Annotated in this window: 54 protein-coding genes and 1 tRNA gene (1 of these 55 only partly in view); 22 read left to right on the top strand and 33 right to left on the bottom strand. The window is 69.1% G+C overall.

Annotation, left to right across the window (positions count from 1 at the left end; genetic code table 11):
- A protein-coding gene (gene phaR / locus FHR20_RS09940; protein ID WP_167299507.1) for a polyhydroxyalkanoate synthesis repressor PhaR crosses the window boundary here: on the top strand, positions 1–132 show its end. 447 nt of this gene lie to the left of the window's left edge; only the last 132 of its 579 coding nucleotides appear in the window; its start codon lies beyond the left edge, outside the window; the stop codon is at positions 130–132.
- 36 nt (positions 133–168) lie between these two features.
- On the opposite strand, the gene FHR20_RS09935 is transcribed toward phaR, so the two are convergent.
- Positions 169–1,224, bottom strand: coding sequence for a methyl-accepting chemotaxis protein (locus FHR20_RS09935; RefSeq protein ID WP_167299506.1), 1,056 nt, complete (start codon positions 1,222–1,224; stop codon positions 169–171).
- Positions 1,225–1,273: 49 nt separating this feature from the next.
- Positions 1,274–2,095 carry a class I SAM-dependent methyltransferase gene (locus tag FHR20_RS09930; RefSeq protein ID WP_167299505.1) on the bottom strand — a complete coding sequence of 274 codons (822 nt, stop codon included), beginning with the start codon at positions 2,093–2,095 and terminating at the stop codon, positions 1,274–1,276.
- 30 nt (positions 2,096–2,125) lie between these two features.
- Here FHR20_RS09930 and FHR20_RS09925 point away from each other — a divergent pair, with 30 nt between their 5' ends.
- The gene (locus tag FHR20_RS09925) at positions 2,126–2,335 is read left to right on the top strand and encodes a hypothetical protein (protein WP_243857276.1); all 210 of its coding nucleotides are present in this window, start codon (positions 2,126–2,128) and stop codon (positions 2,333–2,335) included.
- 11 nt (positions 2,336–2,346) lie between these two features.
- Here FHR20_RS09925 and FHR20_RS09920 read toward each other — a convergent pair whose 3' ends face one another.
- The 5 genes from FHR20_RS09920 to FHR20_RS09900 form a co-directional block, all read right to left on the bottom strand.
- Positions 2,347–3,240, bottom strand: a complete 894-nt coding sequence (locus FHR20_RS09920) for a retropepsin-like aspartic protease (protein WP_167299504.1) — start codon at positions 3,238–3,240, stop codon at positions 2,347–2,349.
- 103 nt (positions 3,241–3,343) lie between these two features.
- Positions 3,344–4,498, bottom strand: coding sequence for an aspartyl protease family protein (locus FHR20_RS09915; RefSeq protein WP_208413553.1), 1,155 nt, complete (start codon positions 4,496–4,498; stop codon positions 3,344–3,346).
- Positions 4,499–4,523: 25 nt separating this feature from the next.
- Positions 4,524–6,083 carry a TadA family conjugal transfer-associated ATPase gene (locus tag FHR20_RS09910; protein ID WP_167299502.1) on the bottom strand — a complete coding sequence of 520 codons (1,560 nt, stop codon included), beginning with the start codon at positions 6,081–6,083 and terminating at the stop codon, positions 4,524–4,526.
- A gap of 56 nt (positions 6,084–6,139) precedes the next feature.
- On the bottom strand, positions 6,140–7,636 hold the full coding sequence (locus FHR20_RS09905; protein WP_167299501.1) for a hypothetical protein: 1,497 nt from the start codon (positions 7,634–7,636) through the stop codon (positions 6,140–6,142).
- A 69-nt stretch (positions 7,637–7,705) separates the two neighbouring features.
- Positions 7,706–8,413 (bottom strand): helix-turn-helix domain-containing protein, encoded by a 708-nt coding sequence (locus FHR20_RS09900; RefSeq protein ID WP_167299500.1) that lies wholly within the window; start codon positions 8,411–8,413, stop codon positions 7,706–7,708.
- A gap of 84 nt (positions 8,414–8,497) precedes the next feature.
- Between FHR20_RS09900 and FHR20_RS09895 the strand changes: the two genes are divergently transcribed.
- Entirely contained in the window at positions 8,498–8,941 is a 444-nt protein-coding gene (locus FHR20_RS09895; protein WP_167299499.1) for a DUF6265 family protein, read from the top strand.
- Positions 8,942–9,058: 117 nt separating this feature from the next.
- Here FHR20_RS09895 and FHR20_RS09890 read toward each other — a convergent pair whose 3' ends face one another.
- From FHR20_RS09890 to FHR20_RS09865, 6 genes are all read right to left on the bottom strand, one after another.
- Complete coding sequence (locus FHR20_RS09890; protein ID WP_167299498.1) at positions 9,059–9,316, bottom strand: ATP synthase F1 subunit epsilon; 258 nt, start codon at positions 9,314–9,316, stop codon at positions 9,059–9,061.
- Positions 9,317–9,442: 126 nt separating this feature from the next.
- Positions 9,443–10,969, bottom strand: a complete 1,527-nt coding sequence (atpD, locus tag FHR20_RS09885; RefSeq protein ID WP_243857275.1) for a F0F1 ATP synthase subunit beta — start codon at positions 10,967–10,969, stop codon at positions 9,443–9,445.
- A gap of 24 nt (positions 10,970–10,993) precedes the next feature.
- Positions 10,994–11,875, bottom strand: a complete 882-nt coding sequence (locus tag FHR20_RS09880; protein WP_167299497.1) for a F0F1 ATP synthase subunit gamma — start codon at positions 11,873–11,875, stop codon at positions 10,994–10,996.
- Positions 11,876–12,493: a LysE family translocator gene (locus FHR20_RS09875; RefSeq protein ID WP_341786432.1), complete on the bottom strand. Its 618-nt coding sequence runs from the start codon at positions 12,491–12,493 to the stop codon at positions 11,876–11,878.
- Positions 12,494–12,503: 10 nt separating this feature from the next.
- The gene (gene atpA / locus FHR20_RS09870) at positions 12,504–14,033 is read right to left on the bottom strand and encodes a F0F1 ATP synthase subunit alpha (protein ID WP_167299496.1); all 1,530 of its coding nucleotides are present in this window, start codon (positions 14,031–14,033) and stop codon (positions 12,504–12,506) included.
- Between the two features lie 10 nt (positions 14,034–14,043).
- Entirely contained in the window at positions 14,044–14,598 is a 555-nt protein-coding gene (locus FHR20_RS09865; protein WP_167299495.1) for a F0F1 ATP synthase subunit delta, read from the bottom strand.
- A gap of 266 nt (positions 14,599–14,864) precedes the next feature.
- Between FHR20_RS09865 and FHR20_RS09860 the strand changes: the two genes are divergently transcribed.
- The gene (locus tag FHR20_RS09860) at positions 14,865–15,779 is read left to right on the top strand and encodes a hypothetical protein (protein ID WP_167299494.1); all 915 of its coding nucleotides are present in this window, start codon (positions 14,865–14,867) and stop codon (positions 15,777–15,779) included.
- Positions 15,780–15,847: 68 nt separating this feature from the next.
- On the top strand, positions 15,848–16,792 hold the full coding sequence (locus FHR20_RS09855) for an alpha/beta hydrolase (protein WP_167299493.1): 945 nt from the start codon (positions 15,848–15,850) through the stop codon (positions 16,790–16,792).
- Here FHR20_RS09855 and FHR20_RS09850 read toward each other — a convergent pair.
- Together FHR20_RS09850 and FHR20_RS09845 are read right to left on the bottom strand one after the other, a co-directional pair.
- Positions 16,789–18,294 carry a DEAD/DEAH box helicase gene (locus FHR20_RS09850; protein WP_167299492.1) on the bottom strand — a complete coding sequence of 502 codons (1,506 nt, stop codon included), beginning with the start codon at positions 18,292–18,294 and terminating at the stop codon, positions 16,789–16,791. The genes FHR20_RS09855 and FHR20_RS09850 overlap by 4 nt on opposite strands.
- Before the next feature lie 256 nt (positions 18,295–18,550).
- On the bottom strand, positions 18,551–19,966 hold the full coding sequence (locus FHR20_RS09845) for a hypothetical protein (protein ID WP_167299459.1): 1,416 nt from the start codon (positions 19,964–19,966) through the stop codon (positions 18,551–18,553).
- 211 nt (positions 19,967–20,177) lie between these two features.
- Here FHR20_RS09845 and FHR20_RS09840 point away from each other — a divergent pair, with 211 nt between their 5' ends.
- The gene (locus tag FHR20_RS09840; RefSeq protein ID WP_167299491.1) at positions 20,178–20,612 is read left to right on the top strand and encodes a PilZ domain-containing protein; all 435 of its coding nucleotides are present in this window, start codon (positions 20,178–20,180) and stop codon (positions 20,610–20,612) included.
- Here FHR20_RS09840 and FHR20_RS09835 read toward each other — a convergent pair.
- Together FHR20_RS09835 and FHR20_RS09830 are read right to left on the bottom strand one after the other, a co-directional pair.
- Positions 20,587–22,206 carry a glycoside hydrolase family 43 protein gene (locus FHR20_RS09835; protein ID WP_167299490.1) on the bottom strand — a complete coding sequence of 540 codons (1,620 nt, stop codon included), beginning with the start codon at positions 22,204–22,206 and terminating at the stop codon, positions 20,587–20,589. The genes FHR20_RS09840 and FHR20_RS09835 overlap by 26 nt on opposite strands.
- Positions 22,203–23,453 carry an MFS transporter gene (locus FHR20_RS09830; RefSeq protein WP_167299489.1) on the bottom strand — a complete coding sequence of 417 codons (1,251 nt, stop codon included), beginning with the start codon at positions 23,451–23,453 and terminating at the stop codon, positions 22,203–22,205. The genes FHR20_RS09835 and FHR20_RS09830 overlap by 4 nt, the downstream gene beginning before the upstream one ends.
- Positions 23,454–23,628: 175 nt before the next feature.
- Between FHR20_RS09830 and ada the strand changes: the two genes are divergently transcribed.
- Together ada and FHR20_RS09820 are read left to right on the top strand one after the other, a co-directional pair.
- Complete coding sequence (gene ada / locus FHR20_RS09825; RefSeq protein WP_167299488.1) at positions 23,629–24,669, top strand: bifunctional DNA-binding transcriptional regulator/O6-methylguanine-DNA methyltransferase Ada; 1,041 nt, start codon at positions 23,629–23,631, stop codon at positions 24,667–24,669.
- Positions 24,666–25,133 carry a DUF1203 domain-containing protein gene (locus FHR20_RS09820; protein ID WP_167299487.1) on the top strand — a complete coding sequence of 156 codons (468 nt, stop codon included), beginning with the start codon at positions 24,666–24,668 and terminating at the stop codon, positions 25,131–25,133. Before ada ends, FHR20_RS09820 begins: the two co-directional genes overlap by 4 nt.
- Positions 25,134–25,499: 366 nt before the next feature.
- Here FHR20_RS09820 and FHR20_RS09815 read toward each other — a convergent pair whose 3' ends face one another.
- From FHR20_RS09815 to FHR20_RS09805, 3 genes are all read right to left on the bottom strand, one after another.
- Positions 25,500–27,038: a S1C family serine protease gene (locus FHR20_RS09815; protein WP_167299486.1), complete on the bottom strand. Its 1,539-nt coding sequence runs from the start codon at positions 27,036–27,038 to the stop codon at positions 25,500–25,502.
- A gap of 86 nt (positions 27,039–27,124) precedes the next feature.
- The gene (locus FHR20_RS09810; RefSeq protein ID WP_167299485.1) at positions 27,125–28,660 is read right to left on the bottom strand and encodes a hypothetical protein; all 1,536 of its coding nucleotides are present in this window, start codon (positions 28,658–28,660) and stop codon (positions 27,125–27,127) included.
- A 91-nt stretch (positions 28,661–28,751) separates the two neighbouring features.
- Complete coding sequence (locus FHR20_RS09805; RefSeq protein ID WP_167299484.1) at positions 28,752–30,920, bottom strand: primosomal protein N'; 2,169 nt, start codon at positions 30,918–30,920, stop codon at positions 28,752–28,754.
- A gap of 74 nt (positions 30,921–30,994) precedes the next feature.
- Between FHR20_RS09805 and FHR20_RS09800 the strand changes: the two genes are divergently transcribed.
- Together FHR20_RS09800 and FHR20_RS09795 are read left to right on the top strand one after the other, a co-directional pair.
- Positions 30,995–31,444, top strand: coding sequence for a hypothetical protein (locus tag FHR20_RS09800; RefSeq protein ID WP_167299483.1), 450 nt, complete (start codon positions 30,995–30,997; stop codon positions 31,442–31,444).
- A gap of 5 nt (positions 31,445–31,449) precedes the next feature.
- Positions 31,450–31,845: an ester cyclase gene (locus tag FHR20_RS09795; protein WP_208413552.1), complete on the top strand. Its 396-nt coding sequence runs from the start codon at positions 31,450–31,452 to the stop codon at positions 31,843–31,845.
- Here FHR20_RS09795 and FHR20_RS09790 read toward each other — a convergent pair.
- A complete protein-coding gene (locus FHR20_RS09790; RefSeq protein WP_167299481.1) occupies positions 31,842–32,510 on the bottom strand; it encodes a DUF2490 domain-containing protein in 669 nt (222 codons plus the stop codon). The two genes, FHR20_RS09795 and FHR20_RS09790, sit on opposite strands and share 4 nt — an antisense overlap.
- 84 nt (positions 32,511–32,594) lie before the next feature.
- Here FHR20_RS09790 and FHR20_RS09785 point away from each other — a divergent pair, with 84 nt between their 5' ends.
- The 4 genes from FHR20_RS09785 (at position 32,595) to FHR20_RS09770 (ending at position 35,238) form a co-directional block, all read left to right on the top strand.
- Positions 32,595–32,993, top strand: a complete 399-nt coding sequence (locus tag FHR20_RS09785) for a hypothetical protein (protein WP_243857274.1) — start codon at positions 32,595–32,597, stop codon at positions 32,991–32,993.
- A gap of 25 nt (positions 32,994–33,018) precedes the next feature.
- The gene (fsa, locus tag FHR20_RS09780) at positions 33,019–33,672 is read left to right on the top strand and encodes a fructose-6-phosphate aldolase (RefSeq protein WP_086130650.1); all 654 of its coding nucleotides are present in this window, start codon (positions 33,019–33,021) and stop codon (positions 33,670–33,672) included.
- A gap of 148 nt (positions 33,673–33,820) precedes the next feature.
- Positions 33,821–34,714: a tyrosine recombinase XerC gene (locus FHR20_RS09775; RefSeq protein WP_167299480.1), complete on the top strand. Its 894-nt coding sequence runs from the start codon at positions 33,821–33,823 to the stop codon at positions 34,712–34,714.
- Between the two features lie 44 nt (positions 34,715–34,758).
- Positions 34,759–35,238: a GAF domain-containing protein gene (locus FHR20_RS09770; RefSeq protein ID WP_167299479.1), complete on the top strand. Its 480-nt coding sequence runs from the start codon at positions 34,759–34,761 to the stop codon at positions 35,236–35,238.
- On the opposite strand, the gene FHR20_RS09765 is transcribed toward FHR20_RS09770, so the two are convergent.
- From FHR20_RS09765 to FHR20_RS09755, 3 genes are read right to left on the bottom strand one after another with little or no spacing between them, the layout of a single operon-like run.
- Positions 35,216–35,800 carry a DedA family protein gene (locus FHR20_RS09765; protein WP_167299478.1) on the bottom strand — a complete coding sequence of 195 codons (585 nt, stop codon included), beginning with the start codon at positions 35,798–35,800 and terminating at the stop codon, positions 35,216–35,218. The genes FHR20_RS09770 and FHR20_RS09765 overlap by 23 nt on opposite strands.
- Positions 35,801–35,810: 10 nt before the next feature.
- Positions 35,811–36,767, bottom strand: a complete 957-nt coding sequence (gshB, locus tag FHR20_RS09760; protein WP_167299477.1) for a glutathione synthase — start codon at positions 36,765–36,767, stop codon at positions 35,811–35,813.
- 43 nt (positions 36,768–36,810) lie between these two features.
- Positions 36,811–37,188, bottom strand: coding sequence for a YraN family protein (locus FHR20_RS09755; RefSeq protein WP_380925353.1), 378 nt, complete (start codon positions 37,186–37,188; stop codon positions 36,811–36,813).
- Positions 37,189–37,269: 81 nt separating this feature from the next.
- Between FHR20_RS09755 and FHR20_RS09750 the strand changes: the two genes are divergently transcribed.
- A complete protein-coding gene (locus FHR20_RS09750) occupies positions 37,270–37,449 on the top strand; it encodes a hypothetical protein (protein WP_086130656.1) in 180 nt (59 codons plus the stop codon).
- A gap of 209 nt (positions 37,450–37,658) precedes the next feature.
- Here FHR20_RS09750 and rsmI read toward each other — a convergent pair whose 3' ends face one another.
- Positions 37,659–38,492 (bottom strand): 16S rRNA (cytidine(1402)-2'-O)-methyltransferase, encoded by an 834-nt coding sequence (gene rsmI / locus FHR20_RS09745; protein ID WP_167299476.1) that lies wholly within the window; start codon positions 38,490–38,492, stop codon positions 37,659–37,661.
- A 12-nt stretch (positions 38,493–38,504) separates the two neighbouring features.
- On the opposite strand from rsmI, the gene FHR20_RS09740 reads away from it, so the two are divergent.
- The gene (locus FHR20_RS09740; protein WP_167299475.1) at positions 38,505–39,701 is read left to right on the top strand and encodes a penicillin-binding protein activator; all 1,197 of its coding nucleotides are present in this window, start codon (positions 38,505–38,507) and stop codon (positions 39,699–39,701) included.
- Positions 39,702–39,836: 135 nt separating this feature from the next.
- On the opposite strand, the gene hemW is transcribed toward FHR20_RS09740, so the two are convergent.
- The 6 genes from hemW to FHR20_RS09710 all read right to left on the bottom strand — a co-directional run bounded on the left by hemW (position 39,837) and on the right by FHR20_RS09710 (position 47,891).
- Positions 39,837–40,967 (bottom strand): radical SAM family heme chaperone HemW, encoded by a 1,131-nt coding sequence (hemW, locus tag FHR20_RS09735; RefSeq protein WP_167299474.1) that lies wholly within the window; start codon positions 40,965–40,967, stop codon positions 39,837–39,839.
- A 100-nt stretch (positions 40,968–41,067) separates the two neighbouring features.
- Positions 41,068–41,141: transfer RNA gene (locus tag FHR20_RS09730), tRNA-Gly, on the bottom strand.
- Positions 41,142–41,191: 50 nt separating this feature from the next.
- A complete protein-coding gene (locus FHR20_RS09725) occupies positions 41,192–41,974 on the bottom strand; it encodes an enoyl-CoA hydratase-related protein (RefSeq protein ID WP_167299473.1) in 783 nt (260 codons plus the stop codon).
- 71 nt (positions 41,975–42,045) lie between these two features.
- Positions 42,046–43,479, bottom strand: coding sequence for an efflux transporter outer membrane subunit (locus FHR20_RS09720; RefSeq protein ID WP_167299472.1), 1,434 nt, complete (start codon positions 43,477–43,479; stop codon positions 42,046–42,048).
- A complete protein-coding gene (locus FHR20_RS09715) occupies positions 43,476–46,673 on the bottom strand; it encodes an efflux RND transporter permease subunit (protein ID WP_167299471.1) in 3,198 nt (1,065 codons plus the stop codon). The genes FHR20_RS09720 and FHR20_RS09715 overlap by 4 nt, the downstream gene beginning before the upstream one ends.
- A gap of 6 nt (positions 46,674–46,679) precedes the next feature.
- Positions 46,680–47,891 (bottom strand): efflux RND transporter periplasmic adaptor subunit, encoded by a 1,212-nt coding sequence (locus FHR20_RS09710; RefSeq protein WP_425057379.1) that lies wholly within the window; start codon positions 47,889–47,891, stop codon positions 46,680–46,682.
- Positions 47,892–48,142: 251 nt separating this feature from the next.
- Here FHR20_RS09710 and hisS point away from each other — a divergent pair, with 251 nt between their 5' ends.
- The 5 genes from hisS (at position 48,143) to FHR20_RS09685 (ending at position 52,536) form a co-directional block, all read left to right on the top strand.
- Entirely contained in the window at positions 48,143–49,378 is a 1,236-nt protein-coding gene (hisS, locus tag FHR20_RS09705) for a histidine--tRNA ligase (RefSeq protein ID WP_167299470.1), read from the top strand.
- Positions 49,375–50,445: a peptide chain release factor 1 gene (gene prfA / locus FHR20_RS09700; protein WP_167299469.1), complete on the top strand. Its 1,071-nt coding sequence runs from the start codon at positions 49,375–49,377 to the stop codon at positions 50,443–50,445. Before hisS ends, prfA begins: the two co-directional genes overlap by 4 nt.
- A complete protein-coding gene (locus FHR20_RS09695; RefSeq protein ID WP_167299468.1) occupies positions 50,442–50,744 on the top strand; it encodes a hypothetical protein in 303 nt (100 codons plus the stop codon). The genes prfA and FHR20_RS09695 overlap by 4 nt, the downstream gene beginning before the upstream one ends.
- The gene (gene prmC, locus FHR20_RS09690; RefSeq protein ID WP_167299467.1) at positions 50,741–51,556 is read left to right on the top strand and encodes a peptide chain release factor N(5)-glutamine methyltransferase; all 816 of its coding nucleotides are present in this window, start codon (positions 50,741–50,743) and stop codon (positions 51,554–51,556) included. Before FHR20_RS09695 ends, prmC begins: the two co-directional genes overlap by 4 nt.
- A gap of 269 nt (positions 51,557–51,825) precedes the next feature.
- Complete coding sequence (locus FHR20_RS09685; RefSeq protein WP_208413551.1) at positions 51,826–52,536, top strand: DUF4167 domain-containing protein; 711 nt, start codon at positions 51,826–51,828, stop codon at positions 52,534–52,536.
- A 54-nt stretch (positions 52,537–52,590) separates the two neighbouring features.
- On the opposite strand, the gene FHR20_RS09680 is transcribed toward FHR20_RS09685, so the two are convergent.
- On the bottom strand, positions 52,591–52,890 hold the full coding sequence (locus FHR20_RS09680) for a hypothetical protein (RefSeq protein WP_167299465.1): 300 nt from the start codon (positions 52,888–52,890) through the stop codon (positions 52,591–52,593).
- A gap of 65 nt (positions 52,891–52,955) precedes the next feature.
- On the opposite strand from FHR20_RS09680, the gene FHR20_RS09675 reads away from it, so the two are divergent.
- On the top strand, positions 52,956–53,384 hold the full coding sequence (locus tag FHR20_RS09675; RefSeq protein WP_167299464.1) for a CBS domain-containing protein: 429 nt from the start codon (positions 52,956–52,958) through the stop codon (positions 53,382–53,384).
- 22 nt (positions 53,385–53,406) lie between these two features.
- Here FHR20_RS09675 and FHR20_RS09670 read toward each other — a convergent pair whose 3' ends face one another.
- Positions 53,407–54,885 (bottom strand): lipopolysaccharide biosynthesis protein, encoded by a 1,479-nt coding sequence (locus tag FHR20_RS09670; RefSeq protein WP_167299463.1) that lies wholly within the window; start codon positions 54,883–54,885, stop codon positions 53,407–53,409.
- Positions 54,886–55,371: the final 486 nt, after the last annotated feature.

Raw genomic sequence — 55,371 nt, 5'->3', positions numbered from 1 at the left:
GCACCGGGCGCGCCGGGGGCATCCGCGGCTACTCCGGCTCCTGCGCCCGCGCCGAGCGGCGAGGACGACGTCGCAGCGCTCAAGGCCGAACTCGCCCGGCTGCAGGACAAGATCGAGAAGCTGGCCAAATAGCTTCTTCCCCTCCCTTCCGGGGAGAGGAGGAGGATATCAGCTCCGCGCCCGCAGCACGCCCAGCGCCGCGCGGATCTCCTCCAGCGTGGGCATCTTCTGCTCGATCACGCAGCGCAGGCCCAGCCCGCCGAATCCGTGATAATCGGTGGCGCTGGCGAAGGCGATCGTGTTGTCGCCGCGCACTTCGGCGCCGCGCACCGCATTGGGCGGCAGCATGACGTGCTCGCCATGGCGCTTGCCCGCCGACGTGGCGACGATCCGATCCTGTTCGTCGACGATCGAAATGCTGGTCCGCCCCCAGTCGCGCTCGCTGAAGAGCGACAGGTCGGAGATGATCGCGGGGATGTGCCCCTCCCAGTCGAACTCGAGATAGAAGGCGCCGAGCGGCCGTCCGTCGCGGCCGCGCGGGCGCACGCCGGTGACGAAGACGAGCACCGCGCGATGGTCCGAATAGGGGTTGAGCCACACTTCGTCGGTGAACCATTCGTCGCGCCGGTGGCTGCGGATCGCGTTCAGATATTGCGGAGCGCTCGACAGGTCGACACCGCGCACGCGCGCATGCGGATCGGACGAGGCGATCACCTTGCCCGCGTCGTCGGCAAGGAAGGCGTTGACGTAATAGGGAGAAATCTCGGTGAGCAGCGCCAGCCTGGCGTCCGCCGCGGCGATCGTCTCGGGGCTTGGATCCTCGAGCGCCGCGATCACCTCGGCATCGGTCGCCATCACGCGCAGATCGATGCTGCGGCCATAAAGGTGGCGGGAGACGTTCTGGATCAGCGCCTGGGCGAGCTCGACAAGGCGGGTGCCTTCGATCTCGCTCACCATCTCGTCGGCGATGCCGGCGCCCATGGCGAGCCGCTCGCGCACTTCGGAGCGGAACTCGATCGAGGCGCCGCGCGCCTGTTGCGCCAGCGCCTTCACTTCCTGCGCCACCACCGAGAAGCCGCGCCCGGCCTCGCCCGAGCGCGCGGCTTCGATCGCCGCGTTCAGCGCAAGCAGGTTGGTACGCGCGGCGATTTCCTCGCTGGTCGCGGCATAGCTGTCTACTTCCTCGCGGAGGACCGACAGAAGGGTTCGAATTCGGCGTGGCACATGTCAGTGATAAGACGAGACGGTTAATGCCTCGTTTAGCACGAAAAAATCAGGGTTTCCTGAACTTTAGCGTCATCCGGTCGCTCTCGCCGATCGCGGCGTACTTCGCGCGGTCGACGTCCTTGAGCGTATAGGTGGGCGGCAGCGTCCATACGCCCTTGGGCCAGTCGGCGGTGTCGCGCGGATTGGCGTTGACCTCGGACGCGGCGACGAAGACGAAGCCGGCCTGCTCGGCCAGGCGGCGGACGGTGGAGACCTTCAGATAGCCGCTGGTCTTCTCGCGCGCGTCGCTCGCCGCTTCGGGCAGGCGATGATCCTCGATGCCGAGCGTGCCGCCCTTCTTGAGCATCGCGAACATCTGGCGGAACGCCTCGGGCGCATAGTCCTGGTCGCCGCGCTTGTAGCCCATCCGCCAGTTATGGACGTTGCGGAAGGTGAGGACGATGTCGGCGGTGCCGTCGGCCACCTTGGGCTGGCCGGCTTCGGCGGGGAAGGCGACGAGCTTGGCATGGCCGTAGAGCGCCGGGTCCTTGGCCTTCAGCGCCTCGACCGCCTTGCCGCCATTCGGGAAATCGGGGCCGACCGCGGCATAATATTGGCCCTTGGCGCGAGTGAGCGGCGCGAGGATCTCCGTATACCAGCCGCCGCCCGGCCAGATCTCGACCACGGTGTTGCCGGGCTTAACGCCGAAGAAGTTGAGCGTATCGACCGGATGGCGATAGGGATCGCGCGCGACATTGGCCGGCGAGCGGCTGGGCGAGGCGACCGCTTCGGCGATGGCCGAGCGCTGGGTGCGCGGGGCCCCGGTGGCGACGCTGGCCACGGCGACGGCAGTGGTGAGCACCGCAAGAACGGTCAGGGTCTGGCGCACGCGAATTCCCTCCCTAGATGTCGTCCGCGCATGTGGGGGTTCTTCGGTTCGATGCAACAACAATTATGGTTCGGTGCGGCAGGCGCGGCGGCGATTGCGGTGGTCAGTGCGCTGGGCGAGCATCGCCGCCGCCGGCGCACGCGGATCGACGATGTCGGCTATGTGCCCTGGCAGTTCCTCCAGGTGATGGCGATGCTGGGCGCGGTGATCCTGGCCAGCGTGGCGCTCAACCTGCGCTGAGCCCCGCCGGCCTAGGATGCCCCGGCCGGGCAAAGCGCGACGCTGGAGGAACGCTGATCGACGAGCAGGGCGAAATGCTGCAGGGCATGGGCGCCCACCAGAAGCTCGGGATATTTGTCCGAAACCCGCACCGTCATGTCGGAGAGAGTCGCGGATCCGATCCGGAACGGGCCGCGCAGCGTGGCGCTGCCGGTCTTCACGGCCGTATTGCTCAGCTTTCCGTCGCCCGCCGCCGCGACCGTGCCGCCGCCGACGCGATCGAAGAGCGGCTTGGGCAGGACGAAGCTTACATTGGCGCCGGTATCGAGATTGCCTTCGGTCGAAATCGCGCCGATCGTCACGGGCACGCGGAAGGCGCGCTCATATCCGAGCACGCCCGCCGCGCCGCGCGCCAGGCCCGGGCCCCTGGTAAAGGTGAGCCTTTGCTTCGGATAGTCGATCACCAGCAGCCCGTCGGCGAAGAAGGCACGCCCCAGTATCCCGGCGAACGCCGCCTCGGGCATCATCCTGCTGCTATAGTCGCGCGTCATCACTTCGATGTCGCGGCGAACCAGCCCGCCAAGCTCGACCGAAGCCAGGCGGACGGTATCGACTCGCGCGGAGGCAACGGCATCCGAGGTCTCGGCGGCTCCGGTGACCGGCAGCTTCAGCTTCGCGACCAGGCTGGCATCGGCGCGGCCCATGCCGCTCGCGCCCGTATCGACCGCGAAGCTGTAGGGCCCGCCGCCATTGACGCGCGCATCGACATAGATGCGCCCGTCGACGACGCGGAAGGGCACGCTCAGCAGGGCATCGGCGCCCGCCTTCTCCACCAGCGCGCAAACCGGCGGCCGCTCGGGGCCGGCAAGGGCCGCGCTCGATCCGATCCCCGCCACGGCGAGCGAAGCGGCAAGGTTTCGCGCCATTCTCCAGCCCATGATCGCACAGCCCCCCAAAGTGTGTTGCTGATATAATGCACCATATCGATTGCGGGTCAACGGTCCTGGGGGTGCCCGGCCCCTGCATGCCCTAGTAGAATTGTCGCAGCGTCAGCCTGCGCTCGCTGCCGTCGCACAGCGTGAGCGCCACGGTGCGGCCGGGCGCGCCTGCGCTCCATTCGATCGGCCGCCCGGCGACGGGCACGCCGTCGGCGGCGCAGATCGTCTCGCCTTCGTGCCAGCCCGATTCGGCGGCGGGCGAGCCGCGCATCACGTGCAGCACGCGCAGATGCGTGCCCTCGGCACCGAGCAGCAGCCCGCTGGTCGAGCGGAGCACCGGCGCGGCGGCCATGGCACCGGGCTGGAGCACCATCCGCCCGGCGCGCGGATCGAGCAGCACCCGGTAGCGCAGCAGCAGCCCGGTGCCGATCCGGCCGGCAACGCCCGCGGCGGCGGAATAGCCGCCCTCTCCCTCGATGCGCAGCTCGGTCTCGGGCAGGGCGGCGCCGCCGAGCGTGAAGCCGTTCACCACCGCGACTTCGCTGACCAGGGGGCCGCCGATTCCCCAGCCCAGGGTGGTGGAGATGGCGGCGCCGCGATAATCGGCACCGGCCCAGGCGGCGCGGCTCAGCGTCACCGAAGCGCCGTCGCCGGTATCGACGATCATCGGGCGCAGGCGCGTGCCGGCCAGGCGGATCTCGGTGACCGGTACGCCGGCGTCGCGCTGGAGCGCGAGCGGCGCGGTGGTGCCGGTGAAGGGCAGGCGGCCCGTCGGCAGGATGCGGAAACGGCGCACCGCATAGTCGATGTCGAGCGCGCAGCAACTCAGCACGTCGCTACCGATCAGCAGGTCCGCGCCGAACCGCTCCTGGCCGGGCGCGTCCGGGATGGCGATGCGCCCGCCGCGCCGGGTGAGCCCGCCGATGACGAGCGTGCCGCCGGGCGCCCAGGCGACTTCCACGCCGCCGCCGATCGCCAGGGCGGGCTGGCGGCGCCCGGCGGCGAGCCGCGCGCGGGTGGCGAAATCCTGGGTGGCGAGCGTGTTGGTGAGCCCGGTGTCGAGCACGGCGCGCACGGGCCGGCCGTTCAGCACTGCCTCGAAGCGGATCTGGTTGGAAGGCGTCAGGTCGAACGCGATCCAGCGCGCCTCGCTGTCGGACGCCAGGGTGATGCCGTCCTTCGCTTCCGCGCCGTTGGAAACGGGAGGAACCGAGGCGAGCGCGAGGGGCAGGAGGAAGCCGAGCACCGGCATGGTCTAGCCGGTCAGGCGATCAGAGGCACGCCTCGAGCAATGCCTGGTCGAAGCCATATTGCTTGGCCTTGTCGAGTGTATAGGGGCGCAGGCCCATCGAGCGATATTCGCCGATGATCTTGCCGTCGGCGCTCTCGTCCAGATATTCGAACTTGAACAGCTCCTGGGTGACGATCACCGGGCCTTCCATGCCGATCACCTCGGTGACGTTGGTCACGCGGCGGCTGCCGTCGCGCAGGCGCTTCACCTGGATGATGAGGTCGACCGAATCGGCGATCTGGCGGCTGATCGCTTCCTTGGGCACCTTGATGTCCGACATCATCACCATGTTCTCCATGCGGGCGAGCGCCTCGCGCGGGGAGTTGGAGTGGAGCGTGCACATCGAGCCGTCATGGCCGGTGTTCATCGCCGACAGCATGTCGAAGCATTCGGATCCGCGAATTTCGCCCAGGATGATCCGGTCCGGGCGCATGCGCAGCGCGTTCTTGACGAGATCGCGGATGGTGATCTCGCCCTGGCCTTCCAGGTTGGGCGGGCGGGTCTCCAGCGGCAGCCAGTGCGGCTGCTGCAGCCGGAGTTCGGCCGCGTCCTCGATCGTCAGCACCCGCTCGCCCGGGTCGATCATCTTCGACAGGGCGTTGAGCATCGTCGTCTTGCCCGAGCCGGTACCGCCCGAGATGACGATGTTGAAGCGGCTGGCGCCCGCGATCTTCAGCATCGTCGCCATCTTCTGCGACATCGATCCGCCCTGGGCCATCATGTCGAGCGTGATCGGCTTGGCCGAGAATTTACGGATCGAGATCGCGGTGCCGCGCAGGCTCAGCGGCGGCACGATCACGTTGACGCGGCTGCCGTCCTTCAGGCGGGCGTCGGCCAGCGGCGTGGTCTGGTCGACGCGGCGGCCGACCGAGTTGCAGATGCGCTGCGCGATCTGGAACAGATGCTCCTCGTCGCGGAACTGGATATTGGCCAGCTCGAGCTTGCCCTTGCGCTCGACAAAGGTCTGCTCGGGGCCGTTGACCATGATGTCCGAGATGGCCGTATCGGCGAGCAGCTCCTCGAGCGGCCCCAGGCCGAGCAGCTCGTCGACCAGCACCTTTTCGAGCGCGAACTGTTCGCGGCGGTTGAGCGTGAGCTTCAGTTCGGCGAGCACCTCGCCGATGATCGGGCGGAATTCCTCGGCCAGCTCATCCTTGCTGAGCGTCGCGGCCGCTTCGGGATCGACGCGCTCGAGCAGGCGCGGCAGCACCTGTTCCTTGATGCGGTGAATCGAGGCCTCGAATCCCTCGACGCGCGAATTGCCCTGCTCGCCGGCCGCGGCCTGGCGATCGGCGAGGCGCTGCATCGCCTCTGCGCTGGCGACGCTGGGGCCGCTCGGGTCACGTTGCTCGAACCCGTCGGCGCCGCCCTGGCCGGGCAGCGGCACCGAGTTGATCGGCGGGAATTGCTCGCCGCCGAGCGGCGCGGGGTCCACCGGGCGCGGCAGCGGCCCGCCGCCCTGCATCGGCCGTGCGACACCGAACGCCGGCCGGCCTGCCGGTCCACCACCCAATCCGCTGCGTCGTCCGAAAGCGCTCATCAGAATCCAATGTCCCCTCGTTCGGCGAGCGTTAACCGCGAAGGCTTGAGATTTGCCTAATCTTCCGCGGCCGGCGGCGATGTGGGCGCGGCGCGGGCGCAGCCGCTATGGACGGCCATGCGCTTCTCCCCCTCATGATCGTAGATCGTCATGCGCCGCACGGCTTCGCAGCGGCGGACATAGCGAATGACCTGGGCGACATTCGCTTCGTTCAGCGGCGCGGCTGGAAGCGGCTCCTGGACGACGACGGTCTCGGGCTCCGCGTGCAGCACGCGGCGCAGCTCGGCCACTTCGTCGATGCCGCTCGCGCCCGATTCCGCGCCTTCGTAGAAATGGGCGGGGAAGGCGAGGATAGTGGGCGGGGCGCTGCCGATCGCGGCATAGAGATAGCTCGGCATGCCGAACACCAGCAGCCTGCCATGCGGCGTTACCTGACGCACCTGCTCCACCAATGCGGCGGCGGCAGGCCGGGCGCGCGCGCGGACGGGCAGGTCGAACATGTCCGACGTTGCGAGATTCAGGACGAGCAGCGCGGCGAAGCCGAGCGCGCCGATTCCCGGCCGGGCGAAGAAGGGGGCGCCCAGTATCGCCAGCGGTGCCAGCAGGGGCAGGGCATAATGGAGATAGAGGCCGGGAAAGATCGCGACGGCCAGGGTTGCCGCAACTGCCCAGCAGGCGAGGAAGTCGAGCGGCGCGGGCCGGCTGGCGCGGCCGCGCAGATAGCCGAGGACCGCGAACAGGAGCGGAAGGCACAACAGCCCGGCCAGCGCCAGCGCGCGCGTCATCCGGCCGGCATCATAGGCGCGGGCGAAGTTCGACAGCACCAGCGCCTGCCACAGCTGCGGGAAATGCCCCATCCACCAATAGGCGAGGCCGATCGCGGCGAGGGGCAGTGCACCGAGCGCGGCCATCGCCGCGGCGCGAACCGCCAGCGCGCGCCAGTCCATGCCGCTGCGCGCCAGGATCGCGAGGGTGGCGATGCCGAAGAACAGGGCTTCGAACCCCGCCGATTGCTTGAAGCCGATCGCGAGGCCGGCGGTGAACATGCCGAGCAGCACCCGAGGCGGCAGTACGCCGCGCCGCAACTGCGCGATGCTGGCGGCGATCGACCAGGCGGTGGCGAGGATCAGCGGATTGTAGAACACCGCCGCCTCGCCATTCCCGCCGCCGAAGCGCGTGAGCAGCACGCAATAGGCGATGCCGGCCATCAGCGCCGCCGGGAGGGGCGCGATCAGCCGGGCGATTCGCGCGGTGCCATAGCCGCCGAGCGCGGCGAAGACCGTGGCGACGAGTTGATAGGCCAGCGCCGATGGCTGGATCCGGGCGATCGCGGCATAGGTCAGATAGAGGAGCGGCGGCTTGCGGTCCCAGATGTCGACATAGAGAAGGTCGCCGGCAAGGAGCCTGCGCCCGACCAGCGCGAAATACTGGTCGTCCACGGCATAGTTCCACTCGCCATAGGCGGGCCAGCGCACCGCCAGCGCGACGAGCAGGAACAGGGCGAACAGTGCCGGGCGCGCGCGTTCGAGGCCCTGCCAGCGCGCCATTGCCATCGTCTCGGGTCCCCCTTCTCGCTCGCCGGAAGATAGGAGCACGGAGTTAAGACCGGGTAGCGGCCGCGGCTAGAGGAAAGGTCCGCGTGCGCGGGCGCGGGCGTTGCTGGGCGGCATGCCGGCAAGGGCCCGGAAATCGCGGGCCATGTGCGCCTGATCGGCATAGCCGCGCGCGGCGGCGGTGCCGGCGAGCGTGTCCGCGCCCTGCTGGACGTCCTGCAGGGCCTCGCGGAAGCGCAGCAGTCGCAAATAGGTGCGCGGTGCCAGCCCCAGCTCGCGCGCGAAGATGCGTTGCAGGCGACGATGTGGCAGGCCGGTGCGCGCGGCAATCGTGGCGACGCTGTCCGACGTCAGGATCGCCCGGGCTAGCGGCGGCGGCACGGCGCTGGCCAAGGCGCCGGCAAGGTTGGCGACCGGATCGCCCTGCAGGAGCATCGCCAGCGCCGAATCGGGCGCGACTGCGATCCAGTCGTCGGCGAAGCCGGGGCATGGCGTGCCGCCCAGCGCGTGCCATGCCCAGGGCCAGAGCTTGATCGCAGTGAAGCGCGCGTCGCCGCTGAAGCCGAACCGGATCGGACGGTCCGAAAGGCCGGTGGCGAAATATTCCGGCTGGTCGCGCCGCCATTCGGAGCGGCCGGCATGGCGGCGGATCAGCTCGACACAGCCATCGGGCGTCGCTTCATGTTCCACCCATCCCGGCTGGCTGGCGGCGAGCGTCCACACCGCGGCGACGAGGCCGGCGAGCGCGGGCGGCAAGGGCAGCTCGGCATAGTCCATGGCGCCAGCCTCGCATGTCGCGTCGGTTCAAGCCAGTGCGGGCGGCGCAGCGTATCGCGCGACGCGGAACAGGGAGGAATCGAGATGATCGCCAACATCATTCTGCTCGCCGGACTGGGCCTGGCCGGTCCGCAGGAAATGCCGTTCGGCTGGCTGGTCGGCAAATGGTGCACCGAGCCGCGGGGCGGCCGCACGACCTGCGAGACCTGGGAGCCGATGGGATCGGATCAGGTGATGCGCGGCGTCACCGTCACGACGAGCGCGAAGGGTGAGCGGAGCGAGCCGATGCGGATCAGCGGCGATGCAGGCGGGTTCGTCTTCCATGCCGAGCCGGCCGGACAAGCCGCGACCGATTTCCGGGCGGCAGCGCGCGACGCGGCGGCGCAGGGCGTCACCTTCGTCAACGCGGAACACGATTACCCGCAGCGCATCCGCTATTGGCGCGAGGGCGAGGTGCTGATGGCGGAGATTTCGCTGGCCGATGGCGGCAAGCCGATGCGCTGGGCCTATCGGCGGGTCGCCAAGTAACGCGTCCTCCCGGCGAAAACCGGAATCCCGGGCCGTTCTAGGCGGGACGAGAGCCTCCCCGGGATCCCGGCTTTCACCGGGATGACGGAGCGGGCGGGCGCGTCCCGCAGGCTGGCCTCAGCCTTCGGCCTTCTCGGCGAGGACCGTCAGGCCCTTCTCGTTCACTTCCGCGAAACCGCCTTCGATGCGGATCGTCTCCGGCGTGGTGGCGCCGGCCTTGTAGATCTCGAGATTGCCGTCGCGGATGGTCGACATCAGCGGGGCATGGCCTTCGAGCACGCCGAAATCGCCCTCGGTGCCGGGGACGACGACCATGTGCACTTCCTCCGAGCGGAGGAGCTTTTCGGGGGTGACGAGTTCGAAGTGCAGGGTCATTTTCTTACCTTACTCCCTCTCCCCTTCAGGGGAGAGGGCTGGGGAGAGGGGGAGTATCGAGCGCCCGGCGTTCAGGCCCCTCTCCCCGGCCCTCTCCCCGCAAGCGGAGAGAGGGAGGTGTTCCTCTTACGCCTCTTCGGCCAGCTTCTTGCCCTTGGCGATGGCATCGTCGATGCCGCCGACCATGTAAAAGGCTGCTTCCGGCAGATGGTCATACTCGCCGTTCACGACTGCCTTGAACGAGCGGATCGTGTCCTCGATCTGCACGAACTTGCCGTCGATGCCGGTGAACACTTCGGCGACGTGGAAGGGCTGCGAAAGGAAGCGCTGGATCTTGCGGGCGCGCGAGACGGTCAGCTTGTCCTCTTCCGAGAGCTCGTCCATGCCGAGGATGGCGATGATGTCCTGCAGCGACTTGTACTTCTGCAGGATCGACTGGACCGCACGGGCCGTCTCGTAATGCTCCTGGCCGACGACGCGCGGCTCGAGCACGCGGCTGGTCGAGTCCAGCGGATCCACCGCCGGATAGATGCCGAGCTCCGAGATCGCGCGGTTGAGCACGGTCGTCGCGTCGAGGTGGGCGAACGACGTCGCCGGCGCCGGGTCGGTAAGGTCGTCCGCGGGGACGTACACGGCCTGCACCGAAGTGATCGAGCCCTTGTTGGTCGAGGTGATGCGCTCCTGCAGCGCGCCCATGTCGGTCGACAGGGTCGGCTGATAGCCCACGGCCGAAGGAATGCGGCCGAGCAGCGCCGACACTTCCGCGCCCGCCTGGGTGAAGCGGAAGATGTTGTCGACGAAGAACAGCACGTCCTGGCCTTCGACGTCGCGGAAATATTCGGCGATCGTCAGGCCCGACAGCGCGACGCGGGCACGGGCGCCCGGCGGCTCGTTCATCTGGCCATAGACCAGCGCCACCTTCGAACCTTCGCTGATCGCGTTGCCGTCGGCGTCCTTGGCGATGACGCCCGCGTCGAGGAACTCGTGATAGAGGTCGTTGCCCTCACGGGTCCGCTCGCCGACGCCGGCGAACACCGAGGTGCCGCCATGGCCCTTGGCGATGTTGTTGATCAGTTCCTGGATGAGCACGGTCTTGCCCACGCCGGCGCCGCCGAACAGGCCGATCTTGCCGCCCTTTGCGTACGGCGCGAGCAGGTCGATGACCTTGATGCCGGTGACGAGGATCGCGCTCTCGGTCGACTGGTCGACGAACAGCGGGGCCTCGGCATGGATCGGCGCGCGCAGGTCGGTGCCGACCGGGCCGCGCTCGTCGATCGGCTCGCCGACGACGTTGAGGATGCGGCCGAGCGTGGCGGGGCCGACCGGCACCCGGATCTGCGAGCCGGTGTCGGTCACGGTCTGGCCGCGGGTCAAGCCCTCGGTCGAGTCCATCGCGATCGTGCGGACGGTGTTCTCGCCCAGGTGCTGCGCGACCTCGAGGACGAGCGTGTTGCCGTTGTTGTCGGTCTCGAGCGCCGAGAGAATCGCCGGCAGCGCGCCTTCGAAGGCGACGTCGACGACGGCGCCGATCACCTGGCTGATGCGGCCGACATTGTTGGTCGTCGTCGGCAGAGTGCCGGCGGCATCCGCCTTCGGCTTGGTTGCGCGCGGCTTGCGGGCGGGCTTCTCTGCGGTCGGAGCTTCGGTTGCCATTGCTGTTTCCTCGTTCGAACGGTCTTAGAGCGCTTCGGCGCCCGAAATGATTTCCACCAGCTCGGTGGTGATCGCGGCCTGGCGCTGACGGTTGTACAGCGTGTTGAGGCGCTTGATCAGGTCGCCGGCGTTGCGCGTGGCATTGTCCATCGCGGTCATCTTGCTGCCCTGCTCCGACGCGGCGTTCTCACGCATCGCGCGGTAGAGCTGCACGGCGACGTTGCGCGGCAGCAGGTCGGCGAGGATCGATTCCTCGTCGGGCTCATAGGTGACGGCGGCGCCGCTGCCCGGCGTCTCCGCGGCCGCTGCCGGGACGGCGACCGGGATGATCTGCTGCGCGGTCGGCTCCTGGGCGAGGACCGACTTGAAGGTGGAGTAGAAGAGCGTCGCCACGTCGAACTCGCCCGCCTCGAAGCGCGCGATCAGGTCGTCGGCATAGCCGCGGGCATCGGCGAAGCCCAGCTTGCCCAGGTCGCCCGGCTCGATCGAATGGACGATGTCCTTCGGGAACTGGCGGTTGAGCACGGCGCGGCCCTTGCGGCCGATCGTGTAGATCTTCACCGTCTTGCCCTGCGCCACCAGCTCCTGCGCGTGGCGGCGGGCCAGGCGGGCGATGTTGGTGTTGAACGCGCCGGCCAGGCCCTTGTCGCTGGTGGCGACGACGAGCAGGTGCACCTGGTCCTTGCCGGTGCCGGCGAGCAGCTTGGGCGAGCTTTCGCTCACCGTCACCTTGCCGGCCAGGCTCGCGACGACGCCTTCGAGGCGCTGGGCATAGGGGCGCCCGGCCTCGGCCGCTTCCTGCGCGCGGCGCAGCTTGGCGGCGGCGACCATCTTCATCGCCTTGGTGATCTTCTGCGTCGACTTCACCGAGCCGATGCGGATCTTGAGGGCCTTCAAACTTGCCATTTACGAATTCCGAGCAAGGGCCAGACGGCCCGCGAGACCAACAAATGCGACGCCGAGAACGCCCTCGATCCAGCGCATCGCGCTGCTCTGCTTCGCGGCGCGGCCCGCACGGGCGGCCACGAAGCTGATGCCGGCGAGCCAGAAGCCGCCGAGCACATAGGGCACCGCGATCAGCAGCGCGCCCTTGAGCGGAGCGTCAGGGCCGGTGCCGACGAACTGCGGCAGGATGGCGAGGAAGAACAGCGCGACCTTGGGATTGAGCGCAGTGGTGAGCAGCCCCTGCCAGAAGGGCTTGCCCAGCGCGGGCGCCTCGGCGGCGGCCGCTGCCGGCCGAACCGCGCCGCGGACCAGCTTGAAGCCGAGCCAGGCCAGGTAGATCGCGCCGGCGGTCTTCACCACCGTGAACAGCGCCGGGAAGACCGACAGTACGGCGAGGAAGCCGAAGCCGCACAGCGCCATGTACCACAGCCCGCCGAGCACCACGCCCGAGACCGCCGCCAGGCCGGCCCGCACGCCTCCTCGCGCCGCGTGACCCGCGACGAGCATGGTGTCCGGCCCGGGCGTCAGCACGAGGCCGACGCTGAGCAGCGTCCATGCGAGGAGGGAGTGGTCGGCCACCGGCTGGCGATCAGGCGAAGGTCTTGGCGAACGCCTCGAGGGCGGCCTTGAGCTTTGCCTTCACCTCGTCCGACAGGTCCTTCGAGTCGCGGATCGCGCTCAGGATATCGGCGTGGTTCGCGCGCAGGTCGGCGAGCATCGCCGCTTCGTAGCGCACCACGTCCTGCACAGCGACGGTGTCCAGGAAGCCCTGGGTGCCGGCGAAGATCGACGCGGTCTGCTCCTCGAAGGGCAGCGGGTTGAACTGCGGCTGCTTGAGCAGCTCGGTCAGGCGCGCGCCGCGGTTCAGCAGGCGCTGGGTCGAGGCGTCGAGGTCCGAACCGAACTGCGCGAACGCCGCCATCTCGCGATACTGCGCGAGGTCGAGCTTGATCGAGCCCGAGACCTTCTTCATCGCCTTGGTCTGCGCCGAGGAGCCCACGCGCGACACCGAGAGGCCGACGTTGATCGCCGGGCGGATGCCGGCGTTGAACAGGTCGGTCTCGAGGAAGATCTGGCCGTCGGTGATCGAGATCACGTTGGTCGGGATATAGGCCGACACGTCGCCCGCCTGCGTCTCGATGATCGGCAGCGCGGTGAGCGAGCCGTTGCCATTGGCGTCGTTGAGCTTGGCGGCGCGCTCGAGCAGGCGGCTGTGGAGATAGAAGACGTCGCCCGGATAGGCTTCGCGGCCCGGCGGACGGCGGAGCAGCAGCGACATCTGGCGATAGGCGACGGCCTGCTTCGACAGATCGTCGAACACGATCAGCGCATGCATGCCGTTGTCGCGGAAATACTCGCCCATCGCGGTGCCGGTGTACGGCGCGAGGAACTGCAGCGGCGCGGGATCCGACGCGGTGGCGGCGACGACGATGGAATATTCCATCGCGCCATTCTCCTCGAGCGTGCGCACCAGCTGGGCGACGGTCGAGCGCTTCTGGCCGACGGCGACATAGACGCAATAGAGCTTCTTGCTCTCGTCATTGCCGGCGTTGACGGTCTTCTGGTTGATGAAGGTGTCGATCGCGACGGCCGACTTGCCGGTCTGGCGGTCGCCGATGATCAGCTCGCGCTGGCCGCGGCCGACGGGGACGAGCGCGTCGATCGCCTTGAGGCCGGTCTGCACCGGCTCGTGGACCGACTTGCGCGGGATGATGCCCGGCGCCTTCACTTCGACGCGGCTGCGCTTCTCGGCGACGATCGGGCCCTTGCCGTCGATCGGGTTGCCCAGGCCGTCCACGACGCGGCCGAGCAGGCCCTTGCCGACGGGCACGTCCACGATGGTGCCGGTGCGCTTGACGGTGTCGCCTTCGCGGATCTCGGCGTCCGAACCGAAGATCACGACGCCGACATTGTCGGCCTCGAGGTTGAGCGCCATGCCCTGCACGCCGTTCGCGAACTCGACCATCTCGCCCGCCTGGACGTTGTCGAGCCCGTGGATGCGCGCGATGCCGTCACCGACGCTGAGCACCTGGCCGGTCTCGGAGACCTGGGCCTCGGAGCCGAAATTGGCGATCTGGTCCTTGATGACCTTCGAGATTTCTGCGGCGCGGATATCCATGTCTTAGCCTTCAGCCTTTCATCGCGTGCGCGAGGGAATTGAGTCGGGTCTTGATCGAGCTGTCGATCATCTGGCTGCCGATCTTCACGACCAGCCCGCCAAGGAGCGAGGGGTCGACCGAGAGGTCGACGGCCACTTCCCGGCCGATGCGCGCGCGCAGCTGCTGCTTGAGCGCGTCGACCTGATCGGCGGAAAGCGGGTGGGCGGAGGTGACTTCGGCCGTGGTCTCGCCGCGATGGGCGGCGGCCAGCTGGCGGAAGGCGCGGATCACCGCGGGCAGCTGGTTCAGCCGGCGGTTCTGCGCCAGCACGCCCAGGAAGCTGGTGGTGGTGGCATCGAGCTTCAGGCTCGCGGCGACGGCGGCGACGGCCTTGGCGGCGTCGGCACGCGAAACCAGCGGGCTGGCGGTCAGCGCCTTGAAGTCGCTCGATTCGGCAAGCGCCCTGGCCACGGTGCCGAGGCTGGCCTCGACCTGGCCCAGCGCCTTCGAATCACGCGCGAGCTCGAACAGGGCGGTAGCGTAGCGTCCGCTTAGGCTTGCCTGGATACCGGCGGAATTCTCCACGCGATCGGGTTCCTCTCGGAGGTTCGGGTTTCAGCCCCATATGAATTGGGGGCCGATTTCCGGCTCCATCAAAGTATTACTCTGACGGCTGCCCCATACGGCCCCCTATGGGTCGCGGCGCGGTTAGCATCGGTGTCACGGGGATGCAACCCGAGTCCGATTCGCACACCACGAACGGCTCTCGAAACAAGGGGCGCCCCGGGCATGTACCGAATCGTTTCGTGTGGTAAACGGCGCCCGCGACGACCTTTTGGGGGAAGGGTGAAGTGAACAAGCGGATTCTTGGCGGCATCGCAGTCGCGGGCCTGATCGCCGGCATCGCCCATGCCGAAGTGCTGGAGATCCGCGGCGAGCTGGCCGCGCCGAACCGCGAGGCCAGCCTGTTGCGCTCGATCTCGATCGACCGGATCGAGGGGCAGGACGGCGAAGCGCTGGCGCGGGCAATCGAGCAGGGGCTGTCGGGCACGCATTTCAGCCTGATGGGCGGCCGCGCCGGGCGGAACAATGCCGAGGGCTCGCTCACCGGCGGCGTGACGACGGGCGTCGACGAATCGCCGTTCCGGCGGCGCGAGAAGCGCTGCGTCGAGAAGGACAGCGCCAATCAGAAGAAGTGCATCCGGGAGGAGGAAGTCGAGCTGCGCTGCCGCCGCCGGATCGTCAGCGTGAAGGCCGATCTGCGCCTGGTGCGCAATCGCGACGGGCGGATCGTCTATTCGACGACCAAGCCCTTCACGCAGGAGAGCAGCTGGTGCGAAGGGAACGAGGGGCGCCCGGCGCCGGTGGAGGAAGTGATCGCCGATGCGATCCGCAATCTCGGCCATTCGGTGCGCGGCGACATCGCGCCGACCGTCTCGACCTATACCATCCGCGTACGCGAGAGCGACAAGGGGATGGCCAGGGACCAGGCGAAGCGCTTCAAGGAACTGGTGAAGCTGACCAAGCGCGACGTGCGCGGCGCCTGCGCCGGCTGGGCGGCTCTCGCGGCGGAAGTGCCGGACCATCCCTCGATCAGCTTCGACCTGGGCCTCTGCGCCGAGCAGGCGGGCCAGTATGAGAAGGCGCTGGAGCTGTACCACGCGGCTGCGCGTGCCGGGGCGTCCGAGGGCAGGGAGGGCGCCGACCGCGCGATCCGGCTGATCGCCGGCCGGGAGGATGCGGCGATTCGCGCGCGGTGGCGGTGAAGCTTCGGTAGGGGCCGAAGCGTCGCTTCTCCGATCGGCCGCATCCGGCGGGCCGATTGGAGGAACCGATGCTCGAACCGATTCTCGCCACGCCCCACGGAACCGCGCCTGCCGGGGAGGGGATTCGCCTGGCCGGCGATGCGGCCATGCCGGCGTTGCGCATGCGGCGCATGGCCGGACCGGGGGCTCCGGTGCTCTATGTGCACGGCGCCACTTTTCCATCGGCGCTGTCGGTTGGATGGCGGATCGACGGGTGGTCGTGGATGGACGACCTGCGGGCGCGAGGCTTCGACGTCTGGGCGTTCGACTTCGCCGGCTATGGCGGGTCGGAGCGGCCGGCGGCGATGCAGGGGAATATGCCCTATGGCCGGGCGGGCGCCGCCGCGGAGCAGATCGCGCGTGTCGCGGCGCATATCCGGGCGCGGCGCGGCGGTGCGAAGCTCCTGGTGATCGCGCATAGCTGGGGGACGATCCCCGCCGGCATCTTTGCCGGGGCGTGGCCGGAAATGGTCGAGCGGCTGGTGCTCTTCGGCCCGCTCGCGCAGAGGGAGGCCGGTGGCGGCGCCATGCCGGCCAAGGGCGCGAATCTCGTCACGCGCGAGGACCAGTGGCGCAGCTTCCAGTCCGGCCTGCCCGAAGGCCGGGGTTCGCCGATCGCGCCCGAGCGTTTCGACGCCTGGGCGGGTGCCTATCTCGCCAGCGATCCGGGCAGCGCGGAGCGGGATCCGGCGGGCGTCGTGGTGCCGAGCGGGCCGGATGCCGATTTCGCCGATGCCTGGTCGGGGCGCTTTCCCTATGATCCCGGCGTGGTGCGCGCGCCGACCATGATCGTGCGCGGTGCCTGGGACCCGCTGGCGGGCGACGCGGACATGGCGTGGCTGGCGGGCCGGCTGAACGGCGTGCCAGGCGGTGCGCGCCGCGTCACGCTTGCCGGCGGCGCGCACCGGATGCACCTGGAGAATCGCCGACGGGCGCTCTTCGACGCCGTCGGCGATTATCTCCTTGGGCGTTAGCGCCCGCGATTGCCGCCCTGACGGCCACCGCCCTGTCCGCCCTGGCGCTGGCCGCCGCCCTGGGTCGGCCGCGGCTGCCACTTGCGCTTCGGGCGGGCATAGTTGCGGGGCTGCTCGCCCTGGGGGGCGTCGAAGCGGCGCGGCCGCGGCTCGCCGGCGGCCGCGCCGGCCGCCTCGGGACGCGGACCGCGCTCGTCATGGCGACGCGGCTGATCGCTCCGCGGACGATCGTCGCGCTGGCCGGGGCGGCCGCGCTGCGGCTGGCCCGGGCGGCGGCCGTCGCGCTGCATTTCGCGGCCACGGGCGCCGTTCTGCTGGTCGCGGCTCTGCGGTACGTTGACGCGGCTGGTCTTGATCCTCTCGGCAGCGGCAACGAAGCCCTCGGGCAGCGGCACGACGGCGAGCTTCTGGCGGATCAGCCGCTCGATGTCGCGCAGATACGGCCGCTCGTCATCGGCGCAGAAGCTGATCGCCACGCCGTCATTGCCCGCGCGCGCGGTGCGGCCGATGCGGTGGACATATTGGTCCGCCACGTTCGGCAGCTCGAAGTTGAAGACATGGCTGACGCCCGACACGTCGATGCCGCGCGCCGCGATGTCGGTCGCGACGAGGATCTTCACCTTGCCCGCGCGGAACTCGCCGAGCGCGCGCTCGCGCTGCGGCTGGCTCTTGTTGCCGTGGATCGCGTTGGCGGCGACGCCGTTGCCCGCGAGCAGGCGGACGACGCGGTCGGCGCCGTGCTTGGTGCGGGTGAACACCAGCGCGCGATCGATCTCGATCTCCTTGAGCATCATCGTCAGCAGCGCCTGCTTCTCGGCTTGCTGGACGAAAGTGACGCGCTGCTCGACGCGCTCGGCAGTGGTCGCCTCGGGGGTGACCTTCACTTCCACCGGCTCCTTGATGAACTGGCCGGCGAGCTCGCGGATCGTCTTGGGCATGGTCGCCGAGAAGAACAGCGACTGGCGCTTGGCCGGCAGCTCGCGGACGATGCGCTTGAGGGCGTGGATGAAGCCCAGGTCCATCATCTGGTCGGCCTCGTCGAGCACGAAGATCTCGAGGCCCATCAGGATCGCGTAGCACTGGTCCATCAGGTCGACGAGGCGGCCCGGCGTGGCGACGAGGATGTCGACGCCCTTGGCGAGATCGGTCTTGTTCTTGTGGATCGACGTGCCGCCGAAGATGGTGGCGACGGTGAGGCGGGTGCCCTTGGCATAGTGGCGCGCCTGGTCGGCGATCTGGCTGGCCAGTTCGCGCGTCGGGGCGAGCACCAGCATGCGGCAGCCGCGCGGCTGGGCGCGCTTGCCCGATGCGACCAGCCGGTCGATCGAGGGGAGCATGAAGGCGGCGGTCTTTCCGGTGCCGGTCTGGGCGATGCCGAGCAGGTCGCGTCCTTCGAGGAGCGACGGGATCGCCTTGGCCTGGATCGGCGTCGCCTCGCTATAGCCCTTGGCGGCAAGCGCGGCGAGAACGGTCTCCGAGAGACCGAGTTGATTGAACTGCATTATAAATCCTGTGCATACGGCCGGCGCACGCCGGACGGAGCCCAGGTGCGAAGGCGGGGTCAAAAATGACGACCCGCGTGACTAGGGAAGCCGTGGAAAACAATCGAGGCGGAGCCTGGGCCCTTGGGGTAAACCCGCATGCCCGATCACGCTGCATGACGCCTCGGATGGCGGCCATATGGCGATGAAAACGATTTTAGTCAAGGAAGCCGGCCGCCAGGGCCCCGGGCCGCGACGCCTGCGCGGCTGCACGCCCCTATGGCATCCCCGTATATTCGCGCGGTCGATGGCCGAGCCGCACCGCTTCGGTCTGGCCGTGGAGCATCGGGTCCTGGAAGGCGCAGCGATTGTCCCACTGGCCCGGGCAGAGCGCCGGCGTGGCGGCATCGAATATCGCGGCGATCAGCGCGTCGTCGAACGGCCGGTCCGGGAAGCGGGAGAAGCGCAGATGGACCATCCGCGCCAGCGCGAGCGGCGTGACCCAGGAGGTGTGGGCCGCGGTGACGGGCATGAGCGCCGCGGAGAAGTCGTCCGACTGGAGCAGCGGCGTCCGGTTGAACGGCCATGGCCGCGCGGGCAGGACGCCGGTGTTGACGAAGATGTCGGCTTCCGCCCTGGCCGGCCAGCCCTGCAGCGCGGCGATGTCGCCGCGGCCGGCATCGTCGAGCCCGGAGGTCAGGGCGGTGAAATAGCCCACGCGGACCCGATTGTAATGGGCGGCAATGCGCTGGTCGTAGGGCGCGTCGTGGAGCCCGTCATTCTCCGAGCCGGCCTGCACCGTCAGCACGCCCGGCGTGCCGAACAGCGCGGCATAGATCGGCGCATAGGCGGCGAGCTTGTCGCGCAGGACGCCCTCGGCGGGAAGCGGCTTCGCGCACGCCGCCTGCCAGCTGTCGCGGACCGTCTGGAAGGTGTGGCCGGCGCTGTAGTTGACGAACCGGACATTGTTCGCACGCATCAGCGCGACGATCGCGTCCGCCGCGCGCTGCGCCGCCTGCACCAGCTCGGCCTGCACTGCAGCCGTGCCGGACGCATCGCAGTAGCGCGTAGGCGCGATGTCCTCGAGGTCGATCGAATCGAGCAGCACCAACGGCTGTGCCGGGACGTTGTCGGCGAGCAGCGAGAAGACGGTGCTGCCATGCCCGACATTGTCGAAGGCGATGTCGGGATAGGCCTGTTTCGCCGCGTCGCCGATTGGCGCGAGCCGCTGGCTCGGCACATGGGTGGGGCCCGAGAAGCGGTCGAGCGCGCTCCACAGCGCCGTCGGGATGCGCCAGCCGGTCGTGGCGGCATTCGCGGCGCCGCCCTCGCCCAGGCGGAAATAGCCCTTGATGTGCTTGCGAAAGCGGATCGCACGGACAGGCAGGCGCGGCAGATTGTCGATGATCAGCACCGCTTCGCCATTGCCCGGCGCCATCTCGAATTCGACGGGGCTGTAGGCGCGATCGGTCCAGGCGCAATCGGGGCCGGCGGGCCGGCAAGTGTCGGCGAGGATGGCGGCCGCCGCGTCGTTGATCGCCTGGTCGAGCGGATCGCCGGTAGGGGACGGGCTGGGCGACGGGCTCGGGCTGGGCGTCGGCGTGGGGGCGGGCCCGGGCGGCGTGCCTCCACCCCCGCCGCCGCTGCAGGCGGCGAGCAGCAGGGGCAGGAGCAGCGATGTGCGTCGTGACATGTTCCATCCTCGTCCGGTGCGTGCGCAGGGAGGACGGAGCGCGGCGGCGGCGCCAATCGGGACTGCGACCGGGACGGAGTTTCATGCGACGAAATGGCGGGGCGCGGGCCTTGCCGTTGCGCAGGTGAAATTAACGCCGGTGAACGCTTCCGCAAAGCACTCGTTAACGCATCGCCCGCTAGGCTCGAGGCGCCAACCATGGAGCCCCAAATTGCTCGTCGCCAAGCTTGAGATCCTCGGAGACATCGACCGCCGCGGTGCGATCCGGTTCGACACGGATTCGCCCTCGACATTGCGCACGCCGGATGGCGGGCCGATCGACGTGCAGGTCGAGGATTTCTCGCGCACGGGCTTCCGCTTCACTTCGGAGCTCGATCTGCCGGAAGGCACGCTCGTCTCGCTCGGCCTTTCGGGTGCCGGATCGCGCGCCGCCAAGGTGGTGCGCCGCTCGGGCAACACTTATGGCTGCGCCTTCATGAAGGCGTTGACCGAGGAAGAGATCGCGCACGCCTTTCGCGGCCAGGAGCATGTGCTCGCCGATCTCTCGGCCGCGCTCGCCGCGCGGTTCGGCACGGGCAAGGCGCATGCGAAGCCGACGATCCCGCCGCTGCGCCGGCTGATCAGGCGGCCGACCCGCGAGGACTGAAGTCCCGCTCGCGATAGGCGAACCAGTCGAAATCGGCGGGGAGGCCCGCGCCGGACAGGTCCTGGCAGGCCATCCCCACGAAGGCGCCGGTGAAGTTGGGCAGGCCGGGCGCACTCGCTTCGTCGGACAGGATCGAGGCGTCGAACTGTTCGGCCAGCCATTGCCAGTCGCCGCTCGGCACGCGCCAGGCGAAGCGCAACCGCTCGTAATCGACTTCGGCCCGCAGCTCGACCGGGCCTTCGGGGATGGCGACCGGCGCGGTGAACGCATCGGCCTGGGGCGAATCGGGCAGCGCCGACATCACTCGGAGATGACGGCCGACCTCCTCGTCGTGCGAGACGTGGAGATAGTGGAACTTGGACGCATTGTAATAGGCGACCAGCCCGGCCGCCTGCTGGAAATGGCGCGGCGCGAACTCCAGCAGGCACGAAGCCGAATAGCAGAAGGCCTGTTGCCGCCGCGCGACCAGGGCCTGGGTGAACAGGCTGCCGATCGATTCCCGGCCATATAGCCGCAGATGGCCGGGGCGGGCGCCCAGGCTGAGGATCGCCTCCGGCTCGGGCGTGCGCAGCCATTGGAAGTCGATCGGCAGGGCCGGATCGTCGAAATCGGCGCGGGTATCGGCGGGCCTGCGGCCTTCGGGGCCGGGCACGTCCCGCATCGGCAGGCCGGGTTCGCCGAGGGTGTAGAGCCAGCCGTCCTCGCCCCAGCGCATCGGCTGGATCGCCGTCTCGCGGCCCAGCACGCACCGCCCGCGATTGGGGAGCGGCCGGCCGCAGAGATAGACCAGCCAGGGTTCGCCCGCCGGCGTCTCGACCAGATCGGCATGGCCGGCGCGCTGGAGCGGCGCGTCGGGCCGGGTGCGGCTGGAGAGGATGTGGATGTCGGGGTGGAGCTCATAGGGGCCGGTCAGGCTGCGCGAGCGCGCCATGGTCACCGCATGGTTCCAGCCGGTGCCGCCCTCGGCGGTGAGGAGATGATACCAGCCGTCGCGCCTGTAGAGATGCGGTGCCTCGGTGAGTCCCAGCGCGGTACCGGGGAAGATATTGAGTCGCTCGCCGATCAGGCGCCGCTCCGCCGGCGAATATTCCTGCAGCACGATCCCGGCGAAGCGGTTGCGGCCCGGCCGATGGTCCCAGAGCATGTTGAGCAGCCATTTCCGCCCATCCTCGTCATGGAAGAGCGAGGGATCGAAGCCGCTGCTGTTCAGGTGGATCGGATCGGACCATTCCCCCGCGATCGTCTCGCAGGTGACGAGATAATTGTGGAAGTCGCGCAGGCTGGCGCCCGAAGCGCCGCCCACCGTGGTGCGGCCATAGCGCTTCACATCGGTGTAGATCAGGTGGAAGCGCGCGCCGTCATGCGAAAGGCACGGCGCCCACACGCCGCATCCGTCCGGATCGCCGCGCATGTCGAGCTGGCGGGCGCGGACGAGCGGCCGGGCGACCAGCTCCCAGTTCGCCAGGTCGCGGCTGTGGTGGATCTGCACGCCGGGAAACCACTCGAAGGTGGATGTGGCGATGTAATAGTCGTCGCCCACCCGGACGATCGACGGGTCGGGATTGAAACCGGGCAGGATGGGATTGCGGGTCATGCGGGCTTGCGCACCAGGGTCCAGAGCACGGCCGCCGCGACGAGATCGAGCAGTCCGAGCGCGATGAAGAAGGGGGTATAGCCGATCGAGGCGACCAGGCTGCCCATCAGCAGCGAGAAGATCAGGATCGAGGCATTGGCGCAGGTGCCGCCCAGGCCGGCGACGGTGCCCAGCTCGTCGCGGCGGAACAGGTCGCTCGCCATGGTGATCACGGTGACCGAGAGCGTCTGATGCGCGAAGCCGCCGAGCGAAAGCAGCGCGACCGCCGCCCAGGCGCTCTCCACCGTGCCGACGAACAACATGCCCGTCATCAGCACTGCGCCCAGAGTGAAGGTCCAGCGGCGCGCATCGATCAGGTCGATGCCGCGGCGCTGGAGCCACAGCACCACCGCCGGCCCGAACAGGCAGCCCAGATCGGCGGCGACGAAGGGCAGGAAGGCGGAGACGGCGATCTCGGCCAGGTCGAAATGGCGGACCTTCACCAGATAGAGCGGCAGCCAGAAGGTGAGCGTGCCCCAGGTCGGATCGGCCAGGAAGCGCGGGATGGCGATGCCCCAGAAATTGCGCTGGCGCAGGATCGACAGGATCGAGGGCCGCGCCCCCGCCGCCTGGATGTGCTGCTCCTGCCCGGCCAGGATATGGGCGCGCTCCTCCTCGCCGATCTCGGGATGCTCGGCGGGCGGGCGATAGAAGCGCAGCCAGAGCAGCACCCAGAACAGGGCGAGCGCACCGGCGATCACGAAGGCCGCCCGCCAGTTCCACATCCAGATCGACCAGGCGACGAGCGGCGCCGCCAGCGCCGATCCGGCCGAGGCGCCGAGATTGTAGATGCCGCCCGCCAGGCCGCGCTCGCGCGCCGGAAACCATTCGGAGACGACCTTCAGCCCGCCGGTGTGCGAGGTGCCCTCGGCAAAGCCCAGCGCGCCGCGCAGGCCGAACAGCATCTGCCAGTTGAAGGCGAGGCCATGCGCCATGGTCAGCACGCCCCAGCAGCTGGCGAAGACGGCAAGGCCTGTGCGCAGGCCGATCGTATCGAGGATATAGCCCACCACCGGCTGCAGCATCACGCCGGCCTGGAAGGCGGCGGTGATCCACGAATATTGATGCTCGTCGATGCCGAGGTCGGGCATGAACACGGGCGCGGCGACCGCGAGGGTGGAGCGCGTGAGATAGTTCACGATCGTGCCCAGCATCACGATGCCGATGATCCACCAGCGCAGGGCGCGCGTGCGTCGCCAGAAGGACATGGCCTCTCCCGTGCGGACGTCGGAACACGCGCCCGTTAGCGCTAACGGTGGCGGGTTTGGCGGGGGAGGGCAAGAGATTTTGTCTGAGTAATCGTCACGGCCGGAGGGCTGGGGCGTCTGGTTTGATCGCAATTGCCGGGATGTGGCCCGTCCGCCCCGGGCCTATATCGCTTCCATGACCTACGCACTCTCCCTCTCCGAAGACGCGGCCTGGGCCGCCTTCGAAGCGCGCGATCGCGCCTTTGACGGGCGGTTGATCGTCGCGGTGACCACCACGCGCATCTATTGCAAGCCGACTTGCCCGGCACGCCGGCCGAAGCGCGAGCATGTCGAGTTCTTCGACGATGCCGATGCCGCCCGCGCCGCCGGCTATCGCGCCTGCCTGCGCTGCAAGCCCGACGAAGTCGGCCGCGACCGGATCGCAGTGGCGAAGGCAGTGGCGCTGATCGAGGCGGCGGAGGAGAATGTCTCGCTCGACGGGATCGCCGCCGCGGTCGGCTATGCGCCGCACCATTTCCACCGGCTGTTCAAGCGCGCCACCGGCGTGACGCCCGCTGCCTATGCCCGCGGGCTCAAGGCGAAGCGCGCCGCCGAGGCGCTGTCGGGCGAAGAGAGCGTGACCGGCGCGATCTACGAGGCGGGCTACTCCGCGCCGAGCCGCTTCTACGAGACCGCCAATGCTCGGCTCGGCATGAGCCCCAGCGTGTGGAAGCGCGGCGGCGCGGGGGTGACGATCCGCTGGACCGTCGCCGAGACCAGCCTGGGCCCGCTGCTGATCGCAGCGACCGACAAGGGCCTGTGCCGCGTCGCCTTCGAGGAGGATGCCTTCGACCTGACCCGGCGCTTCCCGGCGGCGGAGATCGTCCAGGGCGGCGCGGCGCTGGCGGCACTCGCCGCGCGCGTGGTCGCCGAAGTGGAAAGCCCGGGGCGCGACACCGATCTGCCGCTCGACGTGCGGGGCACCGCCTTTCAGGAAGCGGTGTGGCAGGCATTGCGCGCGATCCCGCCGGGCGAGACGCGCAGCTATGCCCAGCTCGCCGCCGCCGCCGGCAGCCCCGGCGCGGTGCGTGCCGCGGGCACGGCCTGCGGCACCAATCACGTACCGGTGATCATCCCCTGCCACCGCGCGCTGCGCTCGGACGGCAGCATGGGCGGCTATGCCTATGGCGTGGACCGCAAGAAGGCGCTGCTGAAGCGCGAGGGCGCCGGCCAGTGAACTATGTGATCCAGGGAATCGACCCCGCGCCGTTCCGCCATCTCTATGGCGCGCCGGATGCGGCGCTGGCGGCGCGGCATGCCGTCCGCATGACCGTGGCGAAGAAGCCCGGTGCGCCGTGCCGGGTGACGCTCGCCGATGCCGAGCCGGGCGAGACGGTGCTGCTGCTCAACCATGCGCATCTGCCCGTCGCCTCGCCCTATCGCAGCGCGCACGCCATCTTCGTGCGCGAGGGCGCCGAGGTGCCGGCGCGCTTCGAGAATGCCGTGCCGGAGCAATTGGCGATCCGCCTGCTCTCGGTCCGCGCCTTTGACGATGCCGGCATGATGACCGACGCCGATGTGGTGGAGGGCCGCGACCTCGAGCCGCTGATCGCGCGCTTCTTCGCGGATCCGGCGGTGGCGTATCTCCATGTCCACAATGCCAAGCCCGGCTGCTTCGCGGCGCGCGTGGATCGGGGCTAGGGCCGATCGACATTTACGGGACTGGCGGTCCCAGGCGGCTCCCCGGCGAAGGCCGGGCCCAGTATCGGGATGCTATCGAGATACGCGAACCCCTCGAACGATGTCGCAACTGGGCCCCGGCCTTCGCCGGGGAACAAGAAGGGCTGTCCGGCTCTCATTGCGCGCCCGAATGTCGATCCGTCCCGGGGTGAGACCTCGTTCAGCGAAGCCCGTCCTCCCGCGTTGGGCGGAGACGATGAAGGAAGCCGGGCTTGCAATGCAGGAATCGGCCTGCTTGGCTCGCGCGGTCGGGCCCTGGCCCGGCCGCTCCAAAAATAGGATCCGGCGCGCCATCGACTTGGGAAGCGCGGCCTGGCGCGAACGGGCCTATTTGGTCGCCGGCGTCGTCGCCGCCGTCCCGTCCGACGCCGAGCATCTGTACACCAGCTTCTCGTTGTACACCGGCGGCAGCGCGGTGCGGATCGATTGCTGCTGGGTTGCCAGCTCGGCGCGCTTGGCCTGGTCGGACGAGCATTCCTTGAGCGGCACGCCCTTCCGCAGCGCGCGCGCCTGCTTCATCTGCTCGGAGGAGAGCAGATAGCGCGTATTGGTGTAGGTAGCCGTCGCCGGGTCGAAATCGAGCACCGAGACATTGGCTTCCTGGTCCGGCACCAGGATGCGCTGCCAGTGCGTTCCCGACTCGGCATATTGGGTGCGGCCGTTGATGCAGCCGTCCTCACCGATGTCGAGGTCGACCTTGTCGGTCGGGGAGACGATCACCCGGCTGCGCTCGGGGACGAGCGTGCAGACCAGCTTGCCCTGCGCCGCCGTGCTCGTGGTGCCCGCCGCCACGGCCTTGGGCACCGGCACCACCGTGGCTTCGTCGAAGCCTGGGCGGCTGAGGAACAGGGCGGCCGCGCCCAGCATCAGCACGCCGCCGCCTGCGGCGACCCAGATCGCCTCGCGCTTGCGCTCGCGCGAGAGCAGCAGCCCGGCGCCGCCCACCGCCAGCGCGCCGAGCACGAGCAGCACCGCGGCCCCGGCCATATAGTTCTCGCGCGCGGTCTCGGCGCGATTGCGCGCCTGGGTTATCGCGTCGTCGCGCTCGGCCTCGGCCCTGGCGGCATTGGCGCGCGAGGCCTCGTCGGCGGCCAGACGCGCCTTCTCGTCGGCGCTGCGTTCCTGCGCCATCTGCTCCTCGACCGAGGTGCAGGGGATGTCGACCGTGGCGAAGGGCTGCTTCGCCTCGCCCAGAAAGGCGGCCAGCTCGCTGCCGGCAATGGCGAAGGCGAAGGTCGAATCGCCTTCGTCATTGTGCGTGATCGCCGAATTGACGCCCAGCACGCGGCCGCAGCGATCGAGCAGCGGGCCGCCCGAATTGCCGCGCGCGATGCTGGCGGTGTGGAGCAGCACGCTCACCCCGCTCAGCTGGCGCAGACCGGCGAACCCGCCCTGCGAGCGCACGGGGGACTGGGGCTTGATGAAATCCGCCGCCGAGCGCGCCGTGGCGATGTCGACATTGCCCGGATAGCCGAGCGCGACGAGCGAATCGCCATCGGAGATCCTGCCGCCGAACAGGGTGAGGGGCGGCAGGCGCACGCCGGTGAACTCGATCAGCGCCAGGTCGCGGGCCTGGTCGATCTTGATCACCTTGCCCTGATAGGATTTGTCGCCCTCCGAAGGGACGACGCCGATCACGACATTGTCGGGATAGCGCGAGGCGAGATCGACGACATGGGCATTGGTGACCACGCGGTTGGGCGCCACCGCGAAGCCGCTGCCATGGCCGAAGCCGACCACTTCGTCATCGACCACGGCGATGGTGACGATGCGCACCACGCCGCGCGCCGAGGCGGAGATGTCGTCGGCATGCGCCGGGGCGGCCCATGCGAAGAGCAGCGCCACCACGATAAGCAACCGACGCATCATCGAACCCGAACCTCCGTTTGGCCGGCAGCTTTCGGGCAAAAGCCCCGGCGGTTCAAGCCGGGGCCCGCGGAGATGGCGGGGTCTCAGCCCTTTTTCTTCTTCTCCGCGTCCTCGGCAGCCTTCTTCGCCTTGGCGTCGGCCTCGGCGAGCACGGCGAGCGCGCCTTCGGTTCCCTTTTCGTCGAGCGCGGCGAGGACCTTCAGCGCGACATTGTCGGCCGGCGCGTGCGGGCTATAGGCCACCGGCTCGAAGGCGACGCGCGCGGCCTTGGCATCGTTCATCTCGAGCAGCACCTTGCCCGCCGTGACGCGCAGGCCGGTATCGAACGGCGCCAGCACATAGGCGCCGAGCAATCCGTTCTTCGCATTGGGGGTCGGCGCCTGCTTGGCCGCGGCGAAGCTCTCGTAGAACAGCACCAGCGGCTGGGGATAATCGGTGTCGAGCTTGTTCGCCTTGAGGAAAAAGCCGCGGATCGCCTTCCAGCGCTCGGGATTGGTGTCGCCGGCGGCCTTGGCGGCCTCCATCTGCGCCATGCCCTTGTAGAGCAGGGCGTGGATCGACTTGGGATCGGCGGCCAGCGCGCGATCGGCGGCCGCTTCGGCGGCGGCATAGTTCTTGGCGTCGAACTCGGCTTCGGCCAGCTCGTTCTGCGCCGCGGCGTCGGTGGGATAGGGGGCGGCCAGCCGGCGCGCGAGCTCGGCGACTTCGGGCGCGGTCTCCGTGGTCACCCCGCTGCTCGAGCGCATCCGCGCCGGCAGGGTGGCGACCTCGCCGACGCCCAGCTTGCGCAGCGTGACCTTGCCGACGACGACCTGTTCCTTGGAAAGGCGCAGCAGCGGCAGCGTCTTGCCCGAGATGTAGCGGTTGAGCCTGTAGTCGAGGTCGCTCGGATTCCCGAAGGCCCGGCCCGCCTCGGCGGTCTTCCCCTCGTTGCTCAGCGTGATGTAGTCGGCCAGTTCCTTGCCGTGGCCGCCGAGCAGCGCATAATGCGTCAGCAGCCAGCCGCGGCCATAGAGGATGTGGGTCTGCAGGCCGTCGAGCTTGCCCGGGTTGAGCATCAGCATCTGGCTTGCCGGGATCTGGTTGGCCTGGTTGATGCCGTATTTGCGCGTCTCGGGCGGCGCGCCGAACGTCATGGTGCCGTCGTTCCGGTAATAGGCGGTGCCGACGAATTCGGCGAAGCCCTCCACGAACCATTTGGCGAACACCGCGCTCGGCCAGCTGGAGAACATGAAGCTGTGGCCATATTCATGCTGCAGGATCGAGCGCGCATCGAGCGTGCCGCTGGTCTTGCGCGGCGAGAACGCCATCGGGCCGGACGCGCGCGCCTGGTAATAGCCGGCGATGGAGTGGTTGCCCGAGAGCTTCTGGATCGCCGCGACGTCGTCGAGCAAGAACACGGTGACGCGCAGGTTCGGGCTGAGCGGTTTGTCCGGCGTGCCGGTGATCGTCCGCAGCGCCTGGTCGAAGCGCTCGAGCGACTCGGTCGCCGCCGTGACCTGCTCGGGCGAGCCTTCCGAATAGACGATGAAATGCTTGGAGCTGCCTTCGTACCAGTCGGCGGCGTGCGCGAAGGACGGCAGTAGCAGCGAAGTGGCGAGCAACAGATGACGACGCATGATTCTTCCCCCCGATCGGCCGAGTTTATGAACTGCGGCCGGCGCGTCAATCGGTGACGTTGCGGGACGGGGCGATCGGGTCCGCTTCGGATCAGACGAAGCTATAGGGATCGACGTCCACGGCCACGCGCACCCTGGGGCCCCAGGCCAGGCCGCCCAGCCAGTCGCGCAGCACCTGCTGCACGTCGAAGCTGCGCCGCGCATGGACGAGCAGCCGGTAGCGGTGGCGGCCGCGCAGCATCGCCAGCGGAGCGGGCGCGGGGCCGTAGACGTGCATGTCCTCGCCGATCTCGGGCGCGGTGCGGCCGATCATCCGCGCGGTTTCCTCGGCGGCGGCGCGGTCCTCGCTCGAGACGATGATCGCGGCATAGCGGCCATAGGGCGGCGCGTCGGCGTCGCGGCGCGCCTCGGCCTCGGCGGCATAGAAGCTCTCGGCATCGCCCGAGACGAGCGCGCGCATCACCGGCGCGTCGGGCGCATGCGTCTGGATATAGACGGTGCCGGGCTTCTCGCCGCGGCCGGCGCGCCCGGCCACCTGCATGATCTGCTGGAAGGTCCGCTCGCTGGCGCGCAGGTCGCCGCCGTCCAGCCCCAGATCGGCATCGACCACGCCGACCAGGGTCAGGTTGGGGAAGTGATAGCCCTTGGTCACCAGCTGCGTGCCCACCACGATGTCGATCGCGCCATGCTCCATCCGCGCGACGAACTCGGCCGCCTTGGCGGGCGACCAGAGCGTGTCCGAAGTGATGATGGCGGTGCGCGCCTCGGGCCACAGCGCCGCCACTTCGTCGGCGATGCGCTCGACGCCGGGGCCGCAGGCGACCAGCGTGTCCTCGCTCTTGCACTCGGGGCACAGGCTCGGCGCCGGAATGGTGTGGCCGCAATGGTGGCAGGAGAGGCGGCGGAGCAGCCGGTGCTCGACCATCCAGGCCGTGCAGTTCGGGCATTGGAAGCGGTGGCCGCAATGCCGGCACAGCGTCAGCGGGGCATAGCCGCGCCGGTTGAGGAACAGCAGCGACTGCTCGCCCCGGGCCAGCGTCTCGTCGATCGCCTTGACCAGCGGCGGCGCCAGCCAGCGGCCGCGCTCGGGCGGAGCCTGGATCAGGTCGATCGGAATGATCTCGGGCATTTCCGCCGCGCCGTAGCGGCCGGGGAGCTTGAGTTCCGCATAGCGGCCCAGCTCGACCTGGTGGCGCGTCTCGATCGCCGGCGTGGCGGAGGCGAGGATCACCGGGCATTCCTCGAACCGACCGCGCATCACCGCCACGTCGCGGGCATGATAGTGGACGCCGTCCTCCTGCTTGAAGCTGGTCTCGTGCGCCTCGTCGACCACGATCAGGCCGAGGTTCGGATAGGGGAGGAACAGCGCCGAGCGGGCGCCCACCGTCACCATCGCCTCGCCGCCGGCGATCGCGCGCCAGGCGCGGCGGCGCTGCGAAGTGCGCAGGCCCGAATGCCAGGCGACCGGGTCGCAGCCGAAGCGCTTCTCGAAACGCGTGAGGAACGGCTCGGTCAGCGCGATCTCGGGCAGCAGCACCAGCGTCTGGCGCCCCGCCGCCAGCGCCGCCGCGACCGCTTCGAAATAGACTTCGGTCTTGCCCGATCCCGTCACCCCGTCGAGCAGGAAGGGCTGGAACGTTCCCGCGGCCACTGCCCGGCGCAGGGTCGCGGCGGCATCGGCCTGTTCGGGATTGAGCCGGGGCGGGGCGAAATCGGGGTCGGGCAGCGGATAGGGCGTGTCGGTGTCGACCACCACCGCCTCGATCGCGCCGGTCTTGACCAGGCCCCGGATCACCGCGTCGGACACATCGGCGGCCAGGGCCAGCTCGCGCACCAGCCCCTGGCGCTCGCCGATCCGCTCCAGCGCCTGGGCGCGCTGCGGGGTGAGCCGGCCGGGCGCCTGGCCGGTGGCGCGATATTCGGTGATCGTCGGCGCGCTCTCGAACGCCGCGGAGGTGCGCAGCGCCATCGCCAGCACCGCCGAGGGCGGACTCAGATAATAGTCCGCCGTCCACTCGACCAGCCGGCGCACCGATGCGGGGATCGGCGGCGCGTCGGCCACGGCCATGATGTTGCGCAGCCGATTGTCGCCGATCTCCTCGGTCGGCAGCCGCTCGGCTTCCCAGACCACGCCGGCATATTGGCGCGGGCCGATCGGCACGACGACGATCGACCCCGGCGCGACCCGCATGCCGGCGGGCACGCGATAGTCGAGCGGGCCGAGCGCGGGATGGAGGACGAGGACGCGGGCGCGGGACATGGGACGCCCTCATATGGGCTTTTGCACCGGAAACGGAATCCCCGTATCCGGTTGGCGCTTCAAGGAGACCGAAGATGCTGCTCGCCGCCGTCCTGCTGCTCGCCCAGGCCGCACAGACCACCCAGTGCAAGGCGACCGACGCCAGCCTTCCCGTCTCGCTGCTCGGCTGGGTGAAGCCCGGCGACGAATTCGTGCCCGGCAAGGCAGTGGCACTCGACGCGATCGACGGCGCGGCGCTCAAGGGGCTGCCCGCCGGTAGCAAGCCCGGAAAGGCGGCGACGATCGGCTTCAAGATCGAAACCGCGGGGGTCTACGGCATCGCGCTCGATCAGGGCGGCTGGATCGACGTGCTTCCCGGGATCGAAGGCGGCGCGGCGCTCGCCTCGGTCAGGCACGGCCACGGCCCCGAATGCTCGACGATCCGCAAGATCGTCCGCTTCGAGCTCCGGCCCGGCATCTACCGGCTCTATGTCTCGGGGCTGTCGGCGTCGAAGGTGAAGACGATGCTGGTGGCCGGCGAATGAGCGCGGTGAACAAGGCGGCCGTCCGCGCCTATGTCGATGCGTTCAACGCGCACGATGTCGCCCGGCTGAACCGGCTCTTCGCGCCCGAGGCGAAGATCTGGGGTGTGCTGGGCGCCGGACCACTCGACATGGCGATGGGGATCTGGCGCGAACTGCACGAAGGGATGGAGATGCGGCTCGAGATCCTCGACCTGGTCGCCGAGGGGGATTCGGTGGCGGTGCGCCTGCGCGAGACCGGCCGTTTCGTCGGCCCCTTTCGCGGCATGGGCGGGATGGCACCGACCGGCCGGCCCTATGAGGTGGCCGCGATGGAATGGTTCCGGCTCGAGGACGGAAAGATCACCGAGCGCTGGGGCGCCCGCGATTCCGCCGCGATCCTCCGGCAGGTGAGCCAGGACTAGGGCCGCAGCGTCAGCCCGATCGTCATCGCATGGTCCATCTGGTCGCGCGCGCCGGCGCGGCCGAAGCGATACTGGTTGAGATAGCCGATCTCGACGCGCAGCCGGCGGCCCACCGGCGCCCCCAGGCCGACATTGGCCCGCACCCGCTCGATCCCGCCGCGCTGGCCCCAGCCGGTGGTGTTGAGATTGAGGAAGGTCTCGTGCGTGGCGAACAGGCCGAGCCCGGTCCGGCCCAGCGGCGCGTTGAAGCGAAGCTGGCCGCGCACGCGGTGGCCGATCGCGGGGCCCGAGCTGTTGAAGCGCTGCTCGAGCCGGATCCGCGTGGCGAAGCCGGCGCCCAGCGGCACGATCACGTGCTGGCGCAGCCGCTCCTCGTTCGGCAGCGTCCGGTCGCCGACGAAATCCTCGACGTGGCGATAGCCGATGGCGAGCTCGACCTTGCCCAGCTTCCAGGCGAACAGCCCGCCGATCTCGGTATGCGCCAGGCCGCGGGCGCGGTCGCCGAAACGGGCGATGCTTTCCACCGTCGCTTCCTCATGCTCGCCCACGCGGACGACGCCGCTCGCCTGCAGCCAGAGCTGGTCGTCGGTCCGCTGCGCGAGCGCGGGCGCGGCGGCGAGGAGCAGGGGCAGGGCGACGCACGAGCGCATCGCGTCTAAACGCATCGTCTTCATTCCGGTGCAAGCTCTTCTTGCCGGCTCCGGAACATTCGTGGAACATCGCTGCCATCCAAAGGGGGGAGAAGAGTGATGATTCTCATGACGGCGCTGGCTCTGGGCATGGCGGCGCAGGGGCGCTGCACGGCGCTCGACACGCGGCTTCCGCGTCCGCTCGCCGGCTGGAAGCGCGAGGGGCGCGGGCTCGATACCGGCCATGCGGTGACGCTGCCGATCCGCGGCGGCGGCATCGAGACCCGGATCGCCATCCGCAAGGCCGGCACGGTCGGCATCGCGATCGATCGCGCCGGGTGGATCGACGCCTTCGCGGCCGGGGACCGCCGCGCGCTGCGCATGGCGTCGGAGCGCCGGGGGCCGCGCTGCTCGACGATCCACAAGATCCTCTATTACCGGATGCGCCCGGGCACCTATCGCGTCACGGTGAATCGGCTTAAGGGCGACCGTGCAAAGCTGATGCTCACGCACGACTGACAGCAAATGTCATAAGGGATTCCCGATGAAGTTCTTCGCCGACACCGCCGATACCGCCGACATTCGCGACCTGGCCGCCACCGGCCTGCTCGACGGCGTCACCACCAACCCCTCGCTGATCCACAAGGCGGGCCGCGACTTCCTCGAAGTGGTCGCCGAGATCTGCGAGATCGTCGAGGGTCCGGTCTCGGCCGAGGTCGTGGCGCTCGATTTCGAGGGCATGATGCGCGAGGCGGAGATCGTCCGGAAGATCGCCGACAATGTCGCGGTCAAGGTGCCGCTGACGATCGACGGCCTGAAGGCGTGCAAGGCGCTCACCGACGACGGCACGATGGTCAATGTGACGCTGTGCTTCTCGGCCAACCAGGCGCTGCTCGCGGCCAAGGCCGGCGCGACCTTCATCTCGCCGTTCGTCGGCCGGCACGACGATATCGGCTATCCGGGCATGGACCTGATCGCCGACATCCGCACGATCTACGACAATTACGCCTTCGACACCGAGATCCTGGTCGCCAGCGTGCGCAACCCGATCCATGTGCTCGAAGCCGCCAAGATCGGCGCCGACGTGATGACCGCGCCGCCGAGCGTGATCCGCCAGCTGGTCAAGCACCCGCTGACCGACAACGGCATCGCCGCCTTCATGGCCGACTGGGCCAAGACCGGCCAGAAGATCGGGTGATTTCCCAATTCCTCCCCCGGCTTGCCGGGGGAGGGGGACCGCTGGCAGGGCGAGTGGTCGAGGGGCGGCCGCGGCCCCCCACCACCGACCTGCGGCCGGCGGCCCCCCGCCCCGAGACAAGCTCGGGGAGGAAATATACTATCCCCCCATGACCGAACCCGCCCTCCCGCTCCTCTATGCCCAGCACCTTGCGCGTGACCGGCGGCGCTCGGCGCACACGGTGCGGGCCTATGGCGCCACTGCCGAGCGGCTGGTCGCCTTTCTCCGGGAACATTGGGGCGGCCCGGTCACGCGCGACGCGCTCGGCCGGGCGAGCGCCGCGGACCTGCGCGCCTATCTCGCCCATCGCCGCGGCGAGGGCCTGTCCAACGCCTCCGCCGCGCGCGAGCTTTCGGCGGTGCGCGGCTTCCTGAAGTTCGCCGGCGGCGACGATGCGGCGCTTCCCCGCCTCAGGGGGCCGCGCGTCAAGAAGGGCGTGCCCCGTCCGATCGCCCCGCACGAGGCGGTCGCGCTGGCCGAGACGGTTTCCGAGGAAGCGCGCGAGCCCTGGATCGGGCTGCGCGACTGGGCGGTGCTGCTGCTGCTCTATGGCGCCGGGCTGCGCATCGGCGAGGCCGTGGGGCTCACCGGCGCCGTGCTCCCGCTGGGCCAGACGATGAGCGTCACCGGCAAGCGCGACAAGACGCGGATCGTTCCGCTGCTCCCCCAGGTGCGCGAGGCAATCGAGGCCTATGCCCGTGCCTGCCCCTATGGCGTCGCGCGCGATGCCCCGCTGTTCCGCGGCGCGAAGGGCGGCCCGATGCCGGCGGGGGGGATCCGCAAGTCGGTCCGCTCCGCCCGGGCCGCGCTCGGCCTGTCGGATCGCACCACGCCGCATGCGCTGCGCCACAGCTTCGCCACGCATCTGCTGGGCCGCGGGGCGGACCTGCGCGCGCTGCAGGAGCTGCTCGGCCATGCCAGCCTCAGCTCGACTCAGGTCTATACCGCCGTCGATGCCGCGCACTTGCTCGACGTCTATCGGAGCGCCCATCCCCGCGCCTGATTTCGATCAGTTACAGGGGGGCTCCGCTTCGCTACGGCGGGTGCATGGACCATCCCTATCTCGCTGACGTCACGGACATCCAGCGCATCCCCGAAGTCGAGACTATCCTCGCCGAATTGTGCGAGCGCACCGGCATGGGCTTCGCCGCGGTGGCGCGCGTCACCGCCGATCGCTGGGTGGCCTGCCAGGTGCTCGACAAGATCGAGTTCGGGCTGAACCCCGGCGAGGAGCTGGCGATCAAGACCACGATCTGCGACGAGATCCGCGCGAGCGGGCAGGGCATCTATATCGACGATGTCGATGCCGATCCCGAATGGCGCCGGCATCACACGCCCGCGCTCTACGGCTTCCGCAGCTATATCTCCTGGCCGATCCTGCGCGGCGACGGCAGCTTCTTCGGTACGCTGTGCGCCGTCGATCCGGCGTCGCGCCTTGGCCTCGCCGCGCTTGCCCCGCAGATGGAAGCCTATGCCCAGCGGATCGCGGCTGCGCTCGACCGTATCAGTCTCGCGGCTTCCAGGTGAGGATCCGCCAGACATAGAGCAGTGCGATCCCGGCGACGATGGCGATGATCGCAGGCCCCACCCAATGCTCGATATCCTCGATCGTGGCGCCGAGCGCATAGCCCACGCCCACCAGGATGATGTTCCAGATCGCGCTGCCCACGGCGGTGTAGCCGACGAAGCGCCAGAAGGGCATGTGCATCAGCCCGGCGGGGATCGAGATGATCGTGCGGCCCACCGGCATGAAGCGGAAGATCAGCACGGTCGGCCCGCCCCATTTGTCGAAATAGGTCTTGAGCTTCTCGATCTCGTGCCAGTCGAGCGTCAGCCAGCGGCCCCAGCGATCGATCAGCGGCCGCAGGCGCTTGTAGCCCAGCCGCCGGCCGATCTCCCACCAGAAGAGATTGCCCAGCACCGTGCCCGCGGTGCCGGCGAGCAGCACGAGCGCCAGGTTCATCTCGCCGCGCGCCACGGCGATGCCCGCGACGCTCATGATCGCTTCCGACGGCACCGGTGGAATGACGTTCTCGAGCACCATCAGCCAGAAGATGCCCCAATAGCCCCAGGAAGCCGCGTCCCACATAGCGCCTCGATCAGTTCCGTTCGGCGACGCGGCGCTCGATCGCCTGCCAGATCAGCGCGGCGGTGTCGGTGCCGTTGAACCGGTCGATCGCGACGATGCCGGTTGGGGAAGTGACGTTGATCTCGGTCAGCCACTCGCCGCCGATCACGTCGATGCCGACGAACAGCAGCCCGCGCTGCTTCAGCTCCGGGCCCAGCACCGCGCAGATCTCCTGTTCGCGCGCCGTCAGCTCGGTCTTGGCCGCGCTGCCGCCCACTGCCAGGTTCGAGCGGATCTCGCCTTCGCCCGGAATGCGGTTGATCGCGCCGGCCACTTCGCCGTCGACCAGCACGATGCGCTTGTCGCCCGCCGCCACCGAGGGGAGGAAGGCCTGCACCATGTGCGGCTCGCGCCAGGCGGTGTTGAACACTTCGATCAGCGAAGAGAGGTTGGCGCCGTCGCGGCCCACCTTGAAGATCGCCTTGCCGCCATTGCCGTGGAGCGGCTTGATGACGATCTCGCCATGCACGGCCAGAAAGGCGCGCGCCTCGTCCAGGCTGCGGGTGACCAGCGTCGGCGGCATGAACTGCGGATAGTCGAGGACGAACACCTTCTCCGGCGCGTTGCGCACGCTGGCGGGATCGTTGACCACCAGCGTCCGGTCGGCGATCCGCTCGAGCAGATGCGTCGCGGTGATATAGCCCAGGTCGAAGGGCGGATCCTGGCGCATGAGCACGACATCGGCGTCGGCGCCCAGGTCGAGCGACACCGGCGCCTCGAAGCGGAAATGATCGCCCGCCACGCGCTGCACGGTCACGGGATGCGCCCGGGTCCAGACGCGGCCGGCGGAATAGTTGAGGTCCTCGGCGCCGTAATGGAACAGCCGGTGGCCGCGCGCCTGGGCGGAGAGCATCAGCGCGAAGGTCGAATCCCCCGCGATGTTGATCGCGTCGAGCGGGTCCATCTGCACGGCGACATTGAGCGACATTCGGCCTCCTTCGGGAACGCCTTAGGTGACTTATTCGAATAAGTCACCCCATCCAGGCGTTCTCGATATGGCGAGGCGGCGTCCCCGGGGCAATGAGGATCACGTCGACCCGGATATCGTCGTTCGGGCCGGCATAGCGCGGCATCAGCACTTCGGCCGCGGCGGCGACGCGGGCAAGCCGGCGCTCGTCGATCGCGAAATCGAGATCGGCCGCGGTGGCGCGCGTCTTGACTTCGACAAAGGCGATCAGGCTGCCGCGGCGCACAACCAGATCGACTTCGCCGGCCGGGGTGCGGACCCGGCGATCGAGGATTTTCCAGCCTTTCAGCCATAGCCACCAGGCGGCGCGGCGCTCGCCTTCGCGGCCACGCGTTTCCGCAGCGCGGCGATCCGTTGGTCTTTTACCCTTCACGACTCGCACCTGTGGATAACTTTGGTTACCATCGCCAGACCGAGTCGCACCGAACCGGGTTTATCGGTGCTTTCGGGGGGTCGCATTCTGATGGAATCCAACGAACGCTATTATCGGCGTCGCGCCGCTCAGGAACTCGCTGCCGCGAAGCGGGCGATGACGGAGGCCGCCGCGCTGCGCCGCCGCCAGCTCGCGGAGACCTATCTCAAGCGCCTTGCCGAACTTACCGGCGCCGACGAGATGCGCGTGCTCGAGCAGGAATACGCCTGAGGGCTTTCGCGGCGACCTGCGTCAAGCATCCTCGGCGAGGGCCGGGGCCCAGCCGCAATGTCGTTCGAGAGGTTCGCCGGCCTCACCCGTCAGCCCGATACCGGGCCCCGGCCTTCGCCGGGGAGCAATGGATGTCCTTGGCTCGCAACGCGGGATTCGCGGGCGGGTGCCATGATCTTCCGCACCCGGCGCGGCCTCGCGGCATAGGGCTACTCCTTCATCTCCATTGCCCGCGCATAGAGCGCCTTGCGGTCGAGCCCGAGCTTCTTCGCCACTTCGCCCGCCGCCTTGCTGGCCGGCAGGCGAGTCAGCGCCTCGGCGAGCGCGGCATCGGCATCATCGGCGCTGGCGGGCGCGGGCGCGCCCGGCGGGGCGACCACCACCACGATCTCGCCCTTGGGCGGCGCCTCGGCATAGCGTGCGGCCAGCTGGGTGAGCGAGCCGGTCACGCATTCCTCGAACTTCTTGCTGATCTCGCGCGCCACCGCCGCCTCGCGATCGCCCAGGCCCTCGGCCAGCGCGGCGAGGCAGGCCGAGAGCCGCGGCCCCGATTCGTAGAGGACGAGCGTGGCGCGCACGCCGGCGATCTCGGCGATCGCTTCGGCCCGGGCCTGTTGCTTGGACGGCAGGAAGCCCAGGAACAGGAAGCGGTCGGTCGGCAGCCCCGCCAGCGTCAGCGCCGCGATCGCCGCGCAGGGGCCGGGAATCGTCGTCACCGGATGGCCGGCGGCGCGGGCGTCGCGCACCAGCTTGAAGCCGGGATCGGAGATCAGCGGCGTGCCCGCATCGGAGACCAGGGCGATGGCCTCGGTCGCCATGCGCGCGACCAGGCCGGGGCGGACGGCATCGGCATTATGGTCGTGATAGGGGATCATCTTCCCCTTCGCGCCCAGGTGCCGGAACAGGCCGGCTGTCACACGGCTGTCTTCTACGGCAACCAGATCGGCGCCCAGGAGTATTTCGGAGGCGCGCGGCGACAAGTCACCGAGATTGCCGATCGGGGTGGCGACGATATAGAGGCCGGGCGTGAGAACAGCGTGCATCGGGGAGAGTAAATGGCAGACGCGACCGTGAATCCGCAACGGGGCATCCTCCGCTGGGCCGCTTTGGGCCTCGCCGCCCTCCTCGCCGCCTGCGCCAGCGGGCCGCGGGTGATCCCCGAGACGCGCCCCGCGCCGACGGTGGAGGCACCGCGCGAGCGGCCCTCGACTCGGCCGATCTCGCCGGGCCTGCCCCAGGATGTGGAGCGCCACCGCGTCGCGCTGCTCGTGCCGATGACCGGGCCGAACGCCGGCGTCGGCAAGTCGCTCGCCAATGCCACGCAGCTGGCGATCCTCGACACCAAGTCGGACGTGCTGCGCATCACCACCTACGACACTGCCGGCGGGGCCGCCAACGCCGCGCGCCAGGCGATCGCCGACGGCAACAAGCTGATCCTCGGCCCGCTGCTCGCCGAGGAGGCGCGCGAAGTGGCGCCGATCGCCCGCGCCGCGCGCGTGCCGGTGCTCAGCTTCTCGAACGACACGGCGGTGGCCGGCAACGGCACCTATCTGCTCGGCTATTCGCCGGCCCAGTCGATCGAGCGCGTGGTCGATTATGCCCGGGCGCAGGGCGTCACCAATTTCGTCGGGCTGATGACCTCGGGCGTCTATGGCGAGCGTGCCTCGACCAGCTTCCTGCGCGCCGTGGAGGATCAGGGCGGCAAGGTGCTGGCGATGGAGACCTATGATGGCCGCCCCGGCTCGATGACGAGCGCGATCACCAAGCTTTCGCGGACTCCCTATCAGGCGATCCTGATCGCCGGCTCGGGCGCGAGCGGCGTGACGGCGGCGCCGATCATCCGCAAGTCGGCGGGGGGCAAGGCGTCGCGCATCCTCGGCACCGAGCTGTGGAACACCGATTCGGCGATTGGTTCGAACGCGGTGCTGAACGGCGCCTGGTTCGCCAGCGTGCCCGACAATTACTATCGGACCTATGCGACCAAGTATCGCACCCGCTTCGGCGCGGCGCCCTATCGCCTGTCGACGCTCGGTTATGACGCGGTCCTGCTCACCGTGCGCATCGCCCGCGAATGGCGGCCGGGCGACATCTTCCCCGAGCGCCGTCTGGTCGCGCCCGACGGGTTCGGCGGCCTGGACGGCGCCTTCCGCTTCGGCCGCGACGGCATCGCCGAGCGCGCGCTCGAAGTGCAGGAAGTGAAGGGGGGGACGACGGTGACGATCTCGCCCGCGCCGACGGGGTTCGGAGGCTAGGTCGAGGACTCAAACCAGTATCTGATTTTCCTTCGTCATCCCCGCCCGCACGGGGATGACGGAAATGGATATGAGTCCCTAACCCAGTCTAAACTCCCGAACTTCCGCGCGGTGGGCCAAGCCCGAATCATGCGTTCAGGCGATCACCAGCTCGCGCAGGATCGCCTCGAGCACCGGCATGCCGGCATCGGTGACGCGGAGGCGGCTGCCCTCGCGCCGCACCAGGCCCTGCGCCGCCATCCCCGCCAGCGCGCGGCCCTCGAGCGGCGCATCGGGAATGCGGGCGAGGTCGACGCCCTCGGCGAGGCGCAGGCCCATCAGCAGCGCCTCGACGCCGCGGTCGTGCGCTTCGAGCGGATCCTCGCGCTCGATGCCATGGCCGTTGCGTTCGATCGCCGCGAGCCAGTTCTCGGGTTTCTTGCGGCGAAGCGTGGCCACGCCGTTCCGCCGGCCATGCGCGCCCGGGCCGACCCCGGCATAGTCGCCATAGCGCCAATAGGTGAGGTTGTGCCGGCTCTCCGCGCCCGGCCGGGCATGGTTGGAGACTTCATAGGCCGGCAGCCCGGCCGCCGCCGCGATCGCCCGCGTCGCTTCGAACAGGTCGGCGGCTTCGTCCGGGTCGAAGGCCTTGAGCTCGCCTTTCTCGAACAGCGTGGCGAAGCGCGTACCGGGTTCGATGGTGAGCTGATAGAGCGAGAGATGCTCGGTGCCGAAGGACAGGGCGCGGCGCAGCTCGGCTTCCCATCCGGCCAGCGTCTGGCCGGGCCGGGCATAGATCAGGTCGAAGCTGACCCGGCCGAAGGCGCGTTGGGCAGTCGCCAATGCCGCCAGGCCTTCGTCGACGCCGTGTGCCCGGCCGAGGAAGCGCAGATCGGTATCGTCGAGCGCCTGCAACCCGAGCGAGACGCGGTTCACGCCGGCGGCAGCGATGTCGGCGAAGCGCGCGGCCTCCACGGAGGAGGGATTGGCCTCCAGCGTGATCTCGATGCCGGGTTCGAAACCCCAATGCGCCTCGGCCGCCGCGATCACTGCGGCCACCGTCTCGGGCGGCATCAGCGAGGGCGTGCCGCCGCCGAAGAAGATCGAGCCGAGCCGGCGCCCGGGCAGCGCTTCCGCCTCATGCGCCAGATCCGCGAGCATGGCCGCGCGCCAGGCGGCCTGGTCGACGCTCTCGCGGACATGGCTGTTGAAGTCGCAATAGGGGCATTTCGACACGCAGAACGGCCAGTGCACATAGAGTGCGAGAGGGGCGGTGGTGTCGGTCATCGCTTGAAAGGCTTGGAGCGGGTAACGGGAATCGAACCCCCGGCATAGCCCGGCAGGGCGGAGCGTCACAGGGGACACGGGTTCGCCGGACGGTGGAAGTTGGAGCGGGTAACGGGAATCGAACCCGTGTATTCAGCTTGGAAGGCTGCTGCACTACCATTGTGCTATACCCGCTAGCCGGGGGCCGAGTGCCACAGCCGCCCCCGGCCGGTCAACCTCGCACGCTATTTCCCGGTGAAGTTCGGCTTGCGCTTCTGGAGGAAGGCCAGGCCACCCTCCATGGAATCGGCAGTGCCGCGCGCGCTGCGCTGGTGGTTCGCTTCCATTGCCAGCGTTTCCTCCAGCGTCGATTCGAGCGCCTGGGCGATGCCCCGGCGGATCATGCCGAGCGCCACGGTGGGGCCGGCGGCGAGGCGGGCGGCGAGCGCCAGTGCCTCATGCTCGAGCTGCTCGTCCGAGACGACGCTGTGCACCAGCCCCCAGTCGCGCGCCTTCGTCGCGGGCAGCTTCTCGCCCAGCAGCATCATCTCCGCCGCGCGCGAGCGCCCGACCAGGCGCGGCAGCAGCCAGGTGGCCCCGCCATCCGGCACCAGCCCGATATTGACGAAGGCCTGGAGGAAATAGCCCGTGTCGCTCGCCACGCAGAAATCGGCGGCCAGCGCCAGGCTGCAGCCGATGCCGGCGGCAGGGCCGCGCACCGCGCTCACCACCGGCACGCCCAGGCGCGTGACGGCGAGGATCGTGGGGTTGTAGTGATCGGTCAGCGCGGCATGCGTCGCCACGCCGGGATCGGCCGAGGCGAGCGCGCCGCTCGCCACATCGGCGCCCGAGCAGAAGGCGCGGCCGGCGCCCTGGAGCAGCACCGCGCGGGCGCCGTCCAGCTTTGCCAGCGCGTCGCGGATCTCGTCGAACATCGCGGGCGGGGCGGCGTTGAGCCGATCGGGCCGGTTGAGCGTGACCACAAGCACGTCGCCGGTGCGCTCGGTCAGGATCGTCTCGTAGGCCATCTTCCACTCCCGTTTCGCTTCGCAACCGATAGCGGCGAAGCGGAGCCGGCGGAAGGGTGGGCTGAATGACGCTAGGGCGCGGCCGGCTGCGGGCCCGAGGGCGTGACGGTGAGCAGCGAATCACCCCCCAGCGTGCGGTAGAGCGTCACCAGATTGGTCGCCTCGACCAGCCGGGTGTTCACCAGTCCGCGCTGGGCGGTGTAATAGGAGCGCTGCGCGACCAGGTTCGCCAGGAAATTGTCGATCCCGCCGCGATAGCGCGCCTCGGCGAGGCGATAGCTGTCCTGCGCCGCGGCCAGGTTGTTCCTATTGGCTTTCAGCTGGTCGGCGATGGTGCCGCGCCGGGCGAGCGCGTCGGCGACTTCGCGGAAAGCGGTCTGGATCGATTTCTCATAGGTGGCGAGCGCCGCGTCGCGCTGGGCCTCGCTCAGCTGCACGCCCGCCCGCCCGGCGCCGGCGTTGAAGATCGGATAGCTGGCGCTGGCGCCGCCCGACCAGTTGAAGCCGTTGCCCGAGAAGAGCCCGGTCAGCGCGTTGCTGGCGAAGCCGAGCAGCCCGGTGAGCGAGATGCGCGGAAACAGCGCGGCGCGGGCGGCGCCGATCTGGGCATTGGCGGCGCGCAGCGTATATTCCGCCTGCACCACGTCCGGCCGGCGGAGCAGCACGCCCGAATCGACGCCGGCGGGCAGCTCGGCGACGGTGGGAGCGGCTTCCTCGATCGCGGCGGAGAGCTGCGCGGCATCGATGTCGGCGCCGACGAGCAGCCGGAGCGCGTTGACGTCCTGCGCCAGCGCAGTCTTCTGCGTCGCCACGTCGGACTGGGCGGTGGCGAGAATCTGCTGTGCCTGGGCCAGGTCGGTGCGTGGCGCGATACCGCCCTTCAGGCGCCGATCGGTGAGCGCCACCGCGCGCTCGGCATTGGCGGCGGTGTCTTCAGCGATCTTGAGCAGGCTCGCGTCCGCCGCATGGTTGAGCCAGGCGGCGGCGATGTCGCCGATCAGCGTCAGGCGCGTGGCGCGTGCCGCCGCCTCGGTCGCGAACCAGCGGTCCTGCTGGGCATGGGTGAGCGAGGCGACGCGGCCGAACAGGTCGAGCTCGAAGGCGGGGATGCTGACATTGCCCGAGAAGTTGGTGCGCGTGCCGCCGGTGGTGACGGCGCCGGTGCTGCTGCCATGCGCCACGGTCGCGCCCGCGCCGGCATCGAGTTCGGGAATGCGGTCGGCGCGCTGGATGCGATATTGCGCGCGCGCCGCGGCGATGTTGGCCGCGGCGACGCGCAGGTCGCGATTGCTGGCCAGCGCCTGCTCGATCAGCTTCCGGAGCCGCGGGTCCTTGAAGATGTCCTGCCAGGTGACGCTGGGCAGCGCTGCTTCGTCGGCCTTGAGATAGGCATCGCCCGCCGGCCAGCCCGGCGGCACCGGCGCTTCGGGCCGGGCATATTTCGGCTCCATCGAGCAGCCGGCGAGCGCCGTGCCGAGGAGCAGGGTCAGAACCGCGCGCTTCATGCCTGCGCCTCCCGCTTGCGGGCCCGTCGTTCGCGCAGCGCCTTCAGCGCGTCGCGCACGCCGCGGCGGACGAGCACGAAGAACAGGGGGATGTAGAAGATGGCGAGGATCAGTGCGGTCAGCATGCCGCCGATCACCGCGGTGCCGATCGCGATGCGGCTGTTCGCGCCGGCACCGGTGGAGATCGCCAGCGGCAGCACGCCGAAGATAAAGGCCAGGCTGGTCATCACGATCGGGCGGAAGCGGATGCGGGCGGCTTCGATCGCGGCCTCGATCACGCGCTTGCCTTCCTTCTCGGCGCGCTCGGCGAACTCGATCATCAGGATGGCGTTCTTAACCGCCAGGCCCATGGTCGTGAGCAGGCCGATCTGCAGATAGACGTCGTTCTGCAGGCCGCGCAGCGTCACGGCGAACACCGCGCCGATCAGGCCGAGCGGCACCACCAGCATCGCGGCGACCGGGATCGACCAGCTCTCGTACAGCGCCGCCAGGCACAGGAACACGATGAGCAGCGAGACGCCGTACAGCAACGGCGCCTGCCCGCCGGCCAGCCGCTCCTGATAGGAGAGGCCGGCCCAGGCGATGCTGGTGCCGGGGATCTGCGCGGCGAGCTCCTCCATGCGCTTCATCGCGTCGCCCGAGCTCTTGCCCGGGGCCGGCTGGCCCTGGAACTCGAAGGACGAGATGCCCTGGAAGCGCGACACGGTGGTCGGCGCGGTCGCCCAGCTGATCGTCGCGAAGGAGGAGAAGGGCGTCATCGTGCCGTTGCTGCCGCGCACGAACCATTCGCCGAGATTCTGGGGCTCGGCGCGATAGGGCGCGTCGCCCTGGACATAGACGCGCTTCACGCGGCCGCGATCGATGAAGTCGTTGACGTAGCGGCCGCCCCAGGCAGTCGACAGCGTGTTGTTGACGTCCGCCTGGGTGAGGCCGAGCGCGGCGAGCTTCTCCTGGTCGATCTGGATGTTGAGCGTCGAGACGTCGGGCAGGTCGGACAGGCGGACGGCCTGGAGGTCGGGATCGGCATTGGCCGCGGCGAGCAGCCTGTCGCGGGCGGCCACGAAGTCGGTGCGCGACATGCCGCTGGTGTTCTGCAGCTCGAGCGTGAAGCCGTTCGACTGGCCGAGGCCGCGGATCGCCGGCGGCACCAGCGCGAAGACCTGGGCGTCGCGGAAGTTGCGGAAGGCGCCGGCCGCGCGCTGGACGATCGCGTCGGCGCCGTTCTCCTTGCCCGGGCGATCGTCCCAGGAGACGAAGTTGACGAAGCCCTGGCCGGTATTCTGGCCGCTGGCGCCGCCACCCCCGCCGCCGCCGGTGACGGTGAAGATGGTGCGGACGTTCCTGCCCTCCTGCTCGCGCAGATATTTCTCGACCGCGAGCTGCACTTCCTGGGTGCGGGCCTGAGTCGCGCCGGCGGGCAGGCGGAACTGGACGCTGGCGGCGCCCTGGTCCTCGGTCGGCAGGAAGCCGGTGGGCAGGCGGTAGAACATCAGCACCAGCACTGCGCAGACCAGCAGGTAGATCAGCAGGAAGATCCACTTGCGATCGACGACATAGGAGATGGTGCGGGTATAGTGCTCGATCGTCCATTCGAAGCCGCGGTTGAACTTCTGCGAACCGATGCGGCCCCAGCGGCCGACAAAAGGCACGCGGCGCGAGAACCAGCCGGAGCCGGGCTCGGCCATGTCTTTCTTGCGCTTGAGCACCGTGGCGGTGAGCGCCGGGCTGAGGATCAGGGCGACGAGCACCGACAGGACCATCGCCGAGACGATGGTGACCGAGAATTGGCGGTAGATCACGCCGGTCGAGCCGCCGAAGAACGCCATCGGCAGGAACACCGCCGACAGCACCAGCGCGATCGCGACCAGCGCGACCTGGATCTGGTCCATCGACTTGATCGTCGCCTCGCGCGGGGTGAGCTCGGGGTCCTCCTCCATCAGGCGCTCGACATTCTCGACCACGACGATCGCGTCGTCGACGAGCAGGCCGATCACCAGCACCAGGCCGAACAGGGTGAGCGTGTTGATCGAATAGCCGAGCGCATAGAACACCGCGAAGGTGCCGAGCAGCACCACCGGCACCGCGATCATCGGCACCAGCGTCGCGCGCCAGCTCTGCAGGAACACGAACATGACGATGACGACGAGCGCGATCGCCTCGCCCAGCGTCTTCACCACTTCGTCGATCGAGAGCTTGATGAACTCGGTGGTGTCGTTGGCATAGGCGTAGTTGAAGCCCTGGGGGAACTCCTTGGCCGCTTCCGCCACCGTCGCCTTGATCAGCTCGGCGGTCTTCAGCGCGTCGGCGCCCGGCGCGGTGCTGATCGCGATGCCCGAGCCGGGATGGCCGTTGACGCGGCTGACCGCATTGTAGTTCTCGGCGCCCAGCTCGATCCGGGCGACGTCCTTCAACAGCACGTGCGCGCCGTTGGTCTGGGTCTTGAGGATGATCTTGGCGAATTGCTCGGGCGTCTGCAGCCGCGACTGGGCGGTCACCGTCGCATTGAGCATCTGGGTGGCCGGCATCGGCTGGCCGCCGATCTCGCCGGCGGCGATCTCGGTGTTCTGGCTGGTGATCGCGTTCACCACGTCGCTCGGCATCAGGCCGTAGCTGGCGAGCGCCGAGGGGTTGAGCCAGATGCGCATGGCATAGGGCGAGCCGAACACGTTGACGTCGCCCACGCCTGGCAGGCGCGACAGCGTGTCCTGGAGGTTGGACGAGAGCCAGTCGGACACGTCGCGATTGGTGCGCTTGTCGGTCTCGTCATAGACGCCGACGAGCAGCAGCGTGTCGGGGTTGGACTTGGTGACGCGCACGCCCTGCTGCTGCACCTGGTTGGGTAGGCGGGAGAGCGCGGCCTGCACCTGGTTCTGCACCTGCACCTGGGCGATGTCGGGATCGGTGCCCTTGTCGAAGGTGGCGCTGATCGTCACCTGGCCGCGCGAGGTGGACGAGGAGCTGAAATAGAGCAGCCCGTCGATGCCGGTCAGGTTCTGCTCGATGATCTGCGTCACCGAGTTCTGCACCGTCTCCGCCGACGCGCCGGGATAGGTGGCGCGGATGTTGACCTGGGGCGGCGCGATGTCGGGATATTGCGCGATGGGCAGCGAGAAGACCGCGCCCAGGCCCATCAGCATGGTGATGATCGCGATCACCCAGGCGAAGATGGGGCGATCGATGAAGATGCGCGACATGGGTGCTCAGCCGCCCTTCGACTTGGATGCGCCGGTGTCCTGGCCCTTGCGGGGCTGCTCGATCTTCTGCGGCGTGTCGGCCGGGACCGGGCGGATATCGGCATTGGGCTTCAGGTTGGCGATGCCCTGGGTGATCACCTTGTCGCCGGGATTGAGCCCCTTGGTGATGACCCAATAGGCGCCCTGGGTGCGCTCGGCGGTCACGTCGCGGCGCACCGCCTTGTTGTCCGGGCCGACCACCCAGAGCTGGGCGGCGCCCCTGGCGTCGCGCGACACGGCCTGTTGCGGCACCAGGAAGGCGCGGGTGTCGATCGCCTGGGTGAAGACCGCGCGGACGAACATGCCCGGCAGCAGCATCCCCTCGGGATTGGCGAAGCGCGCGCGCAGCGTGACGGTGCCGGTGTTCTGGTCGACCATCACTTCGGAGAATTCGACCGTGCCGGTCGTGCCATATTCGCTGCCGTCCTCGAGCTTCAGGCGCACGTCGGCGCTGCCCGGCGTCACGCCCTGCTGCGCCAGCGCGCGGCGCAGCGCGAGCAGCTCGGTGCTCGACTGCTGGATGTCGACGAAGATCGGGTCGAGCCGCTGGATCACCGCCAGCGGATCGGCCTGGTTGGTCGTCACCAGCGCGCCTTCGGTTACGAGCGAGCGGCCGATGCGGCCGGTGATCGGCGCGGGGACGCGCGTGAAGTGCAGGTTGATCCGCGCGGTCTGCAGCTGCGCGCCCGTCTGGGCGACCTGCGCGCGGGCCTGGCGGGCGGCCGCCGCGGCATCGGTATAGTCCTGCTTCGACACCGCCTCGGCCTCGGCGAGCGGCTTGTAGCGATCGGCCCTGATCCGGGTCGCCTCGGCATTGGCCTGGGCGTTCTGCAGATTGGCCGCCGCCTCGGCGACGCTGGCGGAATAGAGGCTGGGATCGATCTGGTAGAGCGTCTGCCCCTGGCGGACGATCGTGCCCTCGGTGAAGAGGCGCTTGCGCACGATCCCGGCCACCTGCGGCCGGATCTCGGAGACCTGATAGGGATTCACCCGCCCGGTCAGCTCCGCGACCACCGGCACCTGCCCCGGCTGGACCACCACGAAGCCCACCTGGGGCGGTCCGCCCGCGCCCTTTTTCTGCGCAGTCTGGCCGCCGCTGCCGCAGGATGCGAGGAGCAGCGTGGTCGAGAGCAGGGCAAAGGCAGGTCGGCGCGAGCCGGCAGGGATGATTCGGTGCAATTCTTCAACCCGGATCAGGCGCCGACTCCGGCGCGGTGCTTGATGACGATGTTCCTTGTGCAGCCCACTGTGCAGTGCAACACAAGAAATATGCCGGAAACGCGATAGGCGGGCCCGGCAGACCGCACGTTTCCACGATTGGTTACCTGGCGCAACAATTGCCAGCTTGTTGCGGGGTTCCCTGCGGTTATGGGGGCGATCAATCTCCGCGTTGCGGCGGGCGCGGAACCGGCCTATTGGCGCCCGCCAATATGGCACGCATCGAAACGCCCAACCGCATCCGGGGCACCCAGGACATTTTCGGCGAGGATCAGCGCAGGTTCGCCCGCGTCCTCGAAACCTTCGACCATGTCCGCAAGCTCTATTGCTTCCAGCGCGTCGACATCCCGGTGTTCGAGGCGACGGGCGTGTTCGCCCGCTCGATGGGCGAGACCAGCGACGTCGTCTCGAAGGAGATGTACACGTTCGAGGACAAGGGCGGCGACCTGATCACGCTGCGCCCGGAGTTCACCGCCGGCATCTGCCGCGCCTATATCACCGAGGGCTGGCAGCAATATGCGCCGCTCAAGCTGGTCACCAGCGGCCCGGTGTTCCGCTACGAACGCCCGCAAAAGGGCCGCTTCCGCCAGTTCCACCAGCTCGACGCCGAGATCCTCGGCGCCGCCGAGCCGGCGGCGGATGTCGAGCTGCTCGTCCTTGCCGATCAGCTGCTGCGCGAACTCGGCATCGAGGGCGTGACGCTCCAGCTCAACACGCTGGGCGACGCGGAGACGCGCGAGGCCTGGCGCGCCGCGCTGGTCGCGCATTTCGAGGCGCACCGGGACCAGCTGAGCGAGGACAGCCTGGTCCGGCTCGAGAAGAACCCGATGCGCATCCTCGATTCGAAGGACCCGCAGGACCGCCCGATCGCCGACAGCGCGCCGGACATCGATGCCTATCTGACCGAGGAGGCGGCGAGCTTCTTCAAGGCCGTCACCGACGGGCTCGACGCGGCCGGCGTGCAATGGACGCGCAACAGCCGCCTGGTCCGCGGGCTCGATTATTATCGCCACACCGCCTTCGAGTTCGTCACCGACCGGCTGGGCGCGCAGGGCACCGTGCTGGCGGGCGGGCGCTATGACGGGCTGGTCGGCAATCTCGGCGGCCCCGAGACGCCCGGCGTGGGCTGGGCGGCGGGCGTCGAGCGGCTGGGGATGCTGATCGACGAGCCGGCGGCGGAGCGGATGCAGGTCGCCGTGGTGGTCGAGGCCGCGGGCGCGGAGGGCGCGGCGATCGGCTTGCTCGCCGCGCTGCGCAATGCGGGTTTCAGCGCCGAGCTCTTCGCGACCGGCAGCGCCAAAAAACGCTATGACCGCGCGCTCAAGGCGGAGCCTGCGATGACGCTTTCGTTCCAGGCGCGCGACGGCGCTCTCTCGATCGGCCAGCGCGTGATCCGCGCCGACGCGGTCGATGCGGATGCCGTGGCTGCATTGGTCGCCGCGCGATGAAGATTCCCGCCGACCGCATCGCCGCGATCGAGGCGCGGCGCGACGAGTTGCAGGCGCAGATGGCGACCGGCGACCTGTCGGGCGACAGGTTCGTCGCCGTCTCCAAGGAATATGCCGAGATCGAGCCGGTGGCGCTCGCCGCGGGCGAAGTCCGCCGGCTGCGTGCCGAAGCCGAATCGCTCGCGCTGATGGCGCAGGAGCCCGATGAGGAAATGCGCGCGCTGGCGGCGGAGGAGCTCCGCGCCAACGAGACGGCGCTGGCCGATGCCGAGCGCGGCCTTGCGCTTTCGCTGCTGCCCAAGGATGCGGCCGATGCGCGCCCCGCCATGCTCGAGATCCGCGCCGGCGTGGGCGGCGACGAGGCCGCGCTGTTCGCCGGCGACCTGCTGCGCATGTACCAGCGCTATGCCGACCGGATGGGCTGGAAGATCGAGCTGATCTCCTCGTCCGAATCGGAGTTCGGCGGCTTCAAGGAAGTGGTGCTCAGCGTCACCGGCACCGGCGTGTTCGCCAAATTGAAGTTCGAGAGCGGCGTGCACCGGGTGCAGCGCGTGCCGGCCACCGAGGCGGGCGGGCGCATCCACACTTCGGCGGCGACGGTGGCGGTGCTTCCGGAAGCCGAAGAGGCCGATATCCGGATCGACGACAAGGACCTGCGCATCGACATCTACCGGGCGTCGGGCCCGGGCGGGCAGGGCGTGAACACCACCGATTCGGCGGTGCGCATCACCCATTTGCCCACCGGCACGATCGTGATCCAGCAGGACGAGCGCTCGCAGATCAAGAACAAGGCCAAGGCGATGAAGGTGCTGCGCACCCGCCTGTACGAAGCCGAGCGCGACCGGCTCGCCTCGGCGCGGGCGGGCGCGCGGCAGTCGATGGTCGGCTCGGGGGATCGCTCGGAGCGCATCCGCACCTATAATTTCCCCCAGGGCCGCGTGACCGATCACCGCATCAACCTGACGCTCCACCGCCTGCCCGAAGTGATGGAAGGCGAGCTGGACGAGCTTATCGGCGCGCTCGTCGCCCAGGACGAAGCGGACCGGTTGGCACAGCTCGATTCGTGAGCGAAGCGGCCGACATCAACACGGCCATTCCCGCCTATCTGGGTTATCAGCGCGCGAGCCATCCGCAGACGGATTGGCCCGCAGTCGTCGGGGCACTGGGTATCGCGCGGGCGCAGGCCGTGGAAATCCCCATGCTTCGCATCCTCGGCGCGCTTGGCGATATGCAGCCCGACTGGCGCCCGCTCGGGCTTTGGAAGGGCAGCGAATGGGCGGTGCGGGCGTTGCGGAAGGCGCATCCGGGGATCGATGATCGCGCGGCCAAGGCGCTGGTCTGGGCCTTTTCGTGCAACAACCGATGAGTGTTCGTGTCGCCCTCAACCAGGCTGCCCGTGCGCTCGAAGCCGTTTCCGATTCGCCCCGGCTCGACGCGGAGCTCCTTGCCGCCCATGCCCTGGGCGTTTCCCGCGAATCGATGATCCTGCGCCATCTCGGCGACCCCGCGCCGGAAGCGCTGGAGGCGCTGCTCGCCCGCCGGCTCGCGTATGAGCCGGTCGCGTACATCACGGGCCGCCGCGCCTTCTGGACGATCGAGCTGGCCGTCGGCCCAGGCGTGCTGATCCCGCGGCCCGACAGCGAGACGCTGATCGAGGCGGCGGTCGAATATTTCGGGGCGCGAGCGCCGGCGCGGATCCTCGATCTCGGCACCGGCCCGGGCACGCTGCTGCTCGCCGCGCTCGCCGAATGGCCCGAGGCGCAGGGGCTGGGCGTGGACGCTTCGGATGTCGCGCTCGACTATGCCCGGCGCAACGCCGCGACATTGGGGATGGCGGCGCGCGCCGGCTTCCGGCGCGGCGATTGGGGGGAGGGGCTCGATGGCCGCTTCGACCTGATTCTCGCCAATCCGCCCTATATCGGGACGGGGGAGCCGCTGCCCGAGCAGGTGCGCCGGTACGAGCCGGGTTCGGCGCTGTTCGCGGGGGCCGAGGGGCTGGACGATTATCGCCGCATCGTCCCCGATCTCCGCCGCCTGCTCGCGCCGGGCGGCGGCGCGGTGCTGGAGATCGGCTGGACCCAGGCCGAGCCGGTATCCGCGATTGCCCGGAATGGCGGTTTCGCCGTGACGCTGTACAAGGATCTGGGAGAGCGGCCACGCGCGCTGCTCCTGACTTGAAAAGACGCTAAAACGACACATATTTCTGCTTGGACATTGGTGCTGCACCGGCTAAGACAGCGACGGGGTAGGGCACTTTCAACCAAGCCGTTGAAACTTGGGCCGTGAAAAGCACAGCCCCGATTCAGGTCATGATAGCCGCTGCAGTCCGGTGGCCATGGCAGGCGACTTGCGCCTCCCGAGGCGTTGGCGCGCATTTGTAAACTGCATCCGGGACCCAGGAATTGGACCGACGGACAGCGTAAACAAGACAGGACATACAGACCTTGATGAACAATCGTCAGGCCGGCCGCCGTCGTGGTCGTGGCGGGCAGCAGCAACGCCAGGGTGGCAACCCCGGCCAGGGCAACGGGAACCGCATCGACAACCGTGCGCGCGGCAACGCCGCCCAACTGCTCGAGAAGTACAAGAATCTGGCGCGCGATGCCCAGATGCAGGGCGATCGGGTCAACACCGAATATTATCTCCAGTTCGCGGATCACTATTTCCGCGTGCTGAGCGAGAGCCGCTCGCGCTTCGAGGAGCAGAACCAGCAGCGCCGCCAGCGTGACGATTTCGACGGCGACGACGAGGATTTCGACGTCGAGGCCGATGGCAATCGTGCCGACGACGCGGACGAGCAGCAGGAGCAGCGCGCCCAGCAGCCGCGCCGCGAGCGCGAGGAGCGCCAGCCCCGCCGCGATCGTGAGGACCGCAACGGCCGCGCCAATGGCAATGGCTATGGCCATGCCGTCGAAGCCGAGAGCTTCGAGGCGGCCGCCGAAGAGCAGCGTGCTCCGCGCGAGGAGCAGGCGCCGCGCCGCGCCCGGCGTCCCCGCCGCGAGGAGGCGCAGCCCGAGGAAAGCCATGCGATCGACGCTGCGGTGCTTCCGCCCGCGCTCGGCGCGATCGACGCGGTACCGGCCGCGGAAGCGGAGGAGCCGGTGAAGAAGCCGCGCCGCCGCCGCACCCGCGCCGAGGATGCGGAAGCGACTGCCTGAACGGCACAGCGCGCCTGAAGATTCAGCGAAACGGATCGGCGGCTGGGCGAAGGCTCAGTCGCCGATTTCCATTTCGTCCTTCAGCCGATCCTCCACCTGCGCGTCATGGCCGGTGCCCGAGCTCAGGAACATCAAGCCCATCAGCATGGCACCGAGCAGGATCGTGAAGAACACGCCGAGCGCGGTGGCGGTGATCACGGTCAGGTTGAGCCAGCCCAGCCAGTGCCACAGGACCAGGATCGCGAGGATCGCGGCCGCCGCCGCGGCCATCGCCATCCAGCCCAGGATGCGGCGATAGCGCGCCCAGGCAAAGGCGGCATATTCGGGATCGTCCAGGCCGTGCGGCGCGTCCATCTTTTGCAATTGGGGGCGATGTGTGGGAGACTCAACCGCCTGGACCCGAATGCGGAGTGAAGGCGATGACGATCGCGGCGATCCTGGGGGGCAAGGGGCACGAAGTGGTCTCGATCGACGGGGACCGGACGGTTGCCGATGCGGTCGCGCTGCTCGCCGGGAAGCGGATCGGCGCCGTGCCCGTGATGTCCGGCGGCGCGGTGGCCGGCATATTTTCCGAGCGTGACGTGATCTACTGCCTCGAGCGCGAGGGCGCCGCGGCGCTTGCGCGCACGGTGGGCGAGGTGATGACCGCCCCGGCGATCACCGTCTCTCCCGGCGAGAGCGTGCTTGCCGCGCTGGCGCTGATGACGCGCCGGCGCATCCGCCATCTGCCGGTGGTCGAGGGCGATACCTGTATCGGCCTCGTCTCGATCGGCGATCTGGTGAAGTACCGGATCGAGCGGATCGAATCGGAAGCCGATGCGATGCGCGCCTATATCCAGGCGGTGTGATCCCGGGCGGGCGCTTGCCTTTCTATCCGTGGCGATTGCGGATCAGGTTGATCGATTCGATCAGGACCGGGCGGGCGAACAGGAACAGCAGCCCGCCATAGATGACGCCGCCGGCGCCCACGAGCAGCGCGAGATGCGGGAGCGCGGGAAGCGGCGGCAGCAGCGTATCGAGCCCGGTGACGAGCAGCGCCATGGCGACGGCGGCGAGCACCGGCGGGGCGATCGCCTCGACCAGCGCGCCCGGCTTCACGCCGATCACCGGCAGCGTCCGCCAGGTCGAGACCGCGAGATAGACGGGATAGGCCGCGAACCAGGCGGCGACGAGCCCCATCAGCCCCCAGTGCACGCCGATCAGGAATGCGATCGGCAGGCAGAGCGCGCCGGTGGCCGAATTCTGGGCGCTGATTCCCGGCCGGCCACAGGCGTCGCTGGCGGGAGCATAGAGCACCTGCAGCGTCATCATCGGCATGGCGAGCGCCAGCCAGTGCACCACCGGGGCGGCCTCCAGCCATTTCGGCCCCAGCGCCACCGCGACCAGCGGGTCGGCGGTGGCGGCCATGCCCAGGTAGAAGGGCATGGCGACCACCATGATCAGCCGGGCCGACTTGGTGAAGGCGGCGGCGACCGCGGCCTTGTCGTCCCTGAGCCGCGCATAGGCGGAGAAGGCGACTTCGTTGAGCGGCGGCACGAACTTGGAAACGAAGATCTGGGTCAGGAACAGGCTGGTCGTGTAGATGCCCAGCGTGTGCGGGTCGAACAGGCGGCCGGCGATGAATACGTCGGCCTGGCTCTGGGCGAACCAGAAGAGCTGGCCGGTGGCCATCACGCCGCCATAGCGGGCGATGTCGCCGGCGCCGCGAAAGTCGAAGCTCGGCCAGAGCAGGGAACGCGCGGCGATCGTCATGCCGATGGCGCGGGTGGCGAACAGCGCGATCGGCGCCGCGACCAGCGTCCATACGCCCAGGCCGGCCAGGGCGCCGGCAAGTGCGGCGATCGCGCCGGCGAGCGCCGAGACGAAGTTGACCAGCGCCTGCTTGCGGAAGTCCATCGCGCGCGAAAGCAGCGCCTGGGGCAGGGCGATGAACGGCGTGGCTATATATAGCAGCGCCTGCACGCGGAGCAGGTCGGCCACCATGGGCTGGCGATAATAGGCGGCGGCGGCGGGGGCCGCGAGGAACTGGACGGCGCCCAGGCCGAAGTTCAGCAGGATCAGCATGCCGAACAGCTGGCGCTGCGCGTGGCGGCCGGCGTCGTTGCGCTGGATGAGCGCGCTGGCGAGGCCGTAGCCGTTGAGCATGTTGAGCAGGACCAGGACCACCTGGGTCATCGCGAACAGGCCATAGGCGGACGGGCCGAGCAGCCGGATCACGATGAAGGTCGAGGCCCAGGTGAGCAGCTGGCCGAAGATCTGGGTGCCGGAACGCCAGATCACGGCACTGCGCACCTGCTGGCGCAGCGCGGCACTTTCGGCTTCGGAACTGGCCCGCATGGTATCGCTCATCCCGCGCGCTATGCGCCCGTTCGCGTTTATGCGCCGTAAACCGCCCAATGGGCACGAAATTGCGCAGATCTGCAGGGGAAATCCCATCCCGGATTCGCGTTTCGGGGGCGATTCGAGGGGCGATTCGAACGATTCGCGGGCCCCAGGGTCATGGAACCGTCATCCCGGCACCGGGCCCAGTGCCAAGAAACCGCGGATTTCTGCGGGTTTCCGGGTCTGTTTCGAAAAAAAGACAGAAAGTTTCACAAGGCTGTTGACGGGCCGGAAGGTCACGCATAGAAGCCACTCCACCGACGCGGTGCTCCTCACCGGAACGACGCGGCGGTCACCAAAATCCAGGCGCACAGGTCGCCCCGAGAAAAAGGGGTTGGACGGTGCGTCGGTTTTTGTCGCTCTTTGACATAGTGATTTAGATGAAGGGACATGTGGGCGGCGGCCCTGGGTTCTGGCGGCTTCTAGGCGTCGGATACTCAGATAAAGTCAAGC

The organism is Sphingomonas leidyi (assembly GCF_011761945.1).
Taxonomy (GTDB): Bacteria; Pseudomonadota; Alphaproteobacteria; order Sphingomonadales; family Sphingomonadaceae; genus Sphingomonas; species Sphingomonas leidyi.
This window is presented reverse-complemented; position numbering and strand designations above follow the sequence as displayed.

What these genes read in the sequence shown, in the direction of transcription:
- FHR20_RS09790 (WP_167299481.1), bottom strand. Translation starts at nt 32,510, where the DNA reads ATGCGTTTAGACGCGATGCGCTCGTGCGTCGCCCTGCCCCTGCTCCTC.
- FHR20_RS09685 (WP_208413551.1), top strand. Translation starts at nt 51,826, where the DNA reads ATGAACAATCGTCAGGCCGGCCGCCGTCGTGGTCGTGGCGGGCAGCAG.
- FHR20_RS09800 (WP_167299483.1), top strand. Translation starts at nt 30,995, where the DNA reads ATGCTGCTCGCCGCCGTCCTGCTGCTCGCCCAGGCCGCACAGACCACC.
- FHR20_RS09775 (WP_167299480.1), top strand. Translation starts at nt 33,821, where the DNA reads ATGACCGAACCCGCCCTCCCGCTCCTCTATGCCCAGCACCTTGCGCGT.
- FHR20_RS09740 (WP_167299475.1), top strand. Translation starts at nt 38,505, where the DNA reads ATGGCAGACGCGACCGTGAATCCGCAACGGGGCATCCTCCGCTGGGCC.
- FHR20_RS09670 (WP_167299463.1), bottom strand. Translation starts at nt 54,885, where the DNA reads ATGAGCGATACCATGCGGGCCAGTTCCGAAGCCGAAAGTGCCGCGCTG.
- prmC (WP_167299467.1), top strand. Translation starts at nt 50,741, where the DNA reads ATGAGTGTTCGTGTCGCCCTCAACCAGGCTGCCCGTGCGCTCGAAGCC.
- FHR20_RS09770 (WP_167299479.1), top strand. Translation starts at nt 34,759, where the DNA reads ATGGACCATCCCTATCTCGCTGACGTCACGGACATCCAGCGCATCCCC.
- FHR20_RS09910 (WP_167299502.1), bottom strand. Translation starts at nt 6,083, where the DNA reads ATGAGCGCTTTCGGACGACGCAGCGGATTGGGTGGTGGACCGGCAGGC.
- hisS (WP_167299470.1), top strand. Translation starts at nt 48,143, where the DNA reads ATGGCACGCATCGAAACGCCCAACCGCATCCGGGGCACCCAGGACATT.
- gshB (WP_167299477.1), bottom strand. Translation starts at nt 36,767, where the DNA reads ATGTCGCTCAATGTCGCCGTGCAGATGGACCCGCTCGACGCGATCAAC.
- FHR20_RS09925 (WP_243857276.1), top strand. Translation starts at nt 2,126, where the DNA reads ATGTGGGGGTTCTTCGGTTCGATGCAACAACAATTATGGTTCGGTGCG.
- FHR20_RS09815 (WP_167299486.1), bottom strand. Translation starts at nt 27,038, where the DNA reads ATGCGTCGGTTGCTTATCGTGGTGGCGCTGCTCTTCGCATGGGCCGCC.
- FHR20_RS09890 (WP_167299498.1), bottom strand. Translation starts at nt 9,316, where the DNA reads ATGACCCTGCACTTCGAACTCGTCACCCCCGAAAAGCTCCTCCGCTCG.
- FHR20_RS09785 (WP_243857274.1), top strand. Translation starts at nt 32,595, where the DNA reads ATGATTCTCATGACGGCGCTGGCTCTGGGCATGGCGGCGCAGGGGCGC.
- hemW (WP_167299474.1), bottom strand. Translation starts at nt 40,967, where the DNA reads ATGACCGACACCACCGCCCCTCTCGCACTCTATGTGCACTGGCCGTTC.
- FHR20_RS09765 (WP_167299478.1), bottom strand. Translation starts at nt 35,800, where the DNA reads ATGTGGGACGCGGCTTCCTGGGGCTATTGGGGCATCTTCTGGCTGATG.
- FHR20_RS09905 (WP_167299501.1), bottom strand. Translation starts at nt 7,636, where the DNA reads ATGGCAATGGCGCGCTGGCAGGGCCTCGAACGCGCGCGCCCGGCACTG.
- FHR20_RS09720 (WP_167299472.1), bottom strand. Translation starts at nt 43,479, where the DNA reads ATGAAGCGCGCGGTTCTGACCCTGCTCCTCGGCACGGCGCTCGCCGGC.
- ada (WP_167299488.1), top strand. Translation starts at nt 23,629, where the DNA reads ATGACCTACGCACTCTCCCTCTCCGAAGACGCGGCCTGGGCCGCCTTC.
- FHR20_RS09920 (WP_167299504.1), bottom strand. Translation starts at nt 3,240, where the DNA reads ATGGCGCGAAACCTTGCCGCTTCGCTCGCCGTGGCGGGGATCGGATCG.
- FHR20_RS09715 (WP_167299471.1), bottom strand. Translation starts at nt 46,673, where the DNA reads ATGTCGCGCATCTTCATCGATCGCCCCATCTTCGCCTGGGTGATCGCG.
- FHR20_RS09810 (WP_167299485.1), bottom strand. Translation starts at nt 28,660, where the DNA reads ATGCGTCGTCATCTGTTGCTCGCCACTTCGCTGCTACTGCCGTCCTTC.
- FHR20_RS09835 (WP_167299490.1), bottom strand. Translation starts at nt 22,206, where the DNA reads ATGACCCGCAATCCCATCCTGCCCGGTTTCAATCCCGACCCGTCGATC.
- FHR20_RS09830 (WP_167299489.1), bottom strand. Translation starts at nt 23,453, where the DNA reads ATGTCCTTCTGGCGACGCACGCGCGCCCTGCGCTGGTGGATCATCGGC.
- rsmI (WP_167299476.1), bottom strand. Translation starts at nt 38,492, where the DNA reads ATGCACGCTGTTCTCACGCCCGGCCTCTATATCGTCGCCACCCCGATC.
- FHR20_RS09845 (WP_167299459.1), bottom strand. Translation starts at nt 19,966, where the DNA reads ATGTCACGACGCACATCGCTGCTCCTGCCCCTGCTGCTCGCCGCCTGC.
- FHR20_RS09895 (WP_167299499.1), top strand. Translation starts at nt 8,498, where the DNA reads ATGATCGCCAACATCATTCTGCTCGCCGGACTGGGCCTGGCCGGTCCG.
- FHR20_RS09900 (WP_167299500.1), bottom strand. Translation starts at nt 8,413, where the DNA reads ATGGACTATGCCGAGCTGCCCTTGCCGCCCGCGCTCGCCGGCCTCGTC.
- fsa (WP_086130650.1), top strand. Translation starts at nt 33,019, where the DNA reads ATGAAGTTCTTCGCCGACACCGCCGATACCGCCGACATTCGCGACCTG.
- FHR20_RS09750 (WP_086130656.1), top strand. Translation starts at nt 37,270, where the DNA reads ATGGAATCCAACGAACGCTATTATCGGCGTCGCGCCGCTCAGGAACTC.
- atpA (WP_167299496.1), bottom strand. Translation starts at nt 14,033, where the DNA reads ATGGATATCCGCGCCGCAGAAATCTCGAAGGTCATCAAGGACCAGATC.
- FHR20_RS09880 (WP_167299497.1), bottom strand. Translation starts at nt 11,875, where the DNA reads ATGGCAAGTTTGAAGGCCCTCAAGATCCGCATCGGCTCGGTGAAGTCG.
- atpD (WP_243857275.1), bottom strand. Translation starts at nt 10,969, where the DNA reads ATGGCAACCGAAGCTCCGACCGCAGAGAAGCCCGCCCGCAAGCCGCGC.
- FHR20_RS09850 (WP_167299492.1), bottom strand. Translation starts at nt 18,294, where the DNA reads ATGCAGTTCAATCAACTCGGTCTCTCGGAGACCGTTCTCGCCGCGCTT.
- FHR20_RS09855 (WP_167299493.1), top strand. Translation starts at nt 15,848, where the DNA reads ATGCTCGAACCGATTCTCGCCACGCCCCACGGAACCGCGCCTGCCGGG.
- FHR20_RS09680 (WP_167299465.1), bottom strand. Translation starts at nt 52,890, where the DNA reads ATGGACGCGCCGCACGGCCTGGACGATCCCGAATATGCCGCCTTTGCC.
- FHR20_RS09725 (WP_167299473.1), bottom strand. Translation starts at nt 41,974, where the DNA reads ATGGCCTACGAGACGATCCTGACCGAGCGCACCGGCGACGTGCTTGTG.
- prfA (WP_167299469.1), top strand. Translation starts at nt 49,375, where the DNA reads ATGAAGATTCCCGCCGACCGCATCGCCGCGATCGAGGCGCGGCGCGAC.
- FHR20_RS09675 (WP_167299464.1), top strand. Translation starts at nt 52,956, where the DNA reads ATGACGATCGCGGCGATCCTGGGGGGCAAGGGGCACGAAGTGGTCTCG.
- FHR20_RS09805 (WP_167299484.1), bottom strand. Translation starts at nt 30,920, where the DNA reads ATGTCCCGCGCCCGCGTCCTCGTCCTCCATCCCGCGCTCGGCCCGCTC.